The 56,871-nt window shown below is 71.8% G+C and carries 49 protein-coding genes and 1 pseudogene (2 of these 50 only partly in view); 24 read left to right on the top strand and 26 right to left on the bottom strand.

The annotated features are described in order from the left end of the window. On the top strand, positions 1 to 609 hold the 3' portion of the coding sequence (locus ACYVF7_RS49445) for an IucA/IucC family protein (RefSeq protein WP_460353518.1). It extends 1,467 nt beyond the left edge of the window; only the last 609 of its 2,076 coding nucleotides appear in the window; its start codon lies beyond the left edge, outside the window; it ends in the stop codon at positions 607 to 609. 205 nt (positions 610 to 814) lie between these two features. After that, complete coding sequence (locus tag ACYVF7_RS49450) at positions 815 to 2,239, top strand: alanine racemase (protein WP_460353521.1); 1,425 nt, start codon at positions 815 to 817, stop codon at positions 2,237 to 2,239. 71 nt (positions 2,240 to 2,310) lie between these two features. Here ACYVF7_RS49450 and ACYVF7_RS49455 read toward each other — a convergent pair whose 3' ends face one another. Continuing rightward, positions 2,311 to 2,751: a hypothetical protein gene (locus tag ACYVF7_RS49455; protein WP_460353524.1), complete on the bottom strand. Its 441-nt coding sequence runs from the start codon at positions 2,749 to 2,751 to the stop codon at positions 2,311 to 2,313. Positions 2,752 to 4,368: 1,617 nt separating this feature from the next. On the opposite strand from ACYVF7_RS49455, the gene ACYVF7_RS49460 reads away from it, so the two are divergent. Next, positions 4,369 to 4,728 carry an ArsR/SmtB family transcription factor gene (locus tag ACYVF7_RS49460; RefSeq protein WP_460353527.1) on the top strand — a complete coding sequence of 120 codons (360 nt, stop codon included), beginning with the start codon at positions 4,369 to 4,371 and terminating at the stop codon, positions 4,726 to 4,728. Next, entirely contained in the window at positions 4,725 to 5,363 is a 639-nt protein-coding gene (locus tag ACYVF7_RS49465; RefSeq protein ID WP_460353529.1) for an SRPBCC family protein, read from the top strand. Before ACYVF7_RS49460 ends, ACYVF7_RS49465 begins: the two co-directional genes overlap by 4 nt. Here ACYVF7_RS49465 and ACYVF7_RS49470 read toward each other — a convergent pair. Continuing rightward, on the bottom strand, positions 5,336 to 5,932 hold the full coding sequence (locus ACYVF7_RS49470; RefSeq protein WP_460353532.1) for a GNAT family N-acetyltransferase: 597 nt from the start codon (positions 5,930 to 5,932) through the stop codon (positions 5,336 to 5,338). The genes ACYVF7_RS49465 and ACYVF7_RS49470 overlap by 28 nt on opposite strands. 78 nt (positions 5,933 to 6,010) lie before the next feature. Continuing rightward, positions 6,011 to 6,406, bottom strand: a complete 396-nt coding sequence (locus tag ACYVF7_RS49475; RefSeq protein ID WP_460353534.1) for a DUF3761 domain-containing protein — start codon at positions 6,404 to 6,406, stop codon at positions 6,011 to 6,013. Between the two features lie 177 nt (positions 6,407 to 6,583). Here ACYVF7_RS49475 and ACYVF7_RS49480 point away from each other — a divergent pair, with 177 nt between their 5' ends. Beyond that, positions 6,584 to 7,402, top strand: a complete 819-nt coding sequence (locus ACYVF7_RS49480) for a class I SAM-dependent methyltransferase (RefSeq protein WP_460353535.1) — start codon at positions 6,584 to 6,586, stop codon at positions 7,400 to 7,402. A gap of 22 nt (positions 7,403 to 7,424) precedes the next feature. Here the strand turns inward: ACYVF7_RS49480 and ACYVF7_RS49485 are convergent, their stop codons facing one another. The 3 genes from ACYVF7_RS49485 to ACYVF7_RS49495 form a co-directional block, all read right to left on the bottom strand. Beyond that, complete coding sequence (locus ACYVF7_RS49485) at positions 7,425 to 7,970, bottom strand: hypothetical protein (protein ID WP_460353537.1); 546 nt, start codon at positions 7,968 to 7,970, stop codon at positions 7,425 to 7,427. 126 nt (positions 7,971 to 8,096) lie between these two features. Continuing rightward, the gene (locus ACYVF7_RS49490) at positions 8,097 to 8,459 is read right to left on the bottom strand and encodes a peptidase inhibitor family I36 protein (RefSeq protein ID WP_460353540.1); all 363 of its coding nucleotides are present in this window, start codon (positions 8,457 to 8,459) and stop codon (positions 8,097 to 8,099) included. A gap of 254 nt (positions 8,460 to 8,713) precedes the next feature. Continuing rightward, positions 8,714 to 10,582, bottom strand: coding sequence for a serine/threonine-protein kinase (locus ACYVF7_RS49495; RefSeq protein ID WP_460353543.1), 1,869 nt, complete (start codon positions 10,580 to 10,582; stop codon positions 8,714 to 8,716). A gap of 192 nt (positions 10,583 to 10,774) precedes the next feature. Between ACYVF7_RS49495 and ACYVF7_RS49500 the strand changes: the two genes are divergently transcribed. Then, positions 10,775 to 13,612 carry a glycoside hydrolase family 35 protein gene (locus ACYVF7_RS49500; RefSeq protein WP_460353544.1) on the top strand — a complete coding sequence of 946 codons (2,838 nt, stop codon included), beginning with the start codon at positions 10,775 to 10,777 and terminating at the stop codon, positions 13,610 to 13,612. Between the two features lie 83 nt (positions 13,613 to 13,695). On the opposite strand, the gene ACYVF7_RS49505 is transcribed toward ACYVF7_RS49500, so the two are convergent. Beyond that, the gene (locus ACYVF7_RS49505; protein ID WP_360900365.1) at positions 13,696 to 14,064 is read right to left on the bottom strand and encodes a MerR family transcriptional regulator; all 369 of its coding nucleotides are present in this window, start codon (positions 14,062 to 14,064) and stop codon (positions 13,696 to 13,698) included. 124 nt (positions 14,065 to 14,188) lie between these two features. Between ACYVF7_RS49505 and ACYVF7_RS49510 the strand changes: the two genes are divergently transcribed. Continuing rightward, entirely contained in the window at positions 14,189 to 15,169 is a 981-nt protein-coding gene (locus ACYVF7_RS49510; RefSeq protein ID WP_460353547.1) for an aldo/keto reductase, read from the top strand. A gap of 87 nt (positions 15,170 to 15,256) precedes the next feature. Here the strand turns inward: ACYVF7_RS49510 and ACYVF7_RS49515 are convergent, their stop codons facing one another. Continuing rightward, positions 15,257 to 16,228: a helix-turn-helix transcriptional regulator gene (locus ACYVF7_RS49515; protein WP_460353549.1), complete on the bottom strand. Its 972-nt coding sequence runs from the start codon at positions 16,226 to 16,228 to the stop codon at positions 15,257 to 15,259. Between the two features lie 91 nt (positions 16,229 to 16,319). Here ACYVF7_RS49515 and ACYVF7_RS49520 point away from each other — a divergent pair, with 91 nt between their 5' ends. Both ACYVF7_RS49520 and ACYVF7_RS49525 read left to right on the top strand, forming a co-directional pair. Next, positions 16,320 to 17,303: a zinc-binding dehydrogenase gene (locus ACYVF7_RS49520; RefSeq protein ID WP_460353551.1), complete on the top strand. Its 984-nt coding sequence runs from the start codon at positions 16,320 to 16,322 to the stop codon at positions 17,301 to 17,303. Continuing rightward, the gene (locus ACYVF7_RS49525; RefSeq protein WP_460353552.1) at positions 17,300 to 18,400 is read left to right on the top strand and encodes a winged helix DNA-binding domain-containing protein; all 1,101 of its coding nucleotides are present in this window, start codon (positions 17,300 to 17,302) and stop codon (positions 18,398 to 18,400) included. The genes ACYVF7_RS49520 and ACYVF7_RS49525 overlap by 4 nt, the downstream gene beginning before the upstream one ends. A 237-nt stretch (positions 18,401 to 18,637) precedes the next feature. Here ACYVF7_RS49525 and ACYVF7_RS49530 read toward each other — a convergent pair whose 3' ends face one another. Next, positions 18,638 to 22,138 carry an ATP-dependent helicase gene (locus ACYVF7_RS49530; protein WP_460353554.1) on the bottom strand — a complete coding sequence of 1,167 codons (3,501 nt, stop codon included), beginning with the start codon at positions 22,136 to 22,138 and terminating at the stop codon, positions 18,638 to 18,640. A 201-nt stretch (positions 22,139 to 22,339) separates the two neighbouring features. After that, complete coding sequence (locus ACYVF7_RS49535) at positions 22,340 to 25,519, bottom strand: ATP-dependent helicase (protein ID WP_460353556.1); 3,180 nt, start codon at positions 25,517 to 25,519, stop codon at positions 22,340 to 22,342. A 257-nt stretch (positions 25,520 to 25,776) separates the two neighbouring features. Between ACYVF7_RS49535 and ACYVF7_RS49540 the strand changes: the two are divergent. Beyond that, positions 25,777 to 26,454, top strand: a pseudogene (locus tag ACYVF7_RS49540) (rhomboid-like protein); the annotation flags it as partial. 95 nt (positions 26,455 to 26,549) lie between these two features. Here the strand turns inward: ACYVF7_RS49540 and ACYVF7_RS49545 are convergent. After that, a complete protein-coding gene (locus tag ACYVF7_RS49545; protein ID WP_460353558.1) occupies positions 26,550 to 27,086 on the bottom strand; it encodes a hypothetical protein in 537 nt (178 codons plus the stop codon). An 85-nt stretch (positions 27,087 to 27,171) separates the two neighbouring features. On the opposite strand from ACYVF7_RS49545, the gene ACYVF7_RS49550 reads away from it, so the two are divergent. After that, a complete protein-coding gene (locus ACYVF7_RS49550) occupies positions 27,172 to 27,657 on the top strand; it encodes a VOC family protein (RefSeq protein WP_460353560.1) in 486 nt (161 codons plus the stop codon). A 31-nt stretch (positions 27,658 to 27,688) separates the two neighbouring features. Here ACYVF7_RS49550 and ACYVF7_RS49555 read toward each other — a convergent pair whose 3' ends face one another. Continuing rightward, positions 27,689 to 28,585, bottom strand: a complete 897-nt coding sequence (locus tag ACYVF7_RS49555) for a hypothetical protein (RefSeq protein WP_460353563.1) — start codon at positions 28,583 to 28,585, stop codon at positions 27,689 to 27,691. Next, a complete protein-coding gene (locus ACYVF7_RS49560; RefSeq protein WP_460353566.1) occupies positions 28,582 to 29,118 on the bottom strand; it encodes an RNA polymerase sigma factor in 537 nt (178 codons plus the stop codon). The genes ACYVF7_RS49555 and ACYVF7_RS49560 overlap by 4 nt, the downstream gene beginning before the upstream one ends. A gap of 157 nt (positions 29,119 to 29,275) precedes the next feature. On the opposite strand from ACYVF7_RS49560, the gene ACYVF7_RS49565 reads away from it, so the two are divergent. Then, a complete protein-coding gene (locus tag ACYVF7_RS49565; protein ID WP_460353568.1) occupies positions 29,276 to 30,280 on the top strand; it encodes an SPFH domain-containing protein in 1,005 nt (334 codons plus the stop codon). Between the two features lie 7 nt (positions 30,281 to 30,287). Continuing rightward, positions 30,288 to 30,584, top strand: a complete 297-nt coding sequence (locus ACYVF7_RS49570; protein WP_460353571.1) for a hypothetical protein — start codon at positions 30,288 to 30,290, stop codon at positions 30,582 to 30,584. A 96-nt stretch (positions 30,585 to 30,680) separates the two neighbouring features. Here ACYVF7_RS49570 and ACYVF7_RS49575 read toward each other — a convergent pair whose 3' ends face one another. Then, a complete protein-coding gene (locus tag ACYVF7_RS49575) occupies positions 30,681 to 31,322 on the bottom strand; it encodes an NADPH-dependent F420 reductase (protein WP_460353573.1) in 642 nt (213 codons plus the stop codon). After that, on the bottom strand, positions 31,319 to 32,152 hold the full coding sequence (locus ACYVF7_RS49580; protein WP_460353575.1) for an inositol monophosphatase family protein: 834 nt from the start codon (positions 32,150 to 32,152) through the stop codon (positions 31,319 to 31,321). Before ACYVF7_RS49580 ends, ACYVF7_RS49575 begins: the two co-directional genes overlap by 4 nt. A 135-nt stretch (positions 32,153 to 32,287) precedes the next feature. Between ACYVF7_RS49580 and ACYVF7_RS49585 the strand changes: the two genes are divergently transcribed. Both ACYVF7_RS49585 and ACYVF7_RS49590 read left to right on the top strand, forming a co-directional pair. Beyond that, the gene (locus ACYVF7_RS49585; RefSeq protein WP_460353578.1) at positions 32,288 to 33,184 is read left to right on the top strand and encodes a LysR family transcriptional regulator; all 897 of its coding nucleotides are present in this window, start codon (positions 32,288 to 32,290) and stop codon (positions 33,182 to 33,184) included. Between the two features lie 49 nt (positions 33,185 to 33,233). Further along, the gene (locus ACYVF7_RS49590; RefSeq protein WP_460353580.1) at positions 33,234 to 34,811 is read left to right on the top strand and encodes an FAD-dependent monooxygenase; all 1,578 of its coding nucleotides are present in this window, start codon (positions 33,234 to 33,236) and stop codon (positions 34,809 to 34,811) included. A 20-nt stretch (positions 34,812 to 34,831) separates the two neighbouring features. On the opposite strand, the gene ACYVF7_RS49595 is transcribed toward ACYVF7_RS49590, so the two are convergent. The 7 genes from ACYVF7_RS49595 to ku all read right to left on the bottom strand — a co-directional run bounded on the left by ACYVF7_RS49595 (position 34,832) and on the right by ku (position 42,943). Continuing rightward, positions 34,832 to 35,137 (bottom strand): MGMT family protein, encoded by a 306-nt coding sequence (locus ACYVF7_RS49595; RefSeq protein WP_460353583.1) that lies wholly within the window; start codon positions 35,135 to 35,137, stop codon positions 34,832 to 34,834. Next, positions 35,127 to 36,323: a S8 family serine peptidase gene (locus ACYVF7_RS49600; protein WP_460353584.1), complete on the bottom strand. Its 1,197-nt coding sequence runs from the start codon at positions 36,321 to 36,323 to the stop codon at positions 35,127 to 35,129. Before ACYVF7_RS49600 ends, ACYVF7_RS49595 begins: the two co-directional genes overlap by 11 nt. Next, positions 36,311 to 37,132, bottom strand: a complete 822-nt coding sequence (locus ACYVF7_RS49605) for a hypothetical protein (RefSeq protein WP_460353586.1) — start codon at positions 37,130 to 37,132, stop codon at positions 36,311 to 36,313. Before ACYVF7_RS49605 ends, ACYVF7_RS49600 begins: the two co-directional genes overlap by 13 nt. Positions 37,133 to 37,329: 197 nt before the next feature. Beyond that, a complete protein-coding gene (gene moeZ, locus ACYVF7_RS49610; protein ID WP_460353587.1) occupies positions 37,330 to 38,508 on the bottom strand; it encodes an adenylyltransferase/sulfurtransferase MoeZ in 1,179 nt (392 codons plus the stop codon). Positions 38,509 to 38,614: 106 nt separating this feature from the next. Further along, the gene (locus ACYVF7_RS49615) at positions 38,615 to 39,529 is read right to left on the bottom strand and encodes an alpha/beta fold hydrolase (RefSeq protein WP_460353589.1); all 915 of its coding nucleotides are present in this window, start codon (positions 39,527 to 39,529) and stop codon (positions 38,615 to 38,617) included. 698 nt (positions 39,530 to 40,227) lie between these two features. Next, positions 40,228 to 41,739, bottom strand: coding sequence for a DEAD/DEAH box helicase (locus ACYVF7_RS49620; RefSeq protein WP_460353592.1), 1,512 nt, complete (start codon positions 41,737 to 41,739; stop codon positions 40,228 to 40,230). Positions 41,740 to 41,992: 253 nt separating this feature from the next. Continuing rightward, positions 41,993 to 42,943, bottom strand: coding sequence for a non-homologous end joining protein Ku (ku, locus tag ACYVF7_RS49625; protein WP_460353594.1), 951 nt, complete (start codon positions 42,941 to 42,943; stop codon positions 41,993 to 41,995). A gap of 253 nt (positions 42,944 to 43,196) precedes the next feature. On the opposite strand from ku, the gene ligD (ACYVF7_RS49630) reads away from it, so the two are divergent. The 7 genes from ligD (ACYVF7_RS49630) (at position 43,197) to ACYVF7_RS49660 (ending at position 48,485) form a co-directional block, all read left to right on the top strand. After that, complete coding sequence (ligD, locus tag ACYVF7_RS49630; RefSeq protein WP_460353597.1) at positions 43,197 to 44,162, top strand: non-homologous end-joining DNA ligase; 966 nt, start codon at positions 43,197 to 43,199, stop codon at positions 44,160 to 44,162. A gap of 159 nt (positions 44,163 to 44,321) precedes the next feature. Beyond that, positions 44,322 to 45,218, top strand: a complete 897-nt coding sequence (ligD, locus tag ACYVF7_RS49635) for a non-homologous end-joining DNA ligase (RefSeq protein WP_460353600.1) — start codon at positions 44,322 to 44,324, stop codon at positions 45,216 to 45,218. A gap of 149 nt (positions 45,219 to 45,367) precedes the next feature. Next, positions 45,368 to 46,711, top strand: a complete 1,344-nt coding sequence (locus ACYVF7_RS49640; RefSeq protein ID WP_460353603.1) for a dihydrolipoyl dehydrogenase family protein — start codon at positions 45,368 to 45,370, stop codon at positions 46,709 to 46,711. Between the two features lie 20 nt (positions 46,712 to 46,731). Then, positions 46,732 to 46,911, top strand: coding sequence for a hypothetical protein (locus ACYVF7_RS49645; RefSeq protein WP_460353605.1), 180 nt, complete (start codon positions 46,732 to 46,734; stop codon positions 46,909 to 46,911). Positions 46,912 to 47,069: 158 nt separating this feature from the next. Further along, positions 47,070 to 47,690 (top strand): TetR/AcrR family transcriptional regulator, encoded by a 621-nt coding sequence (locus tag ACYVF7_RS49650; protein WP_460353608.1) that lies wholly within the window; start codon positions 47,070 to 47,072, stop codon positions 47,688 to 47,690. 180 nt (positions 47,691 to 47,870) lie between these two features. Next, positions 47,871 to 48,098, top strand: a complete 228-nt coding sequence (locus ACYVF7_RS49655) for a DUF3107 domain-containing protein (RefSeq protein ID WP_360881007.1) — start codon at positions 47,871 to 47,873, stop codon at positions 48,096 to 48,098. Positions 48,099 to 48,224: 126 nt separating this feature from the next. Next, entirely contained in the window at positions 48,225 to 48,485 is a 261-nt protein-coding gene (locus ACYVF7_RS49660) for a GlsB/YeaQ/YmgE family stress response membrane protein (RefSeq protein ID WP_460353611.1), read from the top strand. Positions 48,486 to 48,727: 242 nt separating this feature from the next. Here the strand turns inward: ACYVF7_RS49660 and ACYVF7_RS49665 are convergent, their stop codons facing one another. Together ACYVF7_RS49665 and ACYVF7_RS49670 are read right to left on the bottom strand one after the other, a co-directional pair. After that, positions 48,728 to 50,614 carry a serine/threonine-protein kinase gene (locus ACYVF7_RS49665; RefSeq protein ID WP_460353614.1) on the bottom strand — a complete coding sequence of 629 codons (1,887 nt, stop codon included), beginning with the start codon at positions 50,612 to 50,614 and terminating at the stop codon, positions 48,728 to 48,730. Positions 50,615 to 50,822: 208 nt separating this feature from the next. Further along, positions 50,823 to 51,467, bottom strand: coding sequence for a ferritin-like fold-containing protein (locus tag ACYVF7_RS49670; protein WP_460353617.1), 645 nt, complete (start codon positions 51,465 to 51,467; stop codon positions 50,823 to 50,825). Between the two features lie 407 nt (positions 51,468 to 51,874). Between ACYVF7_RS49670 and ACYVF7_RS49675 the strand changes: the two genes are divergently transcribed. Next, the gene (locus ACYVF7_RS49675) at positions 51,875 to 53,698 is read left to right on the top strand and encodes a DEAD/DEAH box helicase (RefSeq protein WP_460353619.1); all 1,824 of its coding nucleotides are present in this window, start codon (positions 51,875 to 51,877) and stop codon (positions 53,696 to 53,698) included. A gap of 163 nt (positions 53,699 to 53,861) precedes the next feature. Here the strand turns inward: ACYVF7_RS49675 and ACYVF7_RS49680 are convergent, their stop codons facing one another. Next, positions 53,862 to 55,649 (bottom strand): serine/threonine-protein kinase, encoded by a 1,788-nt coding sequence (locus ACYVF7_RS49680; protein ID WP_460353622.1) that lies wholly within the window; start codon positions 55,647 to 55,649, stop codon positions 53,862 to 53,864. A gap of 77 nt (positions 55,650 to 55,726) precedes the next feature. Then, entirely contained in the window at positions 55,727 to 56,452 is a 726-nt protein-coding gene (locus ACYVF7_RS49685; RefSeq protein WP_460353625.1) for a glycerophosphodiester phosphodiesterase, read from the bottom strand. 91 nt (positions 56,453 to 56,543) lie between these two features. On the opposite strand from ACYVF7_RS49685, the gene ACYVF7_RS49690 reads away from it, so the two are divergent. Beyond that, positions 56,544 to 56,871, top strand: partial view of an alpha/beta fold hydrolase gene (locus ACYVF7_RS49690; protein WP_460353627.1) — the beginning only. 542 nt of this gene lie beyond the right edge of the window; the window shows 328 of its 870 coding nt (coding positions 1-328); it begins with the start codon at positions 56,544 to 56,546; its stop codon lies beyond the right edge, outside the window.

The following is a 56,871-nucleotide window of genomic DNA, read 5'->3' on the forward strand; positions in this document are numbered from 1 at the left end:
CCGGACGGCGGCAGCCCCGCCGCCGTCGCGACGCTGCTCGGGGACGACGTGTCGCCCGATCGGCTGCTGGCCTGGTGGGACGCCTACGTACGGCACGTGGTGCCGCCGGTCCTGCACGCCTACCTGCGGCACGGCGTCGTCCTCGAACCGCACCTGCAGAACGTCCTCGTCGCGGTCGACGGCGATGGCATGCCGATCCGGGCGATCTTCCGTGACCTGGAGGGCACCAAGCTCGTGCCCGAGCCGTGGGCGGCGTTCCTCAGCGATCTGCCCGGCCCCGTCGCCCGCGCCCTGACGTACGACGCCGAACGCGGCTGGAACCGCGTCGTGTACTGCCTGTTCGTCAACCACCTGGCCGAGGTCGCGGCCGCCCTCGCGGACCTGCGCCCGTCGCTGGAACCCGCGCTGTGGCGGGTGGTACGGCGGCACGTCGCCCGCTGCGCCGACGAGACGCCACCGGGGACGGACGGCGCGGCCCGCCTGCGGGCGCTACTGGCCGGCGTCCCGCTGCCGGCAAAGGCCAACCTGCGCACCCGATGGGCCCGCGACCCCGACCGGCAGGCGACCTACGTCTCCGTCCCCAACCCGCTCGCCGAGCTCCCGACATGACCGCCGCGAAACCCCAGGAACCGGAGGGCGTCGGGGGAACCCGGGAACCGGGGGTGGTGGGGGAACCCGGGGAACGGAACCCGGGGAGCCCGGGGAACCCGCGCGACCGTCGCCTGACCCGCTCACCGAGCAACCAGGCATGACCGCCGCGGAGTCCGAAGAACCGGCACAACCGCCGCCGAACCCACTCGCTGAGGAGCCGGGCATGACCGCCGCGGAACCCGGGCAACTGGCACGACCATCGCCGAGCCCACTCACCGAGGAGCCGCGCATGACCGTCGCGCCTTCCGAAGCGGTCCGGGAACGCGCGCTGTCGACGAGGCTGCCCGCCTACGTGTACGACCTGGGGGCGCTGCGGGCGCACGCGGCGTCGGTGCGCGCGGCGATCCCGGTCGAGATCTTCTACGCGGCGAAGGCCAACCCCGACGCGCGCCTCCTCACCGCGCTCGCCCCGTACGTGGACGGCGTCGAGGTCTCCTCCGGCGGCGAACTCGCCCACGTGCGGGCGGCCCTGCCCGGCGCGCGTCTGGCGTTCGGCGGCCCGGGCAAGACGGGCGAGGAGCTCGTGTCGGCGGCCGACGCGGGCGTCGACCGGATCCACGTCGAGAGCCCGTACGAGCTACGGCGCCTCGCCGCCCTGCGCGTGGAGATGGACGTGCTGCTGCGCGTCAACCTGCCGGTCGCGATCAGCGGGGCCGCCCTGCGGATGAGCGGCCCGTTCGGCATGGACCCCGAGGCGCTCGGCGCCTGCCTGGACGTCCTGGAGCACGCGCCCTGGCTGCGCCTGCGCGGCCTGCACGCGCACCTGGCGTCCGGGCTGGAGGCCGGGCCCATGTTGGAGGTCGCCGCCCAGATCCTCGGCTGGGCACGGACCTGGATGGACGGCCCCAAGGAGGTCAACCTGGGCGGCGGCATGGCCGTCGACTACCGGAACCCCGGCGCCCGCTTCGACTGGGCGGAGTACGGCGCGGGCCTGGCGGCACTGCGACGCCCCGAGGAGACGCTGCGCATCGAACCAGGTCGCGCGCTGACCGCCTACTGCGGGTGGTACGTCACGGACGTGCTCGACGTGAAACGGTCGCACGGCGAGTGGTACGCGGTGCTGCGCGGCGGCACTCACCACCTGCGCACCCCGGTCACGAAGGGCCACGACCAGCCGTTCGCGGTACTGTCCGCGGAAGGCGGGCAGGTCACGGGTGGTAGGCGGCTCGCGGACGGCGGACCGGAAGCGGCGGGCGGACCGGGCACCGTCGGCAGGCCGGACGTGAGCAGCGGACCGGCGACGGGCGGTGCGCCGGTCGCGCTCGACGGGCGGCTCCCACTCGACGAGCCGGGCGCGGCCCGTAGGCCGGACGTAAGCGGCGGACCGGCGGCGGCTGGTGGGCCGATCGCACTCGGTGGGCGCCTCGCGAGCGACGGACCGGTCGCGAGCGGCACGGTGACATTGGTCGGGCAGCTGTGCACGCCGAAGGACGTGTTCGCCCGGCAGGTCCCCGTGGACCGTCTCGCCGTCGGCGACGTCGTGGCGTTCGCCCTCGCCGGGGCGTACGCGTGGAACATCTCCCACCATGACTTCCTGATGCACCCGAAACCGGCCTTCGAGTACGTCGAGGACGAGACCCTCCACTGACCCTGAACACGACCTGACGGCCGCCGCGCGTCTTTGGCCTGGATGCCGAATCCAGGCCAAAGACGCGACGGTTACCGATGTGGACGATATGGATGATGCCCGTCTTCCTTACGAGCAGCCCGCTGGTCGACCGTTGGGTGTTTATCGCCCTGAACACCTCGATGTCCGACGGACGGCGGTTTGACCGGACCCGGAATGGCCGCCGGCCGCGCCTTGAGCCGACGGAGGAAATCCGCCTGTTCCTGAACGGCCATGGGGATCGTCCCGAGGTTGACCACCGTGCCGCCACAGCTGGTCGGGAAGTTGTTCAGCGTGCATCCGACCTCTAGCAGCTGATTGGTGTTCGTTCGGATGGTGACGAACACGTTCGCGCTGCCCTGGATCGTGACCGACGCACAGTCCACCGTCACGGCGCCGAAGGCCGAGGTGAAGTTGGTGAGCGGCGTGGGCGTAGGCGGACTCGTCGCCTCGTTGACCGTTTGACCGAACACCTTCCCGTTACGAACGGCCACGACTGCCTTCGTCTGGCCCTGTGCCGCCGCCGTAGCGACGCACACGGACGGCCCCGTCGCACCGGTAGCACCAGCGGCACCAGTTGGACCGGTCGGACCGGTCGGACCCGCGGGACCTGTGGCAGTCGGACCGGTCGGACCCGTGGGACCCGTGGGACCTGTGCCACTGGGACCTGTGGGACCCGTCGCACCGGTGGCTCCAGTCGCGCCGGCGGCACCAGTGGATCCCGTCGTTCCATTACGACCACTTGGACCGGTCGGACCCGTAGGGCCTGTTGCGCCCGTGGCACCGGTGGCCCCGGTCGCGCCGATCGCACCAGTGGGTCCGGTGGGTCCAGTACCACCAGTTGAACCGGTGGGACCAGTGGCACCCGTGGCACCCGTGGCACCGGTGACTCCAGTCGCACCAGTGGATCCCGTCGGACCAGTACCACCAGTCGGGCCGGTCGGACCCGTCGCACCTGTGGCTCCAATGGGGCCGATCGCGCCAGTCGCACCAGTTGCGCCGGTGGCACCGGTGGACCCCCTCGGACCAGTACCACCAATTGAACCGGTCGGACCAGTGGGACCCGTGGCGCCGATGGCTCCAGTCGCGCCAGTCGACCCCGTAGGACCAGTACCACCAGTCGGACCGGTGGGACCTTTCGCACCAGTCGCACCAGTCGCGCCCGTGGCTCCAGTGGGGCCCGTGGCACCGGCAACACCGATCGGCCCCGTCGGACCAGTACCACCCAACTGCCCTCTCGGCCCCGTCGCGCCGGTCGCTCCGGTCGCGCCGGTGCGACCCTTCGCCCCCCGCTCTCCTCCTGGGCCTATCTCTCCGGGATCCCCTTGTAGGCCTCTCGCCCCCGGCTCTCCCGGCGGCGCCATAGGCCCTTGCTCCCCTTGTTCTCCTTTCTCCCCTTCCGGTCCTTCTGGTCCTCGAAAACCGCGGAAGCAGGAGCCATCTGGGCAGAACAGGTGGCGGTGGCAGCGAAAGAGATGGTGGTGACGACGGTGAAGGTGATGAGGAAGACAATCGAGGCCATCGAGGACTTTCGCGCTGGGCACCAGCCGACCGTCGGGGAGGGCCTTGAAAGGCTGCTCGGTGTTGGCCAGTGCCGGCCGACAAAGAATCGACAGGCCACTGACTATCGCAGCCGAAAACAGCCAGGGCCGCCCCCTGACAAACCAGCCCGAAGCCCCTTTGCTCCCGCGAGATTTCAACGCGCTTCCTTACCTCTACTCACATCCCGAACGAATCGGAACTCTTGGGTGGCCACAGATACGGCAGCACGCTGATACCCAACGAGCGGTATGGGGAATAGCCTGACAATCTCTTGATCAAGCAAGCGGGAATACGATCCGCCACCTCGACGAGACACTCATCAAGAATGGCCTGACCCACTGGGATCACCAGGACATCGCGGACTCGATCCACAACCGGACGCCGATCCGGTCCAACGCCCCGGCCGCTTCAGCGACGATCGCGGTCCCGCCGCACCGGCTCGGCCATCTCGCCGGGCCGTACGCGTGGAACATTTCCCACCACGACTTCCTGATGCACGAAGCCCAGCCCCGTACACCTGGGAATATAGGGCTTTGACTTATATAAGCCCTCGTCGATAGCGTACGCGAATGCACGCGTTCGATGTGCTGGGCGATCCGGTTCGCCGCAGGATCCTCGAGTTGCTCGCCGATGGCGAGATGACCTCCGGTGCGGTCTGTGCGGCGATCCAGGAGGAGTTCGGCATCTCCCAGCCGGCCGTCTCTCAGCACCTCAGGGTGTTGCGCGACGCCGGCTTCGCCACCGTGCGCCCGGACGGCGCACGCCGCCTCTACACGGTCAGCTCCGCCCCCCTTCAGGAGGTCGACGCCTGGCTCGAGCGGTTCCGGCGGTTCTGGGCACCGCCGCTCGACGCGCTCGCGACCGAGTTGGCCCGCGGCAAGCGCGAGCGCCGCCTCCGCGACTCCGAGGAGAAGGACGAAGCACCATGATCGACGTCAACCATCAGATCAACTCGGTCCGCCGGAAGGTCGGCAGCCGTACGCTCGAGGCCGGTGAGGCGCGCACCGTCACCATCGGCCAGACCTACGACGCCTCCCTCGACGACGTGTGGGACGCCTGCACGAATTCGGAGCGCATCCCCCGCTGGTTCCTGCCCGTCTCGGGCGACCTGCGCGTCGGCGGCCGCTACCAGCTGGAGGGCAACGCGGGCGGCACGGTCGAGCGGTGCGACCCGCCCAAGAGCTTCGCCGCGACGTGGGAGTTCGCGGGGCAGGTCAGCTGGATCGAGGTCCGCCTGACGGCCGAATCCGACGACAGGACGCGCTTCGAACTGGAGCACACCTCGCACGTCGACGACCATTGGGAGCAGTTCGGCCCCGGGGCGGTCGGCATCGGCTGGGACATGGGAATGGTCGGACTGGCCCTGCACCTGTCGTCCGGGCGGGCCGCCGACCCGCGGGAGGGCATGGCATGGGCCGGGTCGGACGAGGGCCGGCGGTTCATGACGCTCAGCAGCGAGAAGTGGTGCGACGCGTACATCGCCGCGGGCGCCGGCGAGGCCGAGGCCCGCGCCGCGGCGGCCCGGACGATCGCCGCCTACACCGGCCGGCCGGAGGCCTCCTGACCCTCGGCCCGCGGGCGGTCGTCCGCGCCCGGACGGGTCGGCACCCAGAACCGCAGCACGACGCCCCGCTGGTCCTCGAGCACACCGCCGTTCTTCTCGATCACTTTGCGGGAGGCGACGTTGTCCGCATCGCAGGTGACCAGCGCGGACTCGATGCCGAGGTCGTACGCGAGCGGGAGCGCGGCCCGCAGCATCCGCGTCGCGTGCCCGCGCCCGCGGGCCGACCGGCGAACGTCGTAACCGATGTGGCCGCCCATCTCGCGCAGATACGGCGTGAGCCGGTGCCGGATCGCCAGCCGTCCGAGGTATTCCGCGCCGTCGACCCACCACAGCGTCGTACAGGGCACGAACCCCTGCGGCCGCGGCGTGTCCTCCAGCGCCTGGTCGCGGAGCCCGCGCGTGTACTCCGCGAATCCCGCGGGCGTCTCCCACCTGCCGCCGGACTCCCGGATCTCCCGGCCGACCATGCTGGCATCATCCGGGGCACCGCGCCCCTCGGCGCGGAACTCGGCCATCGCGGCGAGGAATGAGGCGTGGACCCGCTCGGCGGGCGCGATGAACATCGGCATGCCCGCCGTTCTACCGAAGCGCACCACCGGACGCATCCCATTTCCCACGTGATCGGGAGATGCCTCCGTCGGTCACGGTCACCGGTAGAACACCGCCACTCCGCCGTGGTGTGAGCACGCGCCCTGGTGGTGGGCGGCGTACGAGTAGGTGCCGTCGTTGCAGCGCGCCGTCGCACCGGCCGGGTGGTCCGGCACCTGGGGAGCCGCGTGATGGTGCCGTACGGTCGCTCGACGCGTCGTCGGCGAGTGCGGCCTGCGCGTGTGCGGTCGACCGCTTCCGGCCCGGGTCGTCGGCGTCGACGACTCCGCCGGCGCGGACGGCTCCGATCCGCTGGTGGGCGAGCCGACCGGGGTGGTGGACTCGCCAGGCGAGGCGGACGGCGTGGCGGCTCCGCCCGCGCTGGTCGCGGTGGTGCCGCATCCGCCGAGCAGCAGCGCCGCGGCAAGGATCAAGGCCGGCGTCCGGTGACGCATTTCGATCTCCCGTCGTAGAGGGTGCGTGTTGGACGGGCGCCGGCCGACGCGGGTTGGCGGAAAACACCGCAGTTGGCGGCATATGGCCAATTCGGGGATGTTACGTAACGCCGCAGGGCGTCCGGGCCGGACGGAAATTCACGTGCGGTCGAGCGCCGCGGCCATCAGGATCCGGATATGGATGGACATCAAGTCGCGCCGGAGATCGTTGACTACTACGCATCGGCGTACGACGAGTCCGCCCGCCTGTCCTCGACGGGGCAGGGCGAGCTGGAGTTCATCCGGACGCAGGAGCTGCTCCGGCGGCATCTGCCCGCTCCCCCGGCGTCGGTGCTCGATGTCGGCGGCGGCCCGGGGACCCACGCGCGCTGGCTGGTGGGCGACGGCTACGACGTCCACCTGGTCGACCCGGTCGAACGGCATCTGCGGCAGGCGCGCGCCGCGTGCGACTGCACCACCGAACTCGGGGACGCCCGCGCCATGCGCGCCGAGGACGGGTCCTTCGACGTCGTCCTCCTGCTCGGTCCGCTCTACCACCTGGTACGGCGGGCCGACCGCGTCCAGGCGCTGCGGGAGGCACGGCGGGTCCTGCGACCGGGCGCGTTGATGGCGGCGGCCGCGATCAGCAGGCACGCGGCACTGATCGACCTGGCGGCGGCCGCGCGCCTGACGCCGAGCACCGCTCCGATCGTCCGGGAGTCGCTCGACTCCGGATGTCACAGCCGCGAGCTCGGCTTCACGACCGCCTACTTTCACACGACGAACGAGCTTCAGTCCGAGGTGACCGACGCCGGCTTCACCGACGTCGACCTCTTCGGGGTGGAAGGCCCGGCATGGGCGGCCCTCAGGGGGATCACCATGCACACCGGGGAGTCCCTCGCCGGATCGGCGCATGTCGCGTCCGCCGTCACGGCCGCGCGGATGACCGAGTCCGACCCGGCACTCATCGCCGCGAGTTCGCACCTGATCGCCTTCGGCAGGGCGCCGAAAGGCTGACGCACGGCCGGCAGCCGCCGCTTCAGGGGACCGGGTCACCGACCCAGCCGGTGGCCGTCACCACGTCACGAGCGATGTCCAGGACCGACCGCTCGTCCGTCGTCACCCGCACCGTGTCCGAAGGCACACGCGCGTCGAGCAGCCGGGATTTGCTCATGCTCGCCTCGAGGCCCTCCTGCAGCTCCGATCCGAGCTCCCGGCCCGTCAAGCGTGCGTCCGCAGTGGCGTCGGACGCCGTGAGCAGGACGCGCACGATCCGCACGTCCCCTCCCATGGAACGCTCGAACATGCCGGTCGTCTCGGCCAGCACGCAAAGGGTGTTCACGTAGATGAGGCGGCGGTGGCCGAGAGCCGCGAAGTTGGCCCAGATCGCGCTGAGGTTGCGTTCGGTGATCCGCGACCGGTCCGGGTCGCACGGGGGCGCCGGATGCACCTGCCCCATGAAGTCCCCGTCGATGATCGCATGAGGGACCTCGGCAGCCCGCAACCGCGCCGAGACCTCCCACCCCACCGTGGTCTTGCCGACGCCGGAGCGTCCTCCGATGAGCAGTGCCTGCGCCTGATTCATGAACGCAGAATGGCGGTCCGCGGCCTCCTCACGCGATCGATATTCTCCGCCACGTCCACGCGAGCCGCAGACGGTACGCCTCACCGGCCGCCCAGGACGGCGAGTCCCGCCGCTCACACCCGGGTGTCACCACGAGAGCGAGGACGCCTTGTCGTTGAACTTATTGTTCCGGAAGGACTTGTCGCTGCTGTGGGGTTTCGCCACGTAGCCCGCCTTGCCGGTGCAGTTCATGCCCGCATAGAGCCACACTTTGAATTTCTCGGAGTTCTTCATCGAACTCGCGTTTCTTCGGAAGTGAGGAGAGATGTTCAAGCAGCCATGGCGACCACTGATCGGAAAGGTGACGCCCTCTCCACGGTAGTTCTCATTCGTGTACAGGCAGAACCAGGGACATCCCTTGACACGAACCGGAGCGGCCGAGGCCGAACCCACCAGACTCAAGGAGCTCAGCGACAAGACGCTTACCGTGACAGCGATTGCTCGTTTCATGCGCATCCCTTTATGCGGGGGCACCCCCATCCTTGTCGCGAACGCGATACCCCCGGAGGCGGTTCCATCGACGCTAAAGGATCTCCTCGTCGAGGGACAGAGCCAAGGGAACCAATTTCGGCCCCCGCGGGTAGTGCCTGGGTCCTATCCGCTCGCGTTGGTCGTGTAACGATGCTCCCCGCCGCTACCGGTGAAGCGCGGCACAGGTCACGCGTCGCCCCGCGCACACGTGACCTGACGTTCCGCCAGAGCGACTATCCGGGTAGTGCTGCGGCGATCTGTGGCGTGAGCAGGTCCCGCACCTCGGAGTACGCCAAGGTGATCCCGTAGTAGGGGCATTCGCTTCCCACATGCGACCAGCTGAGGACCATTCCCTTGGCCGTGAAGAACGCCGAGACACGCGCCGGATGCGGCTGTGACGAAAAGACCGGCGCACCCGGGTAGAAGTCCTCGCGCCGCAGGGGCGGCTGAACACATACCTGATACAGACCCTGGTCGGTGACATGGGGAGTCACCCGCTTCAGCAGCGTCGCCAGCCCGCTCGAGGTGAGCGTCTCGGGCCGGAACACGTCGTCGGCGGTCAGCGCCTTCCCCGTGCGCAGGTCGACGGTGGCGTTGACCCGGGGCATTTGGAAGTCGAGGGGGGCGCAGAACGTGATCGGGAGCGCGTACTGAACCGATGCCAGGCGCGGCCCGCTCATCCCGACCTCGGGTCGTGCGCGCAGGACGGTCGGCTTCGTGCATGGCGGTTCATGCTGGGCGGACGCCTTCTGCATCGCCGTGATGGCCCAGTCGAGAGGAGCGAACAGCCCCTGATCGATCTTGCGCTGCACGGCGGCGTCCCGGACGCCGCTCACGTGGGCGTAGCGCGCGTCGCTCAGGTCGAGGCCGGTGACGGGGCGGTTGTAGGAGGCCAGCTCGACCCGGATGGGCGCGGCGGCGGCGGTCTTCGTTTTCTTCGGCTGGCTCAGGACGATGGCGGCGGTCGTCACCGAGCCCGCCACCACGACGCCGGTGGCGATCGCGGCCGCCTTCATCCCGGCGTTCGTGCCGAGGACCTTGGTGAGCGCGCCGCGTCCGCCGGCCGTGGCGGCCTTACCCGCCGTGGCCGCCTTACCCGCCGCACCGGCCTTACCCGCCGCACCGGCCTTACCCGCCGCACCGGCCTTACCCGCCGCACCGGCCTTACCCGCCGCACCGGCCTTGCCCGCTGCGGCGCCGCCCGCATGGCCGGCCGCGCCCGGAGTCGTACCCGCGACGAGAGCCGCGAACGGGAACAGCGCGGCGAGGCCGGCCGCGGCCTCGGCCAGCCGCCTCCAACCGTTGGACTCCCATTCGGGCCCGTACTCGGCGGCCGCCGCAATGGCCAGCTCTTCGGCGAACTTCAGCGCGCTCGGCGGCCGGTCGGCCGGGTCTTTGGCCAGGCCTCGGTAGATCAGCGCCTGGATCGGCGGCGGTGCCTGATCAGCGGGAATCTCACCGCTCGTGTGCTGCGCGCGGTAGGCCTCGGTCGTATCGCCCGGGTACGGCCTGCGGCCCATCACGCATTCGAAGAAGACGCACGTGGCGGCGTACACATCGGTGGAGGGCGAGGCGGGCGCCCCGGCCCACTGCTCCGGTGCCATGTACGCCGGGGTGCCGATGATCTGGCCTGCCGCGCCAGAGCGCACCGCGATGCCGAAGTCGATCAACTTGCTATGGCCGTCACCGTCGACCATGACGTTGGCGGGTTTGTAGTCGCGGTGGACGACACCCACGTCGTGCGCGGCCCAGAGGCCGAGCAGCGATCCCTTCAGCACCGCCAGGGCGGCCTCCGGTTCCAGCGTGCCACCCTCGTCGAGCAGCGCCCTGAGCGACACCCCGTCGATCGCCTCCATGACGATCGCCGCACCCTGTGGCCCCTCGACGTACTCGAAGAGGCGGACCACGTTCGGGTCGTCGAGACCGCGCAGGATCCGCGCTTCCTCTCGGAACTCCGTGCGGAAGCGCTCGTCCGTAACGGTCAGGTACTTGATGGCGACATGCGTGCCCGAGGCCTCATGCCGAGCGAGCACGACGCGGCCGAAACCGCCTCGTCCCAGCTCCCGAAGGGCGACGTATCCGGGAAGTGACCATTCGTTCACAGGTCAATAATGATCTACTCAACGCCGGCGCCATGCGGAAATTGACATACCCTTGGGATCTTTCCCGCGCGGTCATGCGGTGAAAGCGGTGGTGAGTTCGTGGCGGCCGTCGGCGGTCGTCTCCCGAGCGTTGACGGAAAAGGTTTTCCGATCTAGGTTCCGAGCCAGCCCCCGACCCGCGGAGAGACCACGATGCGCGGAAGACCCCTGCCGCTCCTGGCCGTCCTGACCGCCCTCCTGACCACGATCCTCTCGGCGACGGCGGCCGGCGCGACGTCGACGACCGCAGGCTCGGCGGCGACCCGTGCGTCCGTGTCCGGCCCGGCTCCAGCAAGCGCGACGGCGACACCGACCCGGCACACGATCACCTACGACCACTACTCGCTGCTGATCGACGGGAAGCGGCAGTACATCTGGTCCGGGGAGTTCCACTACTTCCGGCTGCCGAGCCCGGAGCTGTGGCGGGACATGCTGCAGAAGATCAAGGCGTCCGGATTCAACACCGTCTCGCTCTACTTCAGCTGGGCCTACCACTCCCCGGCCCCGGGAAAGTACGACTTCACCGGCGTCCGCGACGTGGACCTGCTGCTGCGGATGGCCGAGCAGACCGGGTTGTACGTCATCGCCCGGCCGGGTCCGTACGTCAACGGGGAGCTGGACGCCGGCGGGTACCCGGGCTGGCTGCTGACCCAGAAGGGCCGGGCGCGCAGCGCCGCCACGGACTACACGGCGGCCTACCGCGAGTGGCTCGCGCACATCGACCCGATCATCGCCCGGCACCAGCTGACGAACGGGACCGGGTCCGTCATCCTCTACCAGGTCGAGAACGAGTACGACGGCTCGGACGCGACGTACATGACGCAGCTCGCCGAGCAGGCCAGGGCGGACGGCATCACGGTCCCGATCTTCCACAACGACAAGAAACGCCAGGGCAAGTGGGCCTCCGGAGCGGGCGCGCCCGATCTGTACGCCTCCGACACCTACCCCGGCACGTCGGTGACCGACTACTCGTTCATGCGGAGCTTCACGGGGCCGAACCGGCCGCTGTTCTGGGCGGAGTTCCAGGGCGGCTGGTTCCAGCCGTGGGGCGGCGGGTCGTACGAGGACAACCGGACGAAGTTCGGCCCGTCGTTCGAGCGCATCACGTACGGGAACAACATCGATAATCACTTCACGCTGCAGAACCTCTACATGCTGTACGGCGGGACGAACTGGGGCTGGCAGGCCGACCCGAACGTCGTCTACACCTCGTACGACTACGGCGCGGCGTTCGACGAGTCCCGGCGGCTCACCGCGAAGATCCCGGTGCTCAAGCAGCAGGGGTACTTCGTGGAGTCCGTCGAGCCGTTGCGCAAGACCGACGACCTGCCGGGCCAGCCGGAGCACTCCGGCGCGGCGGTCCACGTGGACGCCGACCGCAATCCCGACGACGGCACGACGTTCTACTTCCTCCGGCACGAGGACATCAAGCAGACCACCGACGACGCGACCACCCTGCGCGTCGAGACCTCCGACGGGGCGTACACGGTGCCGCAGCAGCCGGGAACGGCGATCCACGTGAACGGGCCGGACTACAAGATCCTGACCGCCGGGTACACGATGGACCGCCAGCGCCTCGTCTACTCCACGTCCGAGATCATGACGCACGAGGACCTCGGCGACCGGGACGTCGCGCTGCTGCACGGCCGTAAGGGAGAGGCCGGCGAGACCGTCCTGCGGTACGCCTCACAGCCGCGCGTCGACGTCCTGGCGGGCGACGTACAGGCGACGTGGTCCGGGTCCGACCTTCGGCTGAACTACACGCACGACGGGCTCGCCCGGGTGCGGATCAGCGGCGGCGGGCGCGCCCCGCTCGACCTGCTGCTGGCCGATGACGACACCGCCTCGACGTTCTGGCGGCCCGGCGGGAACGTCCTCGTACGCGGGCCGTACCTCGTCAAGACGGCCGAGCGCGACGGCGCCACGCTGCGGCTCACGGGCGAGACCGAGCAGGCCGGTCCGCTCGAGGTGTTCGCGGGTCCCGGCGTGCGCACGGTCCTCTGGAACGGCCGGCCGGTCCGCGTCGCCCGTACGGCGTCGGGGTCGCTGCTGGGTACGGTGCCCGGGCCGCGCGCCGTGAGCCTGCCCGCGCTGAACTCGTGGCGGTTCCACGAGGACACCCCCGAGGCCGCTCCCGGGTTCGACGACTCGGGCTGGACGGCCGCCGACCATCAGGCGACGGACAACCCGACGCAGCCGAAGACGCTGCCCGTCCTGTACGCCGACGACTACGGCTTCCACCACGGCGACGTCTGGTACCGCGGGCGCTTCGACGGCACGGCGGCGGGCATCTCCCTGACCGCCGGGACCGGCAAGGCCGGCGTCTGGTCGGTGTGGCTCAACGGGACGTTCCTCGGCACGGTGTCGACCGGCACGGGCGGGCAGAACTCCAGCCGGGACTTCACCTTCCCGCCGGAGGCCCTGGGCGCGCACAACGTCGTCTCCGTCCTGGTCCGGAACATGGGCCACAACGAGGACGGCGGAAGCAACGACGCGCAGAAGAACCCGCGCGGCCTGCTGTCGGCGTCCCTGACCGGGTCCGACGCGGCCGTCGCGTGGCGGATCCAGGGCGGCGGGAACGAGGCGGTGCGCGGCCCGCTGAACAACGGCGGCCTGCACGGCGAGCGGGCGGGCTGGACGCTCCCCTCCTTCTCCGACCGTACGTGGCCGCGGGCGACGTCACCCGGCGGGACGCACGCGCCGGGGATCGCGTGGTACCGCACGCGGGTGCGGCTCTCGCTGCCGAAGGGTCAGGACACGCCGCTCGTCCTGCGGTTCGCCGGAGGCCAGGCCGCCCGCGCACTGATCTTCGTCAACGGCTGGAACCTCGGCCAGTACGTCGCCGACCTCGGCCCGCAGCACGACTTCGTCCTCCCGCCCGGCGTGCTCCGGACGAACGGCGTCAACACGGTCGCCCTCGGGGTCTGGTCGTACGACGGCACCGGCGGTCTCGGCACGGTGACGCTCGAACGCGCGGACGGAGCCCGGTGACACGAACGGAGCCCGGTGACACGGACAGCAGGCCGATGACACGGACGGAGCCCGGTGGCGCGGACGGCGGCCCGGTGGCGCGGTCAGTCCACGTCGAAGGACTCCCGGTAGTAGCGGATCTTGTCGCGGAGGTGCTGCTGCTGGGCGCGGAGTGCCTCGATCTGCCGGTCGATGCGCTCGTCGTGGGTCTCCAGCACGGCGACGCGCTCACCGACCGTCTCCGCGCCGCCCCGCGCGAGTTCGGCGTACCGCCGCATCTCCACGATCGGCATGCCCGTGTCGCGCAGGCAGCGCAGGACGCCGAGGAAACCCACGTCGTCGCTGCTGAAGCGGCGGCGGCCCGCGGCCGTACGGTCGATCCGGTCGAGCAGGCCGATCTTCTCGTAGTACCGGAGCGTGTCGATGCTGAAGCCGGTCTTCTCGGATGCCTGTGCCGGTGAGTAGAACGTCACGGACCGATGATCACACCTGGAGCGCACTCCAGGTCAAGCTCCAGGTGCTCCGGCTTGACCTGGAGTGCGCTCCAGAATGCAGAGTCGGACGCGTCCCCCGACGACTCCTTGAGAGGACATGACGATGCGACGACTCACGCTCGCCGACGGCACCGGCGTCAGCGCCCTGTGCCTCGGCGCCATGTTGTTCGGCACCCGGACCGACGAGAAGACGGCGTTCGCCCTCCTCGACCGTTTCGTCGAGGCCGGCGGCACCCTGATCGACACCGCCGACAACTACGCCTTCTGGGAGGAGGGCGGCGCGGGCGGGGAGAGCGAGATGGTGCTCGGCCGGTGGCTGGCCGACCGCGGCGCCCGCGACCAGGTGGTGATCAGCACGAAGGTCGGGGCGCAGCCGACCGTTCCCGGCACGAGCTGGCAGGAGAGCGGCGAAGGCCTCTCGCCGGCGGCGATCCGGTCGGCGATCGAGGGGAGCCTGCGCCGGCTGGGCACCGACCACGTCGACGTGTACTGGGCGCACGTCGAGGACCGGACCGTACCGCTCGATGAGACCGTCGATGCCTTCGCGTCGCTCGTCGAGGAGGGCAAGGTCGGCGTGCTCGGGGCCAGCAACCACGCCATGTGGAAGGTAGAGCGGGCCCGGTCGACGGCGCGGAGCCAGGACCGCCCCGGCTACACCTGCCTCCAGCTCCGCCACTCGTACCTGCGACCCCGCCTCGACGCCGCCGACCCGGACTTCCACCTGTTCGGGAACGTCGACGCGGAGACGCTCGACTATGTCCGCAGCGAGCCGGACATGAGCCTGTGGGCCTACAGCCCGCTGCTGAGCGGCACCTACACGCGTCCGGACCGGCCGCTGCACCCGTCGTACGACCACCCGGGGACGCCGGCGCGCCTCGCCGCGCTCCAGGAGGTGGCGGACAAGACCGGGGCCACGGTCAACCAGGTGGTGCTGGCCTGGCTCATGGGCGGGGACCCGCCGGTCATCCCGGTCATCGGCGTCAGCTCCGTCGAACAGCTCGACGACGCCCTGGGAGCGGCCGACCTCGAACTCGACGAGGACCTCCGCCGCCGCCTCGACGAGGCGGACGGCTTCGATCGGTGATGTCCGTTCCGGCCGAACCCTGCCAGCGGCCGGCGCGCTGTGGTGGGGGCTGAAGACCGACTGCCGACAGCGGAGATCGCGATTTGGCTACGGCAGGGACGGCCTGTCGGGTGCGCTGGTGGCCCGGATGAAGCGGGTGCCCCACTCCTGGACGTGCGCGGCGAACTCCGGCGGCCCCAGCACCTCGAACTCGGCGCCCACATTGCCCAGCGCCTGGGTCGGCCAATCGAAAGAGGTCGAGGTCATGGTGATCCGGCAGGTGTCGTGATCGAGCGATTCGATCGTGCCCCACTGGCCGACCGCCTGCCGTACCCGGGCCGCAGGGGCGTGGACGAGCGCCTCGACCGTGTACGGCGCCGGGGCTCCGCTGGCTGCCTGGACGAAGGCCGCGGCGCCCCCGGCCGGGAGCGGACGCGGCCGGAATCGCGTGCCGGTCCCGGTCGGCCCGGTCAGCCGGTCCAGGCGGAAGCTGCGCCAGTCGTGCCGGGTCAGGTCGTAGGCGACGAGGTACCAGCGTCCGCCGAGGGCGACCACGCGGTGCGGCTCGACCTCGCGCTCGGTGGGGGCGGAGCCCCTGGCGGTGTAGCAGAAGCGCAGCCGCTCCTGGTCGCGGCAAGCCTGGGCGACTGCGGTGAGCACCTCCGCCGCGACGACCGGCCCGGACGCGCCGACGGAGAGGGTCATCTCCCGCAGGACGTCCACCCTGGCCCGCAGCCGGGGCGGTAGGACCCGGATCACCTTGGTGAGCGCACGCAGCGCCGGTTCCTGCATCCCGGCGATCCCGCTCTGCGCCGCGTCGCCGATGCCCACCGCGAGGGCCACCGCCTCCTCGTCGTCCAGCAGCAGCGGCGGCAGGACGGCGCCGGGCGCGAGCTGGTAGCCGCCGTCGGTCCCCCGGGCCGCGCTGACCGGATAGCCGAGCTCCCGCAGCCGGTCAATGTCGCGGCGCAGGGTCCGCTCGGATACCCCGAGCCGGTCAGCCAATTCCAGGCCGGACCAGTGGCGGTGGGTCTGCAGCAGCGAGAGCAGTCGGAGGGTCCGCGAGCTGGTGTTCGCCATACCGCCATCCTCGCCTGGCTTCCGGTCAAAAACTGGCCGGAAGCCTCTCTAGAGTCGATTTCACAGGCCCTACCGGCATGAGGACTGAGAAATGATCAACCGTGAGATCCAGCTGACCGCCCAGATCGTCGGCACCCCCACGCTCGACCACTTCACTGTCGCCACCACCGAGGTGGACGGCGAGGTTGTGGTGCGGACCGACCAGGTAGGGCTCGCCGCGACCTACCTGGAGTTGATGCGTGCGGACTGCACCCTCCCGGTACCGGCCTGGCAGCCGGGCCGGCGGGTGGGCGTGGCCGCCATCGGCACCGTCGTCCGGTCCGACAGTCCTGAGCTCGCGGTTGGCGACCTGGTCCAGTCGATGACCGGCTGGAGCGAGTACTCGGCAGGCCCAGCCGCCCAGTACACCAAGCTCGATCCCATCGCGGACCCCGGCCACTACCTCGGTCAGGGGCCGACCGCCTACTACGGGATGGCCGACGTGGCCGGCGTCGGCGAGGGCGACGTGGTGTTCGTCTCCGGCGCGGCGGGCGGGGTGGGCTCGCTGGCCGGGCAGATCGCCAAGTGCCGGGGCGCGGCGCGGGTGATCGGCAGCGCCGGCAGCCCGGCCAAGGTCGACTATCTGGTGAACGAGCTCGGCTACGACGCGGCCTTCGACTATCACGACGGCTCGCCGGCCGACCGGCTCCGAGAGCTCGCACCCGAAGGCATCTCAGTGTTCTTCGACGTCGTGGGCGGCGAGCAATATCAGGCCGCGCTCCAGGCGGCCAGGGCCGGCGCCCGCTTCGCGCTGTGCGGCTCGCTGTCCAGCCAGCTCGGCGATGCGGCGGACCGCTTCCCCAAACCCGACCCCGCCGCGGCCCAGGCCAGGGGCATCGAGCTGCTGCCGTTCTCCTGCTACCACACCCCCGACCAGATCGCCGCCTGGCGGGAACACTTCAGCACCTGGCTGGGCGAGGGCCGCTTCGTCTACCCGCAGACGGTCGTCAAGGGCGAGGTCGAAGACGTGCCGGAGGCGTTCTTGTCCCTGCTTCAGGGCTCCTACCGGGGCAATGTCTCGGTGCGGCTGTCATGACGACTCTCTCGAGCAGGGCCCTGAACCGGGCCCTGCTGGGCCGTCAGTTCCTGCTGGACCGCACCGATCACACCCCTGTGGAGGTGATCGGGCATCTGGTCGCGCTGCAGGCGCAAGAGCCCAACTGGCCCTACGTCGGGCTGTGGAGCCGGATTCACGACTTCACCCACTCCCGGCTCACCACACTGCTGCAGGACCGGAAGGTGGTCCGCTCCGGCCTGCTCCGCAGCACCCAGCACCTCACCGCGGCCGACGACTTCCGCCGGCTCCGGCCGCTGCTGCAGCCCGTGCTGGACCGCACCGCCCACTCGGCCTACTTTGCCCGCAACAGCGCGGGCCTGGACACCGCCTCGCTGGTCGCCACCGGGCTCGAGCTGCTGGCGGGCGGGACGACACCGCGAAAGGAGCTGGCCCGACGGCTGGCCGAACGCCACCCAGGCCGCGACGGGCGCATCCTCGCCGGAGAGGTCGAGCTCAGAACCCCTCTCATCCACAGCCCGGCCACCGGCACATGGGGCTCCTGGGGCACCCGATCGGCCGTCTCCGTCACGCCCGCCGAGACCTGGCTCGGCCGGCCCATGGCCCCGGCGACCGCCAAGGACCTCGTCCGCCGCTATCTGGCAGCGTTCGGCCCAGCCGGGATCATGGACGTGCAGGCCTGGTCCGGGCTGACCCGCCTTGGCGAGATCGTCTCCGACATGCGCGCCGAACTGCGCCACTACCGCGGCCCCGACGGCAGGGAACTGATCGACTTGCCAGACGCGGAACTGCCCGACCCCGACACGCCCGCCCCCGTACGGCTGCTGCCCGCCTTCGACAACGCCCTGCTCGGCCACGCCGACCGGACCCGCATCATCAGCCACGAGGACCGAAAGCGCGTGATGCCCGGCCAGGCACGAGTACGGCCCACCTTCCTCGTGGACGGCCGAGTCCACGGAACCTGGTCCCTCGACGGCGAAACCCTGCACCTCACTCCGTTCCGCCCCCTGTCCGCGACCGACCGGGCCGCCTTGGAGCAGGAGACGGAGCGCCTGCTGCCGTTCGTGGGAGGCAAGAACGTGTCCTACAGCAGCCCGATCGTGACCCAGTCGTCCTGACCATCCGCCCCGGCATCGACCGCTGGAACCAAGCCAGACGCGGTAAGCACGGGTCACTGGAACACGAGCTGCAGCGTCGGGGCTCGCCTACCGGCACGGCCGCTTCTACGTCGGGTTCGACGTCGGCGGCGGCATGGGGGTGATCCGGGCGTACGACCACTCCTGGACCAGGCTCAAGGAGACCCGGCCGCTGGCCGTCTGCGCGGCGCGACGGCACGCGCGTAGGCCACGCGGCCGTCAGGCGGTGGGGATCTTCTCCAGGAGGGCGGCGAGGCCGGCGGCGTCGAGGAGGTCGGCGGGGCGGATCGTCCGGTCCGCGGCGACGTAGTGGAACGCGGCGCTGACCTTGTCGAGCGGGACGTCCGCGAGCTGCGCCCAGGCGATGCGGTAGGCCGCGAGCTGCACGGACACGACGCGGGCCTCCTCGCCGGTGGGCGGGCGGCCGGTCTTCCAGTCGACGACCTCGTAGCCGCCGTCGTCCGTGCGGAACACCGCGTCCATCCGGCCCCGGATCAGCCGGTCGCCGACCATGGTCTCGAACGGCACCTCCACGTCGTGCGGCTCCCGGTTCGCCCAGGCGCTGCGCTCGAACGCGGCCCGCAGCGTCTCGAGCTCGCTGTCGGCGCTCGCGCCCTCGTCGGAGGCACCGGGCAGGTCGTCGAGGTCCAGCAGCCGCTGCTGGCCCCAGCGGGACTCCAGCCAGCGATGGAACGCGGTGCCGCGCCGGGCGTACGGGGCCGGGGGCCGGGGCAGCGGCCGGCGGATCTGGCGGGCCAGCGCCGCCGGGTCGCGGGCCAGCGTGACCAGCGACGACACCGACAGGTGAGCGGGCAGGTCGACGGCGAGACCGTCGACGCCGCGCGCCCGGTCGCGCTCGGCCAGCAGGAGCTCCACGTCGCGGGCCCACGCGGAGGCGCGGCCGCGGTCGCGTGGCGCGAGCGGGAGGTAGCCCAGGCGGAGCCGGCCCTGCATGGCGTCGTCGACCATCCGGGCGCCCTCGGCGACCGCGTCGTACCGCTCACCCTCCGGGAGTGCGGGCCAGGAGGCGGTGTCCTGCTCGGCGAGCAGCGGGTTCTCCTCGCCGACCGGCTCGTCGGCCCAGTAGCCGACCTGGCCCGCGCCGCCCTCGCACGCCTCCCGGATCTCCTCCAGGAACGGCGAGGCCTGCAGCGGGCGGCTCGCGGTGCCCCAGCGGTACCCCGTCGCGATCAGCAGGTGCCGGGCGCGGGTCACGGCGACGTACGCGAGGCGGCGCTCCTCGCGCAGGTCGCGGTCGGCGGTGGCGGCGTTGAACTCCTCGACGTCGTCCTTCTGCAGGCCGTTCAGCGGCGGCAGGTCGGCGCGGTCGCCGCGGAGCGGGTACGGCAGGGCACGGGCGTTCGTGGTCCACCGGGAGGAGTTCTGCGGCCGGGCGGGGAAGACCGAGCCGGCGCCGGGCGCGCCGTCCTTCGTCGGGCTCCAGACGAGGCCGGGGATGGCGACGACGTCCCACTCCAGGCCCTTGGCGGCGTGCACGGTCAGGAGCTTGACGCTGTTGGTCTCGCCCACGCGGCCCGCCTCCAGGCCGAACTCCTCGGACTCGGCGGCCTTCAGGTAGGCGAGGAACGCCCCGAGCGTCGGATCCTCCGCGTCGCCGGCGAAGGACGCGGCGGCGTCGACGAACGCGTCCAGATCGGCGCGGGCGGTCACCGGGTCCAGGCCGGGCCGGGAGGCGACCTCGATGTCGAGGCCGAGGGTGCGCTCCACCTCGGTGACCAGGTCGGGCAGCGGCAGGCCGACGTGGCGGCGCAGGACCCGCAGCTCGTCGCGGAGACGTTCGAGCCGGGCGTACCCCTCGTCGCTGTACTTCTCGGCCGGACCGGGGTCGTCGAGCGCGTCGACGAGGCTGCCGTTCTCGTGGTTCAGCTCCTGGACCACCTGCCGGAGCGGGTCGGCCGCGTCGAACTGCGCGCGCGGTTCGCCGGCGCCGGGCGCGCCGTCCCCCCTCGTCTGGTCGCCGTTCCCGGCGCTCGTCAGTCCAGACGACGCGCTCGGTTCGATGGCGCCCGCTTCGCCGGCGCGGGAGCGGGCGCCCAACGCGCCGTCTTCCCTCGTCGCTCCGGTCGCTTCGCTCCCTGCGCTCCTCAGTCCAGACGACGCGCGCCCGCTCTCGGGGGTTTCGGCGTCCGATCGGGGCCCGGCGTCGGGGTCCAGGTCGCGGGCGCCCTCGCGGGCGAGTTCGCGGGAGCGGCGGCCGAGGGCGACCAGGTCGTGCGGGCCGAGGCGCCAGCGCGGGCCGGTGAGCAGACGGGCCAGGGACGCCCCGGCCGTCGGGTCGTGCACGACCTTGAGGGTGGCGACGACGTCCTGCACCTCCGGCACGGTGAGCAGCCCGCCGAGACCGACCACCTCGACGGGGACGCCACGGGCCTCCAGCGCCGCCCGGATCAGCGGGAACTGCGCGCGCTTGCGGGCCAGGACGGCGACGTCGGCCGGCTGGAGACCGGGCCCGTGCCGGCTCGTCTTCTCCCAGGCGTCGCCGTCCGGGGCGAGGTCCTTCGGCTGCCGCAGCAGGCGGACGATGCGGTCGGCCAGCCGCTCGGCCTCGTCCTCGACGGTGTCGAGCAGCCCGCACTCGACGCGCCCGCGCGCCTGCTGTGCCGCGCCCGGCCACAGCCGGGGCACGTCCTTGGCCTCCTCGCGCAGCTCGCCCTGGATGCGGGCGGCCGCGTCGAGGACCCGTTCGCCGTTGCGGAAGCTGGTCGACAGCTGCCGCATCGGCGCGGGACGCTCGCCGTACGGGAAGTCGCGGACGAAGCCGAGGAGGTTGCCGGCGCTCGCGCCTCGCCAGCCGTAGATCGACTGGCAGGGGTCGCCGACGGCCGTGACCGGATGCCCGCCGGCGAACAGCGACTTCAGCAGCACGAGCTGGGCGTGGCTGGTGTCCTGGTACTCGTCGAGCAGGACGGCGGCGTAGCGGGACCGCTCGATCTGGGCGACCTCGGGGTGCTCGGCCGCGATCCGCGCGGCGAGCGCCATCTGGTCGCCGTGGTCGAGCACCTCCCGCTTGGCCTTGGCCCGCTGGTACGCCTCGACCAGCGGCATGAGCTGCTCGCGCACCGCCTGCGCGGTCGCGATCGAGCCCTGGTGCTTCTTGGTGGGCTTCTTGACCTCGGCGTACCGCTCGTTCAGCCAGCCGCCCAGCCGCCGTACGTCGTCGGGGGTGCGCAGGTGCTCCGACAGCTCCCCGGACAGCCCGATGACCGCCTTGGTGACGGTGTCGGGCCCCCACTCGACGGCGTCCATCGGCCCGTCGTACGCGTCGACGGCGCGCGCCGCGATCTGCCAGGCCACCGCCGGAGTGACGAGCCGCATCGTGGGCTCCAGCGCGGCGCGCAGCGCGTGGTCACCGAACAGCCGCGCGGCGTACGCGTGGTACGTCGACACGGTGGGCTCGCCGTCGAGGATCTGCGGGTCGATGATGTCCTCGTGCTCGCGCAGCTGGTCGAGCCGGCGTCGTACGCGCTCGGCGAGCTCGGCCGCGGCCTTGCGGGTGAACGTCAGGCCGAGCACGCGCTCGGGCCGGATGAGCCCGTTGGCGACCAGCCAGACGACACGGGCCGCCATGGTCTCGCTCTTGCCGGACCCGGCTCCGGCGATGACCGCCATCGGGCCGAGCGGCGCCTCGATGACGGCGGCCTGGTCGGGCGTCGGCTCGGGCACCCCGAGCCGGTGCGCCAGCTCCTGAGGACTGATCACGGCACACCCCCGTCCCTCGGCCCGGTCACGAAACCCGGCGGCGCCGGATCGCAGCACCGCCACCGTACGGCCCGACCACGACATCTCCGCGACGCCCGGCCACGACACCCTGGTGACACCCGGTCGCCGCACCGCCGCCGTACGGGCCGGTCACGACATCTCGATGGCACCCGGCTGCGGCACCCCCGCCATACGGACCCGTCACGGTGTCACCTGGCCGCCGTCGTCGTGCGCGGGGCAGGAGCCGCGTACGGGGCAGGTGCGGCAGTGGTCGTCGCGGCGGGCCTCGAAGACCGGGCTGGCCATGCCCTCGGCGACGCGGTCGACGAGCTTGCGCGGCCACTGCGGGTCCTCGTCGGCCGACGGCGGCGGCTGTGTCTGGACGCGCACGCGGGCCGCGTAGGACGCCTTGCCGACCTGGATGAGCTCGGCCCCTCCCGGCTCGATCAGGCCCTTGTCGGCGAACGCGCCGAGCATGACCGCGAGCTGGTACACGCCGAGCTGCGGGTGGCGGGCCAGGTCGTCCTCGCGGACGACGGCGCTGGAGGTCTTGATGTCGACGATCCAGGCGTTGCCGTCGCCGTCGCGCTCGGCCCGGTCGATCCGGCCGCGGATCTCGACCCGGCCCAGGTCGATGCTGAACGGCTCCTCGATCGAGACCAGTTCACGGGCGTCGGCGCGTTCGTGCCAGGCCATGAACTTGGCGACCATCTCCTCGGCCTGTCCCCGCTGTTTCTCGGAGTACCAGACGCTGCGGAAGTCGAGGTCGTCCCAGATTTCGTCGAGCCGCTTGGCGATGTCGATGTCGTTCACGTTCTCGTCGGTGCCGACCAGTTCGGCGACCGCGTGGATGACCCGGCCCATTGTCGCGAACTCCCCCGCGCCGCCGTCCTCCGCGCCCACGCAGGAGGCGAGCAGCCAGCGCAGCCCGCACTTCTCGAACGTGTCGACCTGCGACGGCGAGAGCACGAGCTTCTCGTCCTCGCGGAAGGCGGGTCCGGGGTCGGACAGCTCTGTCAGGGCGTACCAGTCGCGCGGGTCGGCGCCCTGCACCCCGGCGCGCGCCAGGCGTGCCAGGTGCCCGGCCGCGGCCCGGCGCAGCGGCGCGGGCGTCTTCGGGTCGCCGACCGCGGAGCGCAGGTCCGCGACGAGGGCCCGCAGGGACAGCCAGCGCGTGCGCTCGTCGAGCTGGGCGTGCTCGGTGGCGTCCGGGACCAGCTCCCGCAGGAACCGCGACGGCCGGTCCTCGGTGTCCTCCCCGCCGACGGCGGTCACGATGAGGCGGTGGCGGGCCCGGGTCACGGCGACGTAGAACAGCCGCCGCTCCTCCTCCATCATCTTGGCGGCCAGCGACGCCCCGGTGTTGTCCGGGTCGGCGAGGCCGGTCGCGGCCTCGATGAGCTCCTCGCTGCCCAGCAGCGAGCCGCGCAGCCGCAGGTCGGGCCAGACGCCCTCCTGCACGCCGGTGACGACGACCAGGTCCCATTCGAGCCCTTTGGAGCGGTGCGCGGTGAGGATGCGCACCGCCTCGCCCTGGGGCGCCTGCTCGGAGAGGCTGTCACCGGGGATCTCCTGGGAGGCCAGGTCGTCGAGGAAGACCTCCGTGCCCGCCTGCGGCAGCCGGTCGGTGAACCGCGCGGCCATGTCGAACAGCGCGACCACGGCGTCGAGGTCCCGGTCGGCCGCCGCGCCCCGGGCGCCGCCCCGGACGCTCTGTTCGAGGAGCCGGTCGGCGAGGCCGCTCTCCTGCCACACCGCCCACAGCACGTCCTCGGCCCCGCCGCCGCCCCGGACGGTCTCGCGGGCGAGGGCGATGAGCCGGGCGACCCGCTCGGCCGGCTCGCGGACCCTCGGGTTGATGAGCAGCAGCTCGCGTGGGTCGTTCAGCGCCCGGACGAGTAGCCCGTCGCCGGTGTCCTCGCCGGACAGGGAGCTCAGGTCGCGCAGGGCGCGGCGGAGCCGGCGCAGGCCCAGGGCGTCCGCGCCGCCCAGCGGGCCGAGCACGAGCTCCTCGGCGGCCTCCTCGTCGAGCAGCGCGGGCCGCAGGGCCGCCCGCAGCAGCACGATGAACGGCCGCGCGCCGGGCTCGTTGATCAGCGGCACCTCGTCGCCGGCCACGACGACGGGCACGCCGGCGGCGGCCAGGGCGCGGCGCAGCGGCGGCACCTGGCGCACCGCGGACCGTACGAGGACCGCCATCCGCGACCAGGGGACGTTCTCCAGCAGGTGGGCGCGGCGAAGCTCGTCGGCGACCAGCGCGGCCTCCTGGCTGGCGCTGTCGGCCTCGACGACCCGGACCGCGCGCTCGTCCGCGGCCTCGTCGTCGGCGGCCTCGACCGGCAGCAGCTCCCGGTGCTCGCCGGCCAGCGCGCCGAGCGGCAGCCGTGCGGCCACCCGGCGGGACGCCTCCAGGATCACCGGGCCCATCCGGCGGCAGGTCCGCAGCGAGACGACCGGCGCCTCCTCGCCCGTCACCGTACGGAACCGCTGGGGGAACTCCAGGATGCCGCGCACGTCCGCGCCCCGGAAGCCGTAGATCGACTGGTCGGGGTCGCCGACGGCGATGAGGTCCCGCCCGCCGCCGGCCAGCTGCTGGAGGAGGTACTCCTGCGCCGGGTCGGTGTCCTGGTACTCGTCGACCAGGATGACGTCGTACGCCGCGCGTTCCCGCCGTCGTACGTCCTCGTCGGTGAGCAGCCCGGCGGCGGCCCGGACCAGCTCCGCGTAGTCGTAGGCGATGATCGGGTCGACGTCGAAGCGCTGTTCGTACCGGTGCAGGAAGCGCCCGGCGGCGTACCAGTCGTCGCGGTGGTGGCCGCGCCCCAGGGTGACCAGGTCCTGCGGTCCGAGCCCGCGCTCGGCGGCACGCAGGATGAAGTCGCGCAGCTCCTCGGCGAACCCTCGCGTCTTCAGCGTCTCGTGCAGGCGCGCCGGCCAGTCCCGCGCGCCGTCGGCGACCTCACCGCCGAGCAGCCGGCGGACCTCGAGGAGGTGCTCCGGGCCGGACAGCAGCCGCGGCGGCTCGTCGCCGTCGAGGGCGGCCTGGCGGCGCAGCAGCGCGAACGCGTAGGAGTGGAAGGTCAGCGCCAGCGGCGTCCGGGTGGTGCGCCGCAGCCGGCCCGTCATGCGCTCCCGCAGCTCCCCCGCCGCCTTGCGCCCGAACGTCAGGACCAGCACGCGCTCCGGGTCGACCCCGCGGTTCTCGATACGGTCGACGACGGTCTCGACGATCGTGGTCGTCTTGCCGGTGCCCGGTCCGGCCAGCACGAGCAGCGGCCCCTCGGCGTGCGCGACGACCTGTCGCTGGTGCTCGTCGAGCACCGGGGGCGGCGACTGCGCGGGACCCGCGCGGCGCACGAGGCGATAGGACGCTGCTGACACATATGTGATTGCAGCAGATCATCGGGGGTGTTCGTGACAGGGTTGCGGCATGTCGCGCATGTGACCGCGCCGGCGGCCCGCCGCCGACCCCGTTCCGGCGGCGGCGCACGCACCTGCGAGACCCTGGTGCCGGGAGACGGGTTCCGCCGGCGGCACGGCGGACGAAGGGGGTGTCCGATGGATCTTCGTCCGGTTGCACGGCGTCCAGAGCGCGCCACGGGCAAGACCCACCGGACGTCCCCAGGCGGGAGGCACCGATGATCCTCTTGGTCGCGCTCATCCTGGCGCTGGCCTGGTACTTCCTGTGCTGGCTGAGCCTGCTCGGGGACGGCCCGCGCCGGGTCGTGGCCCGCCTGTCCCCGTACACGCGATGGCTGCACGCCTGGGTCCTGTCGGCACCGGCGACGTTCACCTACATCGCGATCTTCACCGCGTTCACCCTCGTACAGCGGACGACGCCGCCGCGCCTAATCGACGTGCTCACCCGCGTGAACAGCACCAGCCTGTCCCGCCTGCGCCACACCCCGATCTCGGTGCTCGCCGACAGCGCCCTGTGGGTCGCGAACCGCGGCGCGGGCCTGTCGCTGTACGTCCTGGCGTTCGCCACCGTGGTCGCCTGGGCCGAACGGCGGTACGGCCCGCCGCGCATCATCCTCATCGGCATTTCCGGCCACGTCCTCGGCACCCTGCTCACCGCCCTGGTGGAGCTCCACGCGATCGAGTCGGGACGGGCGCCGCATCGGCTGGCCCACACCACCGACGTGGGGGTCAGCTACATGATGGTGGCGGGCTGCGTCGCGGCGGTGCTGCTCATGCGCGGCTGGTGGCTCGTCGCCGGCATCACGGCCCTGGCCGTCGGAGTGGTCTGGCCGGTGATCTCCAACCACACCATCTGGGCCCTCGGCCACCTGCTCGCCACCCTGTGCGGGCTCCTCGTCGCCGCCCTCGCGGTGTTCCTCGGCGGCGTCAGATCACCCCGCGACCTCCGCCCCTGCCTGCGAGAGCCGCCGGCGTCACCACCGAGTGACCGTCACGTCGAGGGCAGGCCCGCCCGGTCGGGGACGACCTTCGGGAGGCCGCGCAGCCACACCGGAACATCCGCGGGCCACCAGCGGCCGGCGGACAGGTGCGCCAGCGCGTCGCCCACCGCGGCGACGGACGCTTCGGCCGGGACCACCCGGCTCGGCGCCGCGCCCGCGAGCACGCCCAGCCACCAGTGCCGCCGGGTCGGCGACATCGCCTGGGGATCGAGGACCAGGTAGTAGTCCGGCAGCAGCAGCCGCTCGGCGGCCAGCGCGCTCACCGTGGACTCGATGGCGACCTCGAGACCGCCGTGCGGAGCGGCCTGATCGAAGAAGTCCACCCACGCGTCGCGGACCCCGGCGAGCGGATCGGCGTCGTGCACGACATACGTCGTCCCGGCGCCGCCGATGGCCTGGGCCAACTCGGTGGGTGACCGGTCCCCCACGACGAGGGCGCGTACGTTGTGCAGGGCCGCGAGCCCGGACACGACCTTGTCCGCGCCCTCCCCCACGACCACGACCACGGTGCTGCTCGTCCGCCGCATATGCCGGATTCTAGAGGGGTATCCGATAGGCGACTCGGGGTAGATCGCCCGGTAGTGGAAGCTCTCAACGTGTGAGGTGTGAACGATGGCCGACCTGGCCGCGATCGAGGCGGAGCGGGCGCGGATCCGCGAGGCGTACCTGCGCGCCGAGCGGCCAGCCAGTGCGGCGTCCGGCGTGCACCACGTCGCGCTGCTGTCCTCGGACGTCGAGGCGACCGTCCGCTTCTACCAGGAGATCCTGGAGTTCCCGCTGACGGAGGTCATCGAGAACCGCGACTACGAGGGCTCGACCCATTTCTTCTTCGACCTCGGCAACGGCAACCTGCTGGCCTTCTTCGACTTCCCCGGCCTCGACCTCGGCCCGTACGCCGAGGTGCTGGGCGGCCTGCACCACCTCGCCATCTCGGTCGACCGCCCCACGTGGGAACGCCTGCGCGGCAGGCTCGACGCCGCCGGCGTCCCGTACCAGGCCGAGAGCGGGTCGTCCCTCTATTTCCGCGACCCGGACGGCGCCCGCGTCGAACTGCTCGCCGACCCCCTCGGCGAGATGTACGGCACCAAGGTCCTCTAACCGCCACCTCGCCGCGGGGACGTCCGGGCCGTTACCTGAAGCGGTCCGGCCATGGGGCGACGACGAGTTCCACGGTGCCGGGGTCGCGGCCGGTGAACGCGTCGTGGACGCACCAGCCGCCGGGGACCCGGTCCGGTGCGAGGACGTGGTCGTCGAGGTTCCACCCGGCGCCGTTCCGCGGCACCTGGGAGCCGGGCCGGCCCCAGGGGTCGTCCTCGAAGTAGCGCTGGATCGTGACGTGGCGCTGCCGGGCCATCTGCCGAACGTCGGCGACCGTGCGGTTCCGTACGCCGAGCCCGTGCAGGGGCTCGCCGGCGGCGGTGGCGTCGCCGAGGAGGGCGTAGTGCTCGCCGGGCCTGGCCGGCCGGCCGAAGATGATCGTCAGGCGGTGCCGCAGGCCGACGGGGATGCGCACCCCTGCCCTGCACCAGATGATGCCGCAGTCACGGGTGCCCTCGATCTGCGTGACAGTGGGCGTCCCGGTCCTGCTGCCGTCGTCGGCGGAGATCATCGTGCCGACGACGCTGGGAGGAGCCGGCCTCAGCTGCAGGTCGACGTTCAGGCCGTGGGCGGAGAACTCCTTGCGGTACCGCTGGGGGTCGGCGTTCGGGTCCACGATCCGGACGTCGATGAAGTCCCCGTTCCTGCTGAACGTTAGTGCGCGGGCCTCAGCCGGTCCGAAGTGGACAGGGCCGAGGTCGCCGGGCCCTGCGACGGCGAGGGCGGCCGCCACGGCGGCGGTGACGGCGGGCACGCCGATCAGCCACCGCCGTCGCCGGCGCGGCACCGCGACCGGCGCGGGGGTCCGGGCGGTCTCGTCGAGCACGGTCCGTGAGACGGCGGCGAGCGTGAGCGGGTCCACCCGCAAGTCGCCGGCCGGGTCGTGCGGCGCGATGAGCTTCCTGAGCTGCTGGACGTCGCTGTTCATGCGAGGCTCTCCCAGTAGGCGTGGTCGGCGGGCCGCTGCTCGTTGACGAGCAGCCGCCCGAGTCGCTTTCGTGCGCGGTGCAGCCGCATCGCGGCGGTGGCCCGCGAACAGCCCGTGACCGCCGCCGCCTGCCGGAGGTCGAGTCCCTCCCAGCAGATGAGGAGGACCAGTTCCCGGTCGGTCTCACTCAGCCGGCTCAGCGCCGCCAGCGCCGCGTGCCGAGCGGCGACGGTGGCGGCGTGGTCGCCCTCCGCGCCGTCGTGGGCCAGGTCCGCGCCCAGGGACTCGATCAGCTCCGTACGCCGTCTGTCCCCTCTGATCAGGTTGAGCGTCAGGTTCCGCGCGGTGGTGTAGAGCCAGGGCAGCGGCCGGTCGTGCGGGATCCGGTCGAACTTCTCCCAGGCGATCTTGAACGTCTCGGCGGCTATGTCAGAGGCGTACGCGGGACCGGCCCGCCGCCACGCGTACCGGAGCACCGCCTCGTAGTGGTCCTCGAACATGCGGGTGAACGCCTGCTCATCGCTCAACTCCATCTCCCGTCCACGGTTTCGGAACCACACCGTTCCTACTAATGGGGAGATGTCGTCGGCGGAGCCGATATCACCGGTCTTCGCGTACGGAACCGGATTCGGTAGTAGCACGTCTTAACACCGGATTCATCCCGTTTCGAGAAGTCTTGTAGGAGTAGCGGTGTCCGGTTCGAAGAAGATCCCGCGCCCGTCCGGGCGCATCAGCCGCTCCAAGGCGATCGCCGCGGCGGTGGTGCTCCTCGTCGTCGCGGTGCCGACGCTGAACGGCTTCTTCGGGTCGTTCGAGCGCACCTCCGGAGGCGACGTGGCGGTCGTCCGCAACGGCGGGATGTTCGACAACAACAAGATCCGCCAGATCATCGACCCGGGGTCGGGCCTGACGTGGATCGGGTGGTGGTCGCACATGCACAAGTACCCGGCGCAGCAGAGGTTCTACACGATCACCTCCGACTCGGGGCGCGGGGACCGTTCGGGCGTGGACGTCGTGACGGTGCCCAGCAGCGACGGCGTCAACATGGGGATCGAGGGCACGCTCTACTTCACGCTGAACCTCGACCACGCGACGCTGCGGAGGTTCGACGACAAGTTCGGGACCCGGAAGTTCACCGGCGCGGACGGGAAGGCCCGCTACGCCTATGACGGCGACCAGGGGTGGTCGGGGTTCCTCGACCAGATCATCCGGCCCGTGATCGAGAACGACCTGCGCACCCAGGTGAACAGCTTCCGCTGTGCCGAGCTGGTGTCCTCCTGCGCGCTCGTGCAGAACAACTCGGGCGGCAAACAGCAGCAGACGTCCCTCAAGGCGCAGAGCAACAACGCCAACATCGCCAAGGTGCAGGACGCGATCAACACGAGCCTGGAGCAGGATCTGCAGCAGACCCTCGGGTCCCCCTTCCTGACCAACCTGCACTTCAACCTGGCGCGCATCACGCTGCCCACCTCGGTGCAGCAGGCCGTGGACAGCGCACAGGCGGCGTTCGCGAAGGTGACGGAGTCGCAGGCGCAGGTCGCGCAGGCCCGCGCCGAGGCGGAGGCCAACCGGGCCCGTCAGGACGGTTACAACAAGTGCCCGACCTGCGCCGACATCGAGAAGCTGAAGGCGCTGCCCAAGGGCATCACGGTGTACGCCCCGGGGAACGACCGGGTCGCGATCCCGACCGGATAGGAGGCTCATGATGCGCGTCCTGGCGCTCCCCGTCGTACTCCTGCTCGCGGTCCTGCTGGCCGCGCTTCTCGTCGCCGCGTTCCGCCTGCCCGACCCGGATCGGGGTCCGCGCTGGGAGCCCGCGACGGAACTGCGGGACGGCACCACCGTCGTCCTCGTCCGGCAGGTCGCCGGCGGGCGGGAGCTGGGCCGTCAGGTCGTCGCCGAGATCCCGGCGGACGCCCCCGACTGGGAGACGCGCTACCACGAGGCCATGGCGTCCGCCCGGTCCCGGGCGGCCGCCCTGCACAGCGAGGCCGACTGAGCACGGTTGCGTCAGGACATCAGCGCACAACACCGCGCCGGACTACTGGCTCGCCACGTCATACGGTCCTGCGTCATGAAGAGGCGGGTCGGGCCGTCAACGGGCGATCGAGATGGCGAAGGGCGCGAATCCGCTGGATCGGATCACGTGCGGGACGAACAGGATCACGGCCTCGGCGGCCCGCGCCGTCTCGATCCCGCCGAGGTCCGTGATCCACTCCTGGCGCCAGCCGAGGTCCGTGAGAAGCTCGCGGATGACCTGCTTGGCCTCCGGATCCTGGCCGGAGAGGAACGCGGTCGGCGTCTGGGCGAGCGTGGCGGGCGCGGTCATCACCGGGTAGAGCATCGTGTTGAGTGTCTTGACGACGCGCGTGCCGGGGAGCGCGTCTTGGAGTTGCTCCGCGAGGCTTGATCCGGGGTAGAGCAGGCCGGCGGGCAGTCCGTCCGGTCCGTCGATGGTGGCGTTGGAGACATCCACGAGGATCTTGCCTCGCAGTTCCTCGCGCAGCGCGCCGAGCCGCTCCAGCGAGCCGGCGCCCGGCGTGGCGTTGATGACGATCTGCGCTGTCCGGGCGGCGTCGGCGGCAGAACCCGGCGAGCGGTCCGCCACGGTCACCTCGTGCCCCGCCCGGGTGAGGGCTGTGGCCAGGCTGCCGCCGACGCGGCCGTTGCCGAGGACGGTGATCTTGGTCATGCCGCTTCGGTCCTTCCGGTGCGTGTGGTCGTCGTGGATGGTCATCGGGAGAGTGTGGCGACGGCGGCGGCGTGCACGCCGGGCGCGGTGGCCAGGAAGCTCTCGCTCTGCGGGGTCCAGGGGCGGCCCTCGGCGTCGGAGATCCGTCCGCCGGCCTCGGCGACGAGCAGTGCCCCGGGAAGCAGGTCCGCACGGGCCCCTGCGAACTGCCAGAAGGCGTCGATCCGGCCCGCGGCCACGTTCAGCAGGTGCAGGGTGGCGGGCACAGAGGTGCGCACCACGAGCGCGTCGAGGAGCATCGCGGTGATCGAGGAGCCGATGCGCCGCACGACCTTCTCGTCCTCGTCCGGCCTGGCCTGGCTCGTGGCCACGAGGCCCAGGCCGAGGTCGGTGGTCTGGGACACGCGCAGTGGCCGGCCGTCGAGGTGGGCGCCGGCGCTGGCGAGCGCGGTGCAGGTCTCGCCGGTCAACGGCAGGTGGACCGCGGTGAGCACCGGCTGGTTCTCGCGTACGAGGGTGGCGGTCACCGCCCACTCCGGTAGGCCGTGCAGGTGGTTGACGTTGCCTTCCGCCGGATCCACGACCCACCATTCGCCGGGGGGAAGGGCCCCGCCGTCGAGCTCCTCTTCCACCCAGCGGGCGTCCGGGCGCATGGGTGCGAGGCGTGGGCGCAGGATGTCGAGGGCGACGGCGTCGTTGGCGGCGAGCGCACGCATCAGCTCTTCGCGGGTCCGATGGCGGGCCACGTCGCCGAAGCGCTCCCGCAGCGCCGAACCCGCCGCGCGTACGGCGTTCGCGGTCTGCGCGAGCAGGTCGGCGTCGAACGCGGACCCGGCGGCTGCGGCGATACCGGGGTTCTGAATCGACTCGGGCATGGCGGTACTCCCATCTGAGCAGGGGGGATGAGGCCGAACTACGGGAAACCGTGGGCCTTTCGCATCCGCATCTCGAAGGTAGGAGGAGCCATCATTAACTTCAAGTGCATGTAAAGCACACCTAGCATGACTCCCATGCAATTGGATTTGAATCTGCTCGCCGCGCTCGACGCTCTCCTGGAGGAAGGCAGCGTGGCCGGAGCGGCCGAGCGCCTGCACGTCACCGCCCCCGCGATGAGCCGAAGCCTCGGCCGGATCCGGCGCACGACGGGGGACCAGATTCTGGTGCGCACAGGGCGCACGATGACTCCGACGCCGTACGCGATCGCCGTCCGGGAACAGGTGCACGACCTGCTGCGGCAAGTCCAGGGCGTGCTGGCGCCGAGCCGGGCACTCGACCTGACGACGCTCGAGCGCACCTTCACACTTCGCTGGCACGACGCACTCGTCGCCCTCAGCGGCCCCTCACTTCTCGCGGCCGTGCGCGAGCAGGCGCCGGGGGTGCGTCTGCGCTTCATCGCGGAATCGAGCATCGACACCCCCGAACTGCGTCGCGGCGAGGTCGACCTCGCCGCGAACGCGGACCGCCCGACCGCACCCGAGATTCGCGCCGATCAGGTGGCCGAGAGCCATCACGTCGTCGTCGTACGGCGGGGCCACCCGCTCACTCGTGTCAAGACCGTCACCGCCGCGCAGTACGCCGCCGCCGAGCACATCACCGTCTCGCGGCGCGGAAGGCTCGGCAACGCCCTCGACGACGCCCTCCAGCGGCTCGGCCTCACCCGGCGTGTGGTGGCGACCGCGCCCACCGAAGGGGCCGCGCTCGAGTTCGTGAGGGGCTCCGACCTCCTCGTCACAGCCCCCGAATCCACGACGCGCTCGGTGGCCGCGGATCTCGGTCTGGTCCTGCTCCCACTGCCGTTCGACCTTCCGCCGGCCCTGGTGTTCCTGTCATGGCATCAGCGCTATGACACCGACCCCGCACATGTCTGGCTACGCGATCTGGCGCGAACCGCGTTGGCCGAAATCTAAGGTACGGTACGTACCGTACCTTGCATTCGGCATGTGAAGGAGTACTCCCATGTCCATCGACGTCGTCATCGTCGGCGGCGGTCCCACCGGGCTGATGGCCGCCTGTGAGCTGAGCCTGGCCGGGGTCCGTCCGGTGGTGCTCGAGGTCCTGCCGGAGCCCAGTACGGAGCCGAAGGCGAACGGGCTGCTCGGCCAGGTGGTACGGATGGTCGACCACCGCGGCCTGTACGAGCCGCTGTCGGGGCGGCCGGGACCGCCGCGGCCGAGCCCCGCCTTCATGTTCGCCGCGCTGCCCCTGGACCTGAGCGTCCTGGAGGACCACTCGGTCTACGGCCTTCCAGTGACGCAGCACCGCCTCGTAGAGGTGCTCGAGGAGCGCGCCGCCGAACTCGGTGTGGACATCCGGCGCGGGCACCGGCTCGCCGGACTGGCGCAGGACGACGACGCGGTCACCGCCGACGTGGCCGGTCCGGACGGGACCTACCGGCTGCGGGCCCGGTACCTGGTCGGCGCGGACGGAGCGCACAGCGTCACCCGCAAGCTGGCCGGCATCGACTTCCCCGGCGTCACCTACGACCGGGTGACCACCCGGACGGCCCACGCCACCGTTCCGGCCGAGTGGGTAGATCCGGCGACCGGCGGGCTCGACATCCCCGGCTACGGCGCGGTCCCGCCGTTCCTGGCCCACCGGACCGACCACGGGACGTTCTCCTACGCGCCCTTCCCCGGGCACCCGCCGCTGGTGAGCACCGCGGAATGGGACCGGCCGGAGTGCGACGATCCGATGAGCCTGGACGAGCTGCGCGCGAGCATCCGCCGCGTCCTGGGCGTCGACGTGCCGCTCGCCGCACCCACCGGTCCGGGGCCGCACGTGCTGCGGCGGCTGAACGGCGGCCACAACCGCGTCGCCACCCGTTTCTCCGACGGCCGCGTCTTCCTCGCCGGCGACGCCGCCCACATCAACACCTCCGGAGGCTCGGGGCTCAACCTCGGCCTGCAGGACGCGGTCGACCTCGCCTGGAGGCTCGCCGCCGAGATCCGCGGCGAGGCCCCGGAGGGGCTGCTGGGCACGTACGAGAGCGAGCGGCGTCCCGCGTGCGAGCGCATGATCATGGCCGGTCAGGCCCAGGGTGCGCTGACCGCCCCGGGCGACGACGTCACGGCGCTGCGCGGGCTGTTCGGCGAACTGCTGCGCGACTCCGGCGCCGTGGGCCGCGTCGCCGGTCTCATCGCCGGCGACGACGTGCCTTACGACATGGGCGGCACGGCGCACCACCCGCTCGTGGGCCGGCTCGCTCCCGACCTCGACCTGCGTACCCCCGACGGGACGGTGCGGCTGGCCGAGCTGACCAGGACCGCGCGGCCCCTCTTGGTGGACCTGACCGAACACGCGTCGGCGGCCCGGGCCCTGGCGCACCGGCGGCCCCGGATCGAGATCGTCACCGGCTCGCCCGCGGACTCCCCCTCCGGGGTCACCGCGCTGCTGCTGCGGCCGGACTGCCAGGTGGCGTGGGCGTCGGAGTCCGCCGAGCCCGGCTCCGAGGAGATGAAGGCCCTGAAGGCCGCCGCGGAGCGATGGTTCGGCGCCGCCTCTCCCGCAGCCGGAGACCTCTCGCCCGCCCGTTGACCAACGCCGCCGGCGGTGGCTCAGTCCGCCTCGCCGGTCCAGCGGGCGCGGCGCATGTCGACGCGGGTGTCGCGCAGCGGCGTGCCCTCGGCGCGGTAGTGCTTCAGGGCCCGCTGCTCGTGGCCGGGCAGGAACGAGCCGTCGGCCCGGATGACGCGCCACCAGGGCACGCCGCCGCCCCACAGGGCCATCACCCGGCCGACCTGCCGTGGTCCGCCCTCGCCCAGGAACTCGGCGATGTCGCCGTACGTCATGACGCGGCCGGGCGGGATGCGCTCGACGACGTCGAGGACGCGTTCGGCGAATTCGGTGGGGTCACCGTGCACCGTCGGCCTCCGACCGCTGCCGGGTCCGTACACGCCGGACGTACAGCACGGTGGTCGTCAGGGCCCCGGCGAACCCGAAGATCGCGGCGACGCCGATCCAGCCGCCCAGGATGACCAGGCCGGGAGGATGCCGCTCGACCTGCACCGGCTGCGTCGGCCCGTCGTCGAACCGGCCGGTCTTGGTGCCTCCGGTGAGCTGGTAGTCCTGCAGCCGGTCCGCGGCGGTCAGCGCGGCCGCGGCGTTGACCTCGCCGAAGCCGACCGACGCGTCGTACCCGGCGGCCGGACGGCCCTTGGTGCTCGCGGTGATCGCCTGGGCGACGAGCGCGGGCGGCATGTCGTGGTAGCGCGATCTGATCAGCGCGACGACGCCCGAGACCAGTGCTCCCGCCTGGCTCGTGCCCTCGCCGATCCAGTAGTTGTTGCCGGGGCCGGCGCCGACGACGTCGGCACCGGGCGCCGCGACCTGGACGCTCGCGTTGCGGTCGGAGAACTTCGCCGGGACGCCGCGGCGCGTCATCGCCGCGACCGCGATCACGCCCGGGAACGCGGCGGGGTAGGAGAGCCGGGTGAACCCGTTCTTGTCGGTCTTGCGGTCGCCGTCGTTGCCGGCCGAGGCGACCACGACGACGCCCTTGGAGATCGCGTAGGAGATGGCGGCGCGCTCGTCACGGCCGGCGCTCGGCCCGCCGAGGGACATGTTGATCACGTCGGCGCCGTGATCCGCCGCGTAGCGGATCGCCTTGGGCAGCGCCGAGCGGTACTCCGGGCTGTCGCGGAACGACTTGTAGCCCTTCTCGCTCGGGTCGGCGATCACCCGCAGCGAGAGCAGGCGCGACTCGGGGGCCACCCCGATCACTCCGGCGTTCGAGCCGTGCCCGTGCCCGGCGATCAGGGAGGCCATCCAGGTGCCGTGGAGCCGGCCCGCGTCGGGCGCCACGGCGCTGATGAAGTCGGGGCCCGCGCTCACGGTGCCGGTGAGGTCGTTGTGGGCCCCGTCGACACCGGTGTCGAGGACGGCGACGGTGACGCCCTTGCCCTTGGTCGTCTGCCAGGCCTGCGGCGCGCCGAGGGCGTCGAGCACCCACTGCTCGCGGTCGCGTACGGAGTCGGCGTGCCCGGTGGCGGGGAGCAGGGCCACCGTCAGCGCCGCGGCGGCCGCCACCGCGGCCCTCAGCACTTCCACTCTCGTTTCTCGGAGCAGTCCGGCTGGACGGGGAGCGCGAGGGCGCCGGCGATGTTGCGGCCGACCTCCGGCGCGAGCAGGAACCAGCCGCTGTGCGGTTCGCGGACGGCGGCGGCGGGCCGGCCGTCGGTCTGCCCGGCCACCGTGAGCACGACGTACGGCCCGGCCCGTCCCGTGGCGGCGAACTGCCGCGCGGGGTCGTCGAACCGGGCGGCGATCGTCCGCTGGAACGCCAGGGCGTGCAGGAACGGACCCGGCTTGCCGGGGTCCGTCGGCGCGAGGGCCTCGTCGGCCAGGCCTGCGGCCCGCTCGTCGTCCAGGGCGGCGATCCCCACGGTGAGGACGATGCCCTGCATCTCGTCGACGTAGGTGGCCCGCAGCAGCGCGCGGCAGCCGTACTTGACGAGGACGGCGGCGGGAGCGGGGTCGATGCCGGTGGCGCACCCCATCTCGGGGGCGATGCCGACCCGGCTCGCGTGCTCGATCCCGCCCTGTTCGGAGGTGTACGGGACGGAGGCCGGGAAGATTTTCTCGGCCGGCCAGGTGCGCCAGCGGTTCCGGACCTCCTCACCGGCCGCGCGGTACAGCTCCCACTGGGTCGGCTTGCGGTGGAACTCCCAGTAGACCCGGGCGGTGGAGAGGACTCCGACGACGAGATAGCCGACCGTGGTCACCACCGCCACCACGAGCCACAGGCGGCGACGGGCGTACCAGGGCACCGGTTCGGGCGGAGGCTCCTCCGGTCCGTGCCATGCCCCCCATCCGCCAGGCCCGGTCGTCGGCCAGCTCGGATCGGAGGTTCGCGCCATATCTGAAAAGGTTACTGGGCCATCCCTCGCATCTGGTCAGAACCGAGACGTGGGTGGCCCAGTGAGGCCAAGGGGAACGTCCCGGCGGCGCTGGACGCCGCCGGAGCGTTCCATCGGTCGGAGATGGACGTGGTCTCCGGACGGCGTCGCCGCCGCCTCGCAGACCGGCTCACCGGGCGGTGCCGCCCGGCCGTGGATCAGTACGTCGGCTTGGCCGGCTCGATCTGGTTGACCCAGGCCAGCACCCCGCCGCCGAGGTGGACGGCGTCGGAGAAGCCGGCGTCCTTGACGATCGCCAGGCACTCCGCGCTGCGGGCGCCGGACTTGCAGTGCAGCACGACCCGTTTGTCCTGGGGCAGCCGCTCGAGGGCCGCGCCGGACAGGAACTCGCCCTTCGGGATGAGCGTGGCGCCGGGGATGCTGACGATCTCGTACTCGTTCGGCTCACGGACGTCGACCAGGAAGATGTCGCCCGTGTCGAGCAGGTCCTTCAGGTCGGTCGCCGTGATCGTGGAGTCCTTGACCGCGTCCGCGGCCTCGTCGGAGATCGCGCCGCAGAACGCCTCGTAGTCCTCGAGGAGCTCGGTGATCGTGGGGTTCTTGCCGCACAGCGGGCACTCGGGGTCCTTGCGGACCTTGACGCTCCGGTAGGTCATCTCCAGGGCGTCGTAGATCATCAGGCGGCCGACGAGCGGCTCGCCGATCCCGGCGATCAGCTTGATCGCCTCGTTCACCTGGATCGAGCCGATCGACGCGCACAGCACGCCCAGCACGCCGCCCTCGGCGCACGACGGCACCATGCCGGGAGGCGGCGGCTCGGGGTAGAGGCAGCGGTAGCACGGCCCGTGCTCGGCCCAGAAGACCGACGCCTGACCGTCGAACCGGTAGATCGAGCCCCAGACGTACGGCTTGCCGAGCAGCACGGCCGCGTCGTTGACCATGTAGCGCGTGGCGAAGTTGTCGGTGCCGTCGACGATCAGGTCGTAGCCACTGAAGATGTCCATGACGTTGTCGTTGGACAGCGCCTCGTTGTGGACGATCACGTTGATCAGCGGGTTGATCTCGCGGACCGAGGCGGCCGCCGACTCGGCCTTGGGCAGGCCGACGTCGGACTGCCCGTGGATGATCTGGCGCTGCAGGTTGGACTCGTCGACGACGTCGAAGTCGATGATGCCGAGGGTGCCCACGCCGGCGGCGGCGAGGTAGAGCAGGGCCGGGGAGCCGAGACCGCCCGCGCCCACGCACAGCACCTTGGCGTTCTTCAGCCGCTTTTGCCCGGCCATCCCGACGTCCGGGATGATCAGGTGACGCGAGTAGCGCCGGACCTCGTCGACGGAGAGCTCGCTCGCGGGCTCTACCAGGGGTGGCAACGACACGGTTGTCTCCTGCGCGTGCTGGGTTTCGGTGCGGACGCCGTCGTCCTGAACTGATGACAACTCTGTCATGCCCACCCGCATTCCCGCGGAACGGCCAAGCCTGGGATCAGCCCGCGGTGATGTCGGGCAGGCGCAGGTGGGCGTCGTCCAGCAGCGCCCGGAACTCCCGCGCCACGGCCTCGGGTCGCTCCACCTGCGCGAGGTGGCCGACGTCGGGCAGCACGACCACACGGGAGCGCTTGAACACCCGGCCCGCGCGGGCCGCCATGCGCGGGTCGACGAGCCGGTCGTGCCGGCCGTAGATCACCAGTGTCGGCGCGATGACGCGCGCGGCGTACCGCCACAGCGAGCGCCGCATGTAGGCGGTGACGATGCCACGCGACGACGCGAGCAGCGCCTCGGCGTTGTGGGGCAGCATGTCCCGGTGGCGTACGTCCTCGACGAGCTCCATCACCCGGTCGGGATGCAGGCCGGTGGGATCGGCGAAGCACATGTCCAGCGTGCCCTGCACCCGCTGCTCGGCGGGCAGCGCGGCCAGCCGCCGGATCGCCCACGGCCCCACTCCGGGCATGGTGGCGGCCAGGATCCGCGCGGGACCGGACCTCGGCCGCAGGTCGGGCAGCGCGGGCGAGATCAGGGTGAGGGTGCGCACCAGGTCGGGGCGGGTGCCCGCGAGGCGGGTCGCGATGGCCCCGCCGAGGGAGTTGCCGAACAGGTGGACCGGGCCGCGACCGCGCTTCTCGATCAGCCGCGCGACCGTGAGCGTGTGGGCGTCGACGGAGTAGTCGCGGTCGGGCGGCGGCGGCGAGTCCCCGAACCCGGGCAGGTCGACGGCGTCCCCGGCGACCTCGTCGGACAGCAGCCCCATGAGGTCGGTCCAGTTGGCCGAGGAGCCCGCCAGCCCGTGCACGAACAGACCCGGCTCGGCGTCGTCGCGGCTTGAGGTCGCCGCGCGCACGAACACTTCGCGGTCGCCCAGCCGCAGCAGCTCACCCGGCCACTTCGGGATCGGTGTGGTCATCCCTGCACGCGGCGTGGAGCCTCCGGCCCTGAGGTCGGAGAGGAGTCGCCGCTACCTCCTCTCTTCTGCCCTCCTGCGCGAGGAGCGAGATCTCCCGTCCGGCGACGGGACAAGGTCAAATCACTGTGAACGATACCTGCGGCCGGTCGGGGCCCTCGCCCGAGTTGACCGGGTCTTGGCGAAAGCGGCCCCGCACCGTGCTCGGTTCGGAGCCTCGTCGGCGTTGCGATACCGGGCTTCGTGGGCGCCCTTGTGCGGGACCTGACGAGCGCCGCGCTACCGGGCTCCGTGAGCCTTCTCACTGCGGGACCTGGCGAACGTCGCGGCCGGACTCGTGAGCGACCTCGCTGCTGAGCCCGGCGGCTCTCGCGGCCGGACCTCGTGAGCGACCTCACCGCGGAGCCCGGCGAGCGCCGCGCTACCGGGCCCTGTGAGCCTTCTCACCACGGAACCCGGCAGCCCTCGCGGTCGGGCCCATGAGCCTTCTCACCACGGAGCCCGACAGCCGTCGCGGTCGGGCCCGTGAGCGACCTCAGCGCCGAGCCCGGCAGCCCTCGCGGCCGGACTCGTGAGCCTTCTCGCCGCGGGGCCTGGCGAGCATCGCCGTACGGGGTCGTGAGCGTCCCGGTGTGGGCCCCGTCCGCAGATGCCTCCGCCCCGCGCCGTCTCCCGGCGCGGGGCGGAGGTCGTCGTGCCGGTCAGGCGCCGGCGCGGCTCCCGTCATGCCGTACGGCGCCGCTCCGGGCGCCCCCGGAACGCGCACCGCCCGGGCCACCGGAGCGGGTGTCCCGCCGCTGCCGGACGCCGTCACGGCGCTCCCCGTCGCGGTACCCGCCGTGACGCGCCTCGCGACGTTCGCCGTCGCCGTGCTCGCCCTGGCGCGCCTCGCGGTGCTCGCCGTCGAAGCGGCCGCCCTGCCGGGCGTTGCCGCGGCTTTCGAACCGCCCGCCGGGACGCCGGTCGCGACGGCCGCCGGGACGCGGGCCGCGGCGCTGGGGCCGCGGCTCGGGGTCGGGCTCGACCGGGATGCCGCTCGGCGGCTGCGCCCCGGTGATCCGGACGAGTGCCTCGTCGCCGGCGGCGACCTTGGACCGCAGCGCCCGGACTCCGGCCCGCCGCATCATGCGCTCGGTGTTGCGCACCTCGTTGTGGGCGACCAGCGTGGCGACGGTGCCGCGCTCGCCCGCCCGGGCGGTACGGCCCGCGCGGTGCAGGTAGTCCTTGTGGTCCGCGGCCGGGTCGACGTGCACCACGAGGCTCACGTCGTCGACGTGGATGCCGCGCGCGGCCACGTCGGTGGCGATCAGCACCCCGACCTTGCCCTCGCGGAAGTCCGCCAGCGTGCGGGTGCGAGCCGACTGGGTCTTGCCGCCGTGCAGGGCGCCCGCGCGGACGCCGACCCGGGCCAGCTTCTTGGCCAGCGCGTCCACGCCGTGCTTGGTGCGGACGAACATGATCGTACGGCCGTCACGGCCGGCGACCTCGGCGATGACGTCCTGCTTGTCGGCGCGGTCGACGATGAACAGGTGGTGGTCCATGGTCTCCACCGGCGCCGCGGCCGGGGCGATCGAGTGGGTCACCGGGTCGTGCAGGTAACGGCGGACGAGCTTGTCGACGTCGCCGTCGAGGGTGGCCGAGAACAGCATCCGCTGCCCGTCGGACGGGATCTGGTCGAGCAGTTTGGAGACCGCCGGCAGGAAGCCGAGGTCGCACATGTGGTCGGCCTCGTCGAGGACGGTGATCCGCACGTCCTGGAGCGAGCAGGTGCCGCGCTCGATGAGGTCGGTGAGCCGTCCGGGCGTGGCGACCAGCAGGTCGACGCCGCGCTGCAGCGCCTGGATCTGCTTGGGCATCGACATGCCGCCGACGACGGTCTTGGTGTGCAGCCCGAGGCTGCGGCCGAGCGGGCCCAGGGCGTCCTGGACCTGCATGGCGAGTTCACGGGTGGGGACGAGGATGAGCGCGCGCGGCCGCTTGGGAGCGGCTTGCACGCCGGCGAGCCCGGCCAGCACCGGCAGGCCGAACGCGAGCGTCTTGCCCGATCCGGTCTGGCCACGTCCGAGCAGGTCCCGCCCTGCGAGGGCGTCGGGGACACTGGCGGCCTGAATGGGGAACGGCGCGGTGATGCCGCGGCGTTCGAGCGCCGACACCAAAGGCGTCGGCAGGCCGAGCTCGGCGAAAGTGGGCAGGGTCGACGAAACGTCAGTCAAGAATGAACCTCTCGGAAATGGCCCGCCTCGAGAGGTTCCGCAAAGTGGGGGATTGCGGACTCCAAGCCGGCCGTCGGCGCGAGAACACGCCTGAACAGGAATCACAGAGCTTACAGGGGGTCACAACACGCCCGGGGGACGGTTCATTCCCGACCCCGCAGGTCGCTTTTCCGCTCGAATCAGGCCGCCTCGCTCGGGTCAGGCCTTCGTATTCGCGTCAAGTCGCCTTGCCCGGTCAGGCTGTCTTGCTCGGTCAGGCCGTCTTGCGGGTCCCGGCCTTCGTCTTTGGCTTGGACTTGGTGTCGGAGGTCTTCTTCGCCGCGCCGGTCTTGGCCGTCCCGCGTCCGCTCTTGGTGGCCGCGCCGTCCTTTCCAGCCCGCGAGCCCGACTTCGCGGCGGCCTTGCGCGGCTCGCCGTCGCCCTTGTCGGCGCGGCCCTTCTTCGCCGCCTCCACACTGGCCCGCAGCGCGCTGAGCAGGTCGGCCGCCGCCGGGGCCTCCTCTTCGGCCTCGGGCGCGACGATCTCCTTGCCCTCGATCTTCGCCTCGATGACCGCTTCCAGGGCCTCGCGGTACTGGTCCTTGTAGTCGGCCGGCTCGAAGTCGCCCGTCATGGTGTCGATCAGCGAGGCGGCCATCTGGAGCTCCTGCGAGCGCACGTCGACGTCCTCCTCGAGGAAGGGGAAGTCGGCCTCGCGGACCTCGTCCGGCCACAGCATCGTCTCGAGCACGAACACGCCGTCCCGTACCCGCAGCGTGCCGAGCGACTCGCGCTGCCGGAGGGCCACCTTGACCACGGCCACCTTGCCGGAGTCCTCGAGGGCGTCGCGCAGCAGGACGTACGGTTTGACGCCCTGCGCGTCCGGCTCCAGGTAGTAGGTCTTGTTGAAGTAGATGGGGTCGACCTGTTCCTCCGGCGTGAACTGCAGGACGTCGATGCGGCGGCTGGTCGACAGCGGAAGCTCGGCGAAGTCCTCGTCGGTCAGGACGACGATCTCCCCGGTCGGGAGTTCGTACCCCTTGGCGATGTCGGAGTACGGCACCTCTGCGCCGTCCTTGGTGCACACGCGCCTGTACCGGATTCGGCCCGCGTCCTCACGGTGGACCTGATGGAACGCCACGTCGCGCTGCTCGGTGGCGGAGTAGAGCTTCACCGGGATCGTGACCAGCCCGAACGAGATCGCGCCCTTCCAGATGCTGCGCATGAGGTGTCCTTACCCTCCGGCGTGTCGATCTACCTGCACCGACGCCCCGGAATGCGATCGATCCGAATGTACGTCCGGCTCCGCGCCGTCCGCGTGGTGGAACCTTTGTTCTCGCGTTCTTCCACGAAACCACAGCGCCTTCCGGAGGAACACGGCCGGTCTCGGCCGGGGCGATGAATGATCGGCGAATCCGGGTCGGCCCGTGGCGTCAGGGACGGGCCGGATGGGCAGAAAAGATCGTATGGGTGACCCCATGCCCTCCAATGTCCAGCCGATGCTCGCGTCCCCGGGCGAGCTGCCGGACGACGCCGACCGCTGGGGCCTGGAGCTCAAGTGGGACGGCGTGCGCGCGATGGTGTACGTCTCCGGCGGACAGGTGCGCGCCGTCGGCCGCCGTGGCCTCGACGCGACCCGCCGCTACCCCGAGTTGCAGGCCCTCGCCGATCTCCTGCCCGACCAGACGGCCGTCGTCGACGGCGAGGTCGTCGCCTTCGACGAACGCGGCCTGCCGAGCTTCCAGCGGCTACAGCACCGCATGCACGTCGACCGGCCGGACGCCCGGCTGATCCGCCAGGTCCCGGTGCACTTCGTCGCCTTCGACCTGACGTTTCTGGACGGTCATCTGCTGTACGACATGCCGTACCGCGACCGGCGCGCCCTGCTCGACGACCTCGAACTGGCCGCCGGACCGATCGAGGCCCCTCCGTACCTGCCCGGCTCGGCCGTCGACCAGGTTCAGGAACTCCTCGACTACACGAAGGAACAGGGCCTAGAAGGTCTGATCGCCAAGCGCCTCGACTCGCCGTACCGCCCGGGCCGCCGGGTGGACTACTGGCGGAAGATCAAGAACTTCCGCACCCAGGACGTCGTCATCGGCGGCTGGAAGGAGGGCCAGGGCCGCCGGGAGGGCGGCCTGGGATCGCTGCTGCTCGGCGTGTACACGGACGGCGGCCTGCGGTTCGTCGGCCACGTCGGCACCGGGTTCACGGACGCGGCGCTGGACGACCTGCACAAGATCCTCACCCCGCTGGAGCGGCCCACCAGCCCGTACGCCGAGGACGTCCCCCGGGAGTACGCCCGCAAGGCGCACTGGGCGGAGCCCTGGCTCGTGGGCGAGGTGGAGTTCTCCCGCTGGACCCTGGACGGAATGCTGCTCCACGCGTCCTGGCGCGGGCTGCGCCCCGACCTGAACCCCGAAGAGGTCCACCCGGAGCCCTGACGAAGCAGGCGCGCCGAGGCGCGGTTGAAACCCACGACGCCGGGGAGATCGCCCCTGAGCGAGCCGCGAGGTCGGCCGGGAACGAACCGTGAGGTCGGTCGGGGTCGGTTGGTCGGGGAAGAGACCGCGCGGGGGCGCGGCGAGACCCGAGGAGAGCTGGTGAGCGGCGCGAAGACGAGCGTTCAGGTCGACGGCGTGCGGCTGACGCTGTCCAACCTCGACAAGGTCCTCTACCCCCGGCACGGTTTCACGAAGGGCGAGGTCATCGACTATTACGCCCGGATCGGGCCGGTCATCCTGCCTCACCTGAAGGACCGTCCGGCCACGCGCAAGCGCTACCCCGACGGTGTGGACGGCCAGGCGTTCTTCGAGAAGAACGCGCCCGGGCACACCCCCGACTGGGTCCGCACGGTTCGCCTGCCGACGCCCGGCGGGAGCCGTGACGCCGTGAACTTCGTGGTCGTCGACGACCTTCCCGCCCTGGTCTGGTGCGCGAACCTGGCCGCCCTGGAACTGCACGTCCCGCAGTGGCGGGTCGGCCCCCGGGGCGGCGCGCACGCGCCGGACCTGCTGGTCTTCGACCTCGACCCCGGCCCGCCGGCCTCGGTGGACGAGGCGCGCGAGGTCGCCTGCCTGCTGCGCGACCTCCTCAAGGCCGACGGCCTGCGGTCGTTCCCGAAGACGAGCGGCAAGAAGGGCCTGCACCTGTACGTCCCGATCGAGGAGACCTCCGACGGGCACACCTCGGCGTACGCGAAGGAGGCGGCCCGCAGGCTCGAGAAGGAGCATCCGCGTCTCGTCGTCAGCCGGATGGAGAAGAGGCTTCGATCCGGCAAGGTCTTCGTCGACTGGAGCCAGAACAACCGGCACAAGACCACGGTCGCGCCGTACTCTTTGCGAGCCGCCGAGGAGCCCTCCGTCTCCGCGCCGGTGACGTGGGACGAGGTCGACTCCGACGCGGAGCTGCGGTTCGGGCCCGATGAGGTGCTCGAACGCGTCGACCGGCACGGTGACCTCCTCGAACCGCTCATGACGCTTCGTCAAAAGCTGCCGTGAACCTTCGGGATGCGTACACGGAAGGTGCCCGGTGCGTCACCATTGGTCGGAGGGTCCACAATCGTGGGGCGGTGGCCACGGCACCGGAAAGCCGTGGGCACTGGTGGAGGTGACACGCGCATGCCGCGTGGAATGGGAAGGATGATCAGGTGACGGACGAGGCGCAGGACAGGCGCTACGACGTCGTCGTACTGGGCGGAGGCACTGGCAAGAACATCGCCGCCGAGCTGGCTCGGGCGGGCCGGTCGGTCGCGCTGGTGGAGGGCCGCCTGGTCGGCGGGGAGTGCCCTTACTTCGCGTGCATGCCTTCCAAGACGCTGCTGCACTCGGCCCGGCTCGGCGAGACCTGGGAGCACGCGGTCGCGCGGCGTGACGAGGTGACCCGTCATCTCGACGACGCGGCCACCGCCGCGCAGATGGCCGAGGCCGGGGTGACCGTCGTACGCGGCAACGGCAGGGTCGTGCGTCCCGGCGTGGTCGAGGTCGACGGCGCCGAGTACGGCTACACCGACCTCGTGGTGGCGACCGGCAGCGAGCCGGTGCGGCCCCCGGTCGAGGGCATCGACGACGTGCCCACCTGGACCAGTGATGAGGCGCTGACCCGGCCCGACCTGCCGCGCCGGCTCGTCGTGCTCGGCGGCGGGGCGGTCGGCTGCGAGCTCAGCCAGATCTACGCCGCGTTCGGTTCGCAGGTCACGCTCGTGGAGCAGGCCGAGCGGCTGCTGGCGGCCGAGGCGCCGTTCGTCGGCGACCTGCTCGCCGACGCGCTCCGCCGGAGGGGAGCCGACCTGCGCCTCGGCGTCGCGGCGACGCACGCGGAACGCACCGAGACCGGCCTGCGGCTGCGGCTGTCCGACGGCAACCACATCGACGCCGACCGCGTCCTCATCGCGGCGGGCCGCCGCCCGCGCGTCGCCGACCTGGGCCTGGAGACGATCGGCGTCCGGTTCGACCCGGAACGCGGCATCGCCGTCGACGCCACCTGCAAGGCCCTCCTCACCGAGGAGACCGGCACCGACGGCACCACCGTCTGGGCGGCCGGCGACGTGACCGGCGTCGCGCCCTACACGCACGCCGCCAACTACCAGGCCGGAGTGGTCGTCTCGAACGTCCTCGGCAAGCGCCGGGAGGCCGACTACCGGGCGATCCCCCGCGCGGTCTACACGACGCCCTCGGTGTACGCCGTCGGCGTCTCCCCGCTGGCCGCGAGCGGGCTGGAACTCGTCGCGGCAGGGTACGACCTGGCCGGGACCGCCCGCGCGGCCGTGGAGGACGACGACCGCGGCCGGGTGGAGGTGTACGCCGACCGGGCGCGGGGCGTTCTCGTGGGCGCCGCCGCCGTCGGACTCTACGCTGAGGAGTGGATGAGCGAGATCACGCTGGCCATCCGGGCCGAGACACCGCTGAGCATTCTGACCGATGTCGTCCACGCCTTCCCGACGTACGGTGAGGCCATCGAACCGGTCCTACGCGAGCTGGCCGAGCAGCTCTGAGCCTTCCTGGGGGGAAGACCATGTCCGAAGACGGGATCGAACTGAGCCTCGAGGCCGCCGAGGCCGACGCCGCCGAGCAGCACGTCGCCGTACGGGAGGGCGAACGCCGGTGGCCCACCACGCTGCCGGTCGAGGTCGACGAGGCCGACGCCGCGGAGCAGGGGTTCGAGGTCGACCTCGACGAGGACGACTACCGGTGACGGCGCGAACCGCCACCTGGGGAGCAGCGCCCCAGAGGCGCGCCGTGGAAGTCCCGGTGCCGGCTTTCCGCCGATCGGACGTTACCCGGTCGTAGGATGGTAGGCCTCAACGTGCGCGGCGCCACGGCGTCGCCCGGACAGGTGATCGGAGAACTCAGGTGACCGCAACCCCGGACGCCCGCCCCCGGGGCACGAGGCTCCCGCGGCTGGCCCGCCGCCGCCAGCTCCTGGGTGCCGCCCAGGAAGTGTTCGTCGCGCAGGGCTACCACGCCGCCGCGATGGACGAGATCGCCGAACGGGCAGGCGTCAGCAAGCCGGTCCTGTACCAGCACTTCCCGGGCAAGCTCGAGCTGTACCTCGCGTTGCTCGACGAGCACGCCGAAGGGCTCGTCCAGCGCCTGCGCGAAGCGCTCGCCTCCACCCCGGACAACAAGCTGCGGGTCCAGCGGACCATCGAGGCGTTCTACGACTTCGTGGCCGGCGAGGGCGAGGCCTACCGCCTGGTCTTCGAGTCCGACCTGCGCAACGTCGCCCCCGTACGCGCCCGGGTGGACCGCGCCAACCAGCAGTGCGCCGAGATGATCGCTCAGGTCATCCAGGAGGACACCGGCGTCTCCAGCGACGAGGCCCACCTGCTCGGGATGGGCCTCGTGGGCATGGCGGAGGTCAGCGCGCGCTACTGGCTGTCGGTCCAGGGCACGATCTCCAAGGACCACGCCGAGCACCTCATCGCGCGCCTGCAGTGGCGCGGCATCGGCGGTTTCCCCCGCACCACCTGAGGTGTGTTCGGTGGGTCCTGTTCGTAGCGGCCGGACGAAGATCCACCGGCCACGCCCCTAGCCAGGCCCCCGGCCGGGGGCGTCGGTTTCCCGTCGGCCGTGCGATAGTGCCGGTGGGCCGATCGGTCCAGACGTACGCCACGGGCGGTCGTGGCCTCGCCCCCCGACGGAGGGAACAACGTGCAGGTGCGAATCGGTGTGCAGTCGGTGGCCAAGGAGCTGGTCGTCGAGACCTCGCTGTCCGCCGATGAGGTGGAGCGCGCGGTGAACGACGCGGTCGCCGAGGACGACGGCGTCTTCACGCTGCGCAGCAAGAACGGCGCGCGGGTCGTCGTGCCGGCGGCCAAGCTCGCCTACGTGGAGATCGACGAGTCGGAGACGCGCAGCGTCGGCTTCGGCTCCTACTGACCGCTCGAACGGGCTCGCTCCGACTTCTCAAAAAGACTGGAATGAGTCCCTCGAGGGAGGGCATACAGACCGCGCGAATCCGAAACGCCGGAATCCATCCGGCAGGAGGTGGTCTGAGAAATGCTGATGACAATAATCTGGGCAATCATTATCGGTGCCATCATCGGGGCTCTCGCCCGTCTGATCGTTCCCGGCCCGAACCCCATGGGCATCGTCCTCACGATCCTGATCGGCATCGTCGGAGCGGTCGTCGGCGGCTTCATCGCCGGCGCGCTCGGGGTGGGAAGCATCCTCGCCTTCATCATCGAGGTCCTGGTGGCCGCCGCCGGCGTCGCGCTGATCAGCGGCCGTGGCCGCTCGGGATCGCGCCGTGGCGGCGTGTTCTGACCGAGCCTGCCCGAGCCGACCTCAGCGAACCCAACTGACCGAACCCTCAGACGAGGCCCCCGCTCCCCGGCGGGGGCCTCGTCGCACGTCCATGCGTGCGCAGGAACGACCGTCCCGGCCCGCGCCCACCGACGCGGACCGTCCTCGCCGCGCCCACCGACGCGCACCATCCCAATCGCGCACGCCGACGCCGGCCGTCCCGCCGCGTACGTCGGCGTGGGCGGCCGTCGTCTCTCACGCGTTCAGGAGTGCGTGGGGGTGGGCGAGGCCGTCCCCGCTCCCGTCCCGGGCTTCGATGCCTTGGCCTCCGTCACGATCTCCGGGCGGACGTACGCGCCCAGCCGCGCGTACGGCACGGCGAAGTCCCGGCCCACGTCGGCGTGCGGGCAGCCGAGGTCGATCCAGTTGCGGATCGTGAACGTCATGCCGGTCGCCGTCGGCGCGACCTCCAGGGCGCCGCCCAGGGCGCGCCCCGTGAGGGGTGTGCCGGGGAGGCAGACTCCGCCGTGCGCGCTCGGGGCGATGATCCGGGCGAGGGCCCGTGCGCCGGTGTTCGTCCGCGCGGCGGGGAGCAGCAGGTCGGCGGCTCCCAGCTGCCCGCCCGTCGAGAGGTCGAACACGAGCGTGAACTGGGAGCTCACGGGGATCAGGCGGTTGGCGCCGCTGCTGTCGGCGAAGGTGTAGGTCACCGACAGCAGCTTCGGACCGCCCAAGCCAACCGTGGCGGCGGACTGGAGAGTGCCGGTCGGCGCGCTGTCGGACTGGCTCGTCGGCATGACGAACGCCGTCTTGAAATCGGCCATGGTGCGGTCGACCTGCGTCCGCAGCGCCTTGTTGACCTTGGTCTGGACGGCGGCGTTCTTCAGCCCGCTCACCTGGACGTACCGCGTGATCATGGTGCGGCCCTTGCGGAGCGTCGTCGTGGAGGAGGCGACGTTCACACTGACCGGCTGGACGACGGCCGCGGGACGCGTCGACCTCGCCGCCGGGTGGCCCCCGCCCGAGGCTACGACGACGGCGGCGGTCCCGGCCGAGCCGACGACGACGGCGCCGGCGATCGCCGCGCCCACCTTCGCCCCGGTCCCCGACAGCAGCGCCCTTCCCGTCCCCTGGAGGACGCCCGTGGCGTGACCCGCGCCGGCCGCTCCCCCACCGGCCGTGGACCCGGCACCGCCGCCTGCCCCAGCCGCGCCGCCTCCGCTCGCCGCGCCGCCGATCGCGCCGCCGCCCGCCGGTGCTCCCGAGCCGCTCGCGAGCAGTGCCGCGAAGGGAAGGAGCGCCGCCAGCCCGGCGGCCGCCTCGGCCAGGCGCCGCCGCCCGTTGGACTCCCAATCCGGCCCGTACGCGGCCGTGGCCGCCTGCTCCAGCTCCGCCACGAGCGCCGCCGCGCCCGCCGGGCGTTCGGCCGGGTGCTTGGCCATCCCCTGGGCGACCAGACCGCGCACCGCCTCCGGAAGGTCGCCCAGGGGCACCTGGGTGTTGGTGTGCTGGGTGCGGTACTCCTGCGTGCTGTCGCCGCGGAACGGGGTACGGCCGGTGACGCACTCGAAGAAGACGCAGGTCGCGGCGTACACGTCGGTGGCGGGGGTCGCGGGTGCGCCCTGCCACTGCTCGGGCGCCATGTACGGCGGCGTGCCGAGGATCTCGCCGACCGCCCCGGTACGCAGGGCGATCCCGAAATCGATCAGTTTGCTCTCGCCGTCGTCGCGTACGAGGACGTTCGGGGGCTTGTAGTCGCGGTGGACGACGCCTCGCTCGTGGGCCGTGCTCAGCCCGAGGAGGGAGCCTTTCAGCACCGTCAGCGCCGCCTCGGGCTCGAACGGGCCGTGCTCCTTCAGGAGCGCCCGCAGCGAGATCCCGGCGACCGCCTCCATCACGATCGCCGCGCCCTGCGGGGACTCCACGAAGTCGTACAGGCGCGCGATGTACGGGCTGTCCAGATGCCGGAGTATCTGCGCCTCGGCCCGGAAGCCGGTGAGGAATCGCCGATCGGAGAGGAGGTTCGCCGTCAGGTACTTCACCGCGACGTGAGTCCCGGAGTCCTCGTGTCGCGCGAGCACCACACGGCCGAAGCCGCCTTCGCCCAGCTCACGCACTTCCGTATAGCCGGGAAGCGCCCAGTCGCCCAAATTCGTCCTCCTATGCCCGGAGGGAAGGTACTGGAGACACAGCGTGACTGGAAGCAACGCCACGCGCTCGGCTCCATCGGCCGATCCACAGGACGGCACGCGGTTCCGGGAACCGCCCCACGATCGGGCGACGCGCGACGCCGGGACGCGTCCCGGCGATCGTGCGACGCGTCGCAATTTCAGTCACGCGCGGTGACCGAATCGGCGGTCAGTCCCGCAGGTTGATCGCCCGCATCCGGGCCTGATGGCGGTCGACGATCCGGCCGAACATCGTCGCGACGTCCTCCTCACCGAAGAGCGCGCCCACCGCGGGGTGCCCCTCCGCGAGCGCGTGGGCCTGGCTGAGCGTCTCGCCCACGAGCCTCCGGGCCCACAGCCCGAGCCGCGACGCCAGCCGCGAATCGTTCTCCGCGCCGGCGCGCAGGCGTTCCCGCAAGAGCTCGGCGTGGCCGGAATCGGCCAGCGACTCGTGGACCGCCGTGCGCGTCGCGGAGTCGGCCTTCTCCACGGCCTCGCGGTAGAGGTCGGCCACGATGGAGTCGGCGACGTAGACCTTGGTCAGCGCCTCCATCGCGTCGGCCGGACGCGTGCGCTCGTGGAACGCGGAGATCGCCGCCTGGAACGGGCGCATGGCCTCGTACGGGTCCGCGCCCACCTCGATGAGCCGGTCCCGCAGGAGTTCGAACTGCGCGAACGCGCCGGTCGCCAGGCCGGCGAGGACCACCGTGTCCTCGTACGACGCCGCCCGCCCCGCGTCCGCCGCACGCTGCTCGAACGCGGTCAACCGCACGCACGCCAGCAGGCCGTACAGCTCAACCGACCGTGATCGAGGCGGCGTTCCGGCCGAAACCATGAAATGAAATCGTACTCGGCGGCGTTGACGACAACAGCGGGGCTTTTAGATTCGGCCCCCGCCAGCTACACTGCGTGGCGAACTGTGACCGGTCGCTGCAGAGCGCGACCCCATACCCGGTCACTCCTGAGGAAGAATTTGACGGCTGGTCCCTCCCGCGCGAAGGCGCGATCGAATGCGACGACCGACGGGTGCCTGAGAGCCCTGCCGGAGACGGCGCATGAATCGCGACCGCGAGACGGCTCGCCGCGCCACCGACACGGTGCGCCCGCGGCGTTGAGCGGACCCCGCACACTGGGAGGCTGAAGGCCCTGACGACCTTTCGTGATCTCGGGGTTGTCCCCGAAATAGCAGACGCCCTCGAAACAGAGGGCATCGTCGAACCGTTCCCGATCCAGTCACTCGCCGTGCCCATCGGCCTCGGCGGGCACGACATCATCGGCCAGGCGCGCACCGGCACCGGCAAGACCCTGGCCTTCGGCATTCCGCTGCTGCAGCGTATCCAGCACGGCGGGAAGAAGCCGCAGGCCCTGGTCATCGTTCCGACCCGTGAGCTGGCCATCCAGGTCACCGACGATCTGATCGTCGCCGGCGGCAAGCTCGGCAGCCGTGTGCTGTCGGTGTACGGCGGCCGCGCGTACGAGCCGCAGATCGACGCCCTCAAGAACGGCGTCGAGGCGGTCGTCGGCACGCCGGGCCGGCTGCTCGACCTGGTCAAGCAGAAGTACCTCGACCTGTCCCAGGTCTCGGTGCTCGTCCTCGACGAGGCCGACCGCATGCTCGACCTCGGCTTCCTGCCCGACATCGAGCGTCTCGTCGCCAAGGTGCCCGAGCGTCGCCAGACGATGCTGTTCTCGGCCACCATGCCCGGCGAGATCGTCGCGCTGTCGCGCAAGTACCTCACCCGGCCCACCAACGTGCGGGCCGAGTCGCACGAGGAGTCCGAGACCACTCCGCAGGTCGTGCAGCACGTCTTCCAGGCGCACCAGATGGACAAGCCCGAACTGCTCTCCAGGGTCCTGCAGGCCCGTGGGCGCGGTCTGACCATGGTGTTCTGCCAGACGAAGCGGGCCTGTGACCGGGTCGCCGAGGACCTCGCCAAGCGGGGGTTCGCCGCCGCCGCGGTGCACGGCGACCTCGGCCAGGGACAGCGCGAGCGCGCCCTGCGCGCGTTCCGCGCCGGCAAGATCGACGTGCTCGTCGCCACCGACGTGGCGGCCCGCGGCCTCGATGTCGACGACGTGACCCACGTCGTCAACTACGAGTGCCCGGACGGCGCCGACACCTATGTGCACCGGATCGGCCGTACCGGCCGTGCGGGCAAAGAGGGCATCGCGGTGACGCTCATCGACTGGGCGGACCTGCAGCGCTGGAAGCTGATCAACACCACGCTCGGCCTGGACTTCGCGGACCCGGCCGAGACCTACTCCACCTCCGAGCACCTGTACGAGATGCTCGACATCCCGTCCGACGTCTCCGGCATCCTGCCGAAGGCGCAGCGGGAGCGTGCGGGGCTGGAGGCCGAGGAGGTCGAGGACATCGGCGAGACCGGCCGTTCCCGGTCGCACCAGCGGCAGGAGGAGGAGCCGCGCCGCGCCACCAGGGAACGCAACCGATCCCGCCAGCGCACCCGCGGCGGCCGTCCGCTGGGGCACGAGGCCGATGCGGCCACGGCCGCCCAGACGGCACGGCGGCACACCCGCCGCCAGCCGGACCCGGCGGCCACGCACCCGGCCGAGGCGACGGCACCGGCGACCGAGGTGACACCTGTGGCCGAGGCGGCGACGCCTGCGGCCGAGGCGACAGCGGTCGAGGTGGCAGCGCCTGTGGTCGAGGTTGCGGCACCCGTGGTCGAGGCGGCAGTGCCTGCGGTCGAGGTCTCGCCGGAGCCGGTCGAGGCCGTCACGGCCCCGCGCCGCACTCGCCGGCGCGCCTCGGAGGCGCCCGTCGCACCGGTCGCGGACCGCGAGACCGCCGATGTTCCCGAGACCCCGGCGAGCCCGGTGACGCCGGCGAGCCCGGTGACGCCGTTCGAGCCGGTACCAGCGGTCGCCGAGGCGCCCGCGCAGCGGCCCGAGCCGGTGTCGGCCCCGGTGCTGATGAGCCCGGCGGGCATCCCGATGGTGCAGTTCCTGGCGCCGCCGGCGCTCGCGGACGCGGACGACCTGCCGGAGTTCACCGAGCCGGTCCGGCCGGCGGCCCGGAAGAAGCGGCGCGCCCGGACGGGCTGAGCGCGCGAGTCCGCCTGAAGTGCGGTTGAAGAGGGGCGTGGTCATCGGTCACGCCCCTTATTCGTGCCCTCGACCGAGGCGGCCGGGTGGCGCGCGTCCGGTGACCGGACCGACCCGGGTGACGCGTCCCCATCGAGGAGGTCGGCCAGACCGGTGACGCCCCTCAACGCGGGCCGCTGATCCGAAATATCTCGTAGTCGTCGAAGTCCACGATCATCCGGCCGCCGTGTGCTCCGCTGCCCCGCATCACCACCAGTCCCGTCTGCCCGAGTGCCAACGGGTCATGGGCGTCCGTGGCCTCAGCGGTGAGGCGCCCGTTCAGCGACAGCCGAAGATGGACCTTCGCCCCGTCGGACTCGCACTGGATCGCAAAACGATTCGCCCCCGGTGGTCGTTCATCCGGGCCGTCCTCCGCGTCGTAACCCGTGGCCAACGGAACCTGGGCAAGCGTCTGGGAGCCCCCGGCGGTCACCTTGCGAATGAAGGCGCCGTGACCGTCACTCCGGACGAGGAACACGTAACCGTCGAGGATCCGGTCGTCCGGCCCGCGGCACCATAGGCCGATCATGCCGTCGCCCGGTCCGGAGACCACCTTCGCGTCGACGTCCGCCTCCATGCGAGCCGGCAGGTTCTGGGACGGGTACGGCGCCGGCTTGGAATCGTTGCCGGTCCGGCCCTCGGCCTTCATGCGATAGCGGCCACCGACGTAGGAGGTGTCCTTGTCGACATACCAAGTCCGCGCGTTCGACGCGAACTCACTGGTGTAGACGGCGGCGAGCTTCGTCTCCCCTCGCTGGGGCCGGCCGCCGGAAGGCCAGAGCGCGATCACCGACCCGAGCGTGGCGGCGACCGCCGCACCGGTCGCACCGATCCAGGCGAGGCGCCGCGACCGCGACCGGCCCCGTACGGCCGCTTCCGACGCCGCCGGTCCCGGACCCGCCGTGTCGTCCACGACGAGCGCCGTGGCCGACGCACCGGGCGCCGTGACGGGACTACCGATCTTTGAGCTCTCAGGGCCGCCCGGAAACCGGCGGGTCCCATTCGCCGGACCGGCGGCCTCCGAGCCCGCGGGATCGCCCGGTGTGGCGCGGACGCTCGAGCCGGTCGGCGGCGGCGCCTTCAGGTCCCGTGTGGGGCCCACGAGTCCGGTGAGAAGCTCCTGCGCGGTCGGGCGGCGGGCCGGGTCCTTGTTCAGGGCCTGCTCGACCAGCGGCCGTACCGCCTCGTCCAGGCCGTCCAGCAGCGGCGTTCCGTGCGTGATCCGGTAGAGCACCGCGGGCAGGATCGCGCCGGGGAAGGGCGCGGCGCCCGTGCCGGCGAAGGCGACGACGGCGCCCCAGGCGAACACGTCGGACGCCGTCGTCGCCCGCTCGCCCTGGATGACCTCGGGCGCCATGTACGCCGGGGTGCCGATGATCTCGCCGGTGCCGGTGGCCTCGGTCAGGCTGTCGAGGGCGCGGGCGATCCCGAAGTCGATCACCCGGGGCCCCATCGGGGACAGCAGCACGTTGGCGGGTTTCAGGTCACGGTGCACGATCCCCGCCCCGTGGATGGCGCCGAGGGCGGTCGCCACCCCGACCGCGAGGTGGTCGAGGCTCGATCCGTTCATCGGGCCGGACTCCCGGACGAACTTCGCGAGGTCGGGCCCTGCCACGTACTCGGTGACGATGTAGAGCGGCTCGCCGTCGACCTGCGCGTCGAGCACGGGCGCGGTGCAGAACCTGCGGACGCGACGGGCCGCCGCGACCTCACGGCGGAACCGGTCGCGGAAGGAGGGCTCGTCCGCGAAGTCGGCATTGATCACCTTGACGGCCACCCGCTCGGCGGAGGCCGACTCGGCGAGGTACACGGTGCCCATTCCGCCGCGGCCGATCACCCCGAGGAGACGGTACGGGCCCAGCTCGGCCGGGTCACCCGCCCGCAGAGAGCCGACCCGGTCATCGAGCGGCATGATCTTCCGGCCCTCCGTATCCCCGAAACCCGATGATCACGCAGGTTACTGGAGATACCGGCCGTCGGCCCCCCGGATCAGGCCGGGTTGGGGCCCGCCTGGCGCAGGCTCAGGGCGTGACGCGGGCGGTCGGTGATGAGGACCGTCACTCGTTCGTCGCGGAGGAAGCGGCGCATGCGCGGCTCGTCGTTGACCGTCCACACCATGGCCGGGACGCCGAGCCGGCCGCACATGCGCAGGACGGTCGCGCGGGCGAGCCGGCGGTGCACCGCGAGCCAGTCGGCGCCGCACTCGCGCATGCGGCGCAGCGGATACAGCTCCTGGATCCGCGTCGGCGCCTTCGAGAGCCAGGAGACCTCACGGAGGCTGCGGCCGAGCGAGAGGGCGGCGGTGACGTTGGGGAACTCCCGTTTGATCCGGGCGATCGAGGAGTCCTCGAGCGTCGTGGCGACGAAGCCGTCCGGACCGAGGAGGTCGAGGGCGAGCGTGATGATCTCGTCCTCGTCGCCGACCTCCTTCAGGTCGAGATGGCCTTTCGCGCGGCCCGCGATCAGGGCCATCACGTCGCGGACCCGGGGGACGCGGTGACCGGAGACGGCGCACAGCTCGTCATAGGTCAGCCCGGCCACGGGGCGGTTCGCGACGCGCGGATCGTGGAAGACGACGAACTCGCCGTCGCGCGTACGCCGGATGTCGAACTCGACGTACTCCGCCCCAGTGGTGAGGGCGCTCTCATACGCTTCCCAGGTGGCGGCCCGGGCGACCTCGGACCCGCCCTTGTGGGCGGAGACGGCAGCCGTCATGCCACGAGAGTACCTTTGCGACACCCAGCGAAGTACCACTCAAATCGCTATGATGGTGTCGATAGCCCCATGGGCAAGTAAGCTCCTGCCAGTGAGTACGCCCCGGTTCCTTACCCTGCCTCCCGGCGTCCGCCGCACGGAGATCCACACGTCGCGCGGCACGTTCGCCGTTCTCGAGGCACTTCCGGGCTCTGGTGTCTGTGAACGGGCTCCGGCGCTGCTCGTCCCCGGGTTCACCGGCAGCAAAGAGGACTTCATCGCGGTGCTGCAGACCCTGGCGGGCGCCGGGCGCCGCGTCGTCGCGCTCGACATGCGCGGCCAGCACGAGACTCCGGGACCGGACGATCCGTCGGCCTACACCTGCGCCGCGCTCGGCGCCGACGTCGCCGCCGTCCTCGAGTACTTCGACGACCACGTCC

The organism is Actinoallomurus acanthiterrae (assembly GCF_054775715.1).

What these genes read in the sequence shown, in the direction of transcription:
- ACYVF7_RS49450 (WP_460353521.1), top strand. Translation starts at nt 815, where the DNA reads ATGACCGCCGCGGAACCCGGGCAACTGGCACGACCATCGCCGAGCCCA.
- ACYVF7_RS49460 (WP_460353527.1), top strand. Translation starts at nt 4,369, where the DNA reads ATGCACGCGTTCGATGTGCTGGGCGATCCGGTTCGCCGCAGGATCCTC.
- ACYVF7_RS49465 (WP_460353529.1), top strand. Translation starts at nt 4,725, where the DNA reads ATGATCGACGTCAACCATCAGATCAACTCGGTCCGCCGGAAGGTCGGC.
- ACYVF7_RS49470 (WP_460353532.1), bottom strand. Translation starts at nt 5,932, where the DNA reads ATGCCGATGTTCATCGCGCCCGCCGAGCGGGTCCACGCCTCATTCCTC.
- ACYVF7_RS49475 (WP_460353534.1), bottom strand. Translation starts at nt 6,406, where the DNA reads ATGCGTCACCGGACGCCGGCCTTGATCCTTGCCGCGGCGCTGCTGCTC.
- ACYVF7_RS49480 (WP_460353535.1), top strand. Translation starts at nt 6,584, where the DNA reads ATGGATGGACATCAAGTCGCGCCGGAGATCGTTGACTACTACGCATCG.
- ACYVF7_RS49485 (WP_460353537.1), bottom strand. Translation starts at nt 7,970, where the DNA reads ATGAATCAGGCGCAGGCACTGCTCATCGGAGGACGCTCCGGCGTCGGC.
- ACYVF7_RS49490 (WP_460353540.1), bottom strand. Translation starts at nt 8,459, where the DNA reads ATGAAACGAGCAATCGCTGTCACGGTAAGCGTCTTGTCGCTGAGCTCC.
- ACYVF7_RS49500 (WP_460353544.1), top strand. Translation starts at nt 10,775, where the DNA reads ATGCGCGGAAGACCCCTGCCGCTCCTGGCCGTCCTGACCGCCCTCCTG.
- ACYVF7_RS49510 (WP_460353547.1), top strand. Translation starts at nt 14,189, where the DNA reads ATGCGACGACTCACGCTCGCCGACGGCACCGGCGTCAGCGCCCTGTGC.
- ACYVF7_RS49515 (WP_460353549.1), bottom strand. Translation starts at nt 16,228, where the DNA reads ATGGCGAACACCAGCTCGCGGACCCTCCGACTGCTCTCGCTGCTGCAG.
- ACYVF7_RS49520 (WP_460353551.1), top strand. Translation starts at nt 16,320, where the DNA reads ATGATCAACCGTGAGATCCAGCTGACCGCCCAGATCGTCGGCACCCCC.
- ACYVF7_RS49525 (WP_460353552.1), top strand. Translation starts at nt 17,300, where the DNA reads ATGACGACTCTCTCGAGCAGGGCCCTGAACCGGGCCCTGCTGGGCCGT.
- ACYVF7_RS49545 (WP_460353558.1), bottom strand. Translation starts at nt 27,086, where the DNA reads ATGCGGCGGACGAGCAGCACCGTGGTCGTGGTCGTGGGGGAGGGCGCG.
- ACYVF7_RS49550 (WP_460353560.1), top strand. Translation starts at nt 27,172, where the DNA reads ATGGCCGACCTGGCCGCGATCGAGGCGGAGCGGGCGCGGATCCGCGAG.
- ACYVF7_RS49555 (WP_460353563.1), bottom strand. Translation starts at nt 28,585, where the DNA reads ATGAACAGCGACGTCCAGCAGCTCAGGAAGCTCATCGCGCCGCACGAC.
- ACYVF7_RS49560 (WP_460353566.1), bottom strand. Translation starts at nt 29,118, where the DNA reads ATGGAGTTGAGCGATGAGCAGGCGTTCACCCGCATGTTCGAGGACCAC.
- ACYVF7_RS49570 (WP_460353571.1), top strand. Translation starts at nt 30,288, where the DNA reads ATGATGCGCGTCCTGGCGCTCCCCGTCGTACTCCTGCTCGCGGTCCTG.
- ACYVF7_RS49575 (WP_460353573.1), bottom strand. Translation starts at nt 31,322, where the DNA reads ATGACCATCCACGACGACCACACGCACCGGAAGGACCGAAGCGGCATG.
- ACYVF7_RS49580 (WP_460353575.1), bottom strand. Translation starts at nt 32,152, where the DNA reads ATGCCCGAGTCGATTCAGAACCCCGGTATCGCCGCAGCCGCCGGGTCC.
- ACYVF7_RS49585 (WP_460353578.1), top strand. Translation starts at nt 32,288, where the DNA reads ATGCAATTGGATTTGAATCTGCTCGCCGCGCTCGACGCTCTCCTGGAG.
- ACYVF7_RS49590 (WP_460353580.1), top strand. Translation starts at nt 33,234, where the DNA reads ATGTCCATCGACGTCGTCATCGTCGGCGGCGGTCCCACCGGGCTGATG.
- ACYVF7_RS49605 (WP_460353586.1), bottom strand. Translation starts at nt 37,132, where the DNA reads ATGGCGCGAACCTCCGATCCGAGCTGGCCGACGACCGGGCCTGGCGGA.
- ACYVF7_RS49615 (WP_460353589.1), bottom strand. Translation starts at nt 39,529, where the DNA reads ATGACCACACCGATCCCGAAGTGGCCGGGTGAGCTGCTGCGGCTGGGC.
- ku (WP_460353594.1), bottom strand. Translation starts at nt 42,943, where the DNA reads ATGCGCAGCATCTGGAAGGGCGCGATCTCGTTCGGGCTGGTCACGATC.
- ligD (WP_460353597.1), top strand. Translation starts at nt 43,197, where the DNA reads ATGCCCTCCAATGTCCAGCCGATGCTCGCGTCCCCGGGCGAGCTGCCG.
- ACYVF7_RS49645 (WP_460353605.1), top strand. Translation starts at nt 46,732, where the DNA reads ATGTCCGAAGACGGGATCGAACTGAGCCTCGAGGCCGCCGAGGCCGAC.
- ACYVF7_RS49660 (WP_460353611.1), top strand. Translation starts at nt 48,225, where the DNA reads ATGACAATAATCTGGGCAATCATTATCGGTGCCATCATCGGGGCTCTC.
- ACYVF7_RS49670 (WP_460353617.1), bottom strand. Translation starts at nt 51,467, where the DNA reads ATGGTTTCGGCCGGAACGCCGCCTCGATCACGGTCGGTTGAGCTGTAC.
- ACYVF7_RS49680 (WP_460353622.1), bottom strand. Translation starts at nt 55,649, where the DNA reads ATGCCGCTCGATGACCGGGTCGGCTCTCTGCGGGCGGGTGACCCGGCC.
- ACYVF7_RS49685 (WP_460353625.1), bottom strand. Translation starts at nt 56,452, where the DNA reads ATGACGGCTGCCGTCTCCGCCCACAAGGGCGGGTCCGAGGTCGCCCGG.